The following is a 57151-nucleotide window of genomic DNA, read 5'->3' as shown; positions in this document are numbered from 1 at the left end:
ATCATCGAGCTCGCCAATGGCTGCATCTGCTGCACCGTCGCTGACGATTTCATTCCGGCCATGGAGCAATTGCTGGCACGCCCCGTGAAGCCCGATCACATCCTGATCGAGACCTCGGGCCTGGCGTTGCCAAAACCGCTGCTGAAGGCCTTTGACTGGCCGGAGATCCGCTCGCGCATCACTGTCGATGGCGTGATTGCGCTGGCCGATGCAGAGGCTGTCGCTGCTGGCCGCTTCGCGCCGGACCCGATTGCAGTCGAAGCGCAGCGCGCGGCGGACGACAATCTCGACCACGAGACGCCGCTGTCGGAAGTGTTCGAGGACCAGATCGCCTGCGCCGACATCGTGCTGCTGACCAAGGCCGATCTTGCCGGCAGCTCAGGGATAGAAGCCGCCAAGGCGGCGATCACCGCCGAGATGCCGCGCCGCGTGCCGATGCTTCCCATCACCGACGGCGCGATCGATGCGCGCGTCATCCTCGGTCTCGGCGCCGCCGCCGAGAGCGATCTTGCCGCGCGTCCCTCGCATCACGACGGCGAGGAGGAGCATGAGCATGACGATTTTGCCTCCGTCGTGATCGACCTGCCGGAAGTTGCCGATATCGATGCGCTGGTCGCCTCCGTTCAGCGCCTAGCGCGCGAGCAGAACGTGCTGCGCGTCAAAGGCTATATCGCAATCGCGGGCAAGCCGATGCGCCTCTTGCTGCAGGCGGTCGGCGAGCGTGTGCGCCACCAGTTCGACAAGCCCTGGGGCGCAGGTGTCAGGCAATCGAAACTCGTCGTGATTGGCGAGCACGGCGATATTGACGAGGCCGCGATCAGGTCAGGGCTAGCAACCTGATGCACGTCGTTTTCCGCGAGAGCCGCGGTCTTGAGGAGACCGCGACGCCAAGGGACATCGGCCAGGACCCGGCCGATCTCGTGGTGCTCTCATATTCGGATTCCGATCTTGCCGCGTTTGCGGCCGGCTGGCGGCGCGGCCGTACCAGCCTGCCGTCGCTGCGGCTCGCAAATCTTGCGGAACTGCGTCATCCGCTCTCGGTCGACACCTATATCGAGCGCACGCTCTCCCATGCGCGTGGCATTCTGGTACGTCTGATCGGCGGTGAATCCTATTGGCCGTATGGTCTCGCGACGCTCCAGCAACTTGCTAAGGACCGCAACATCGTGCTGGCCGTGCTGCCGGCCGACGGCCGTGACGATACGCGGCTCGACGCGTATTCGACCTTGCCGGTCTCGACCCTGCGCCGGCTCAAGGTGCTCTGTGACACCGGCGGCCCGGTCGCGGCCCAAGCCGCGATCGCGCAGCTCGCGCTGGCCTCGGGCCTCTATGCCGGGCCAGTCGTCGGCGAAATGAATGTGCCCGAGACGGGATTTTATGATCCCGCGCGCGGCGTCATTGCTGCGCCGACGGGCGGCGAGGGGAAGCCGCACGCGCTGGTGACGTTCTATCGCTCCTATCTCACCGCTGCGGACACCGGGCCGGTCGATGCCTTGATCGCCGCGCTGCGCGAGAAGGGTTTTGGTGCCTATGGTGTCTTCGTCACCTCGCTGAAAGCCGCGGCCGTCGCCGATTGGCTGCGCGCGCATCTCGCGCGAGATCCTCCTACGGCGATCGTCAATGCGACGGCGTTCTCGGCCGTAGGCGACGATGGCACGACGCCGTTTGACGTAGCCCCGTGTCCGGTGTTCCAGGTTGCGCTCTCGACGGCACGGCGCGAGGATTGGGCTACCTCGCTGCGCGGCCTCTCGCCGGGCGACCTCGCGATGCATGTGGTGCTGCCCGAGGTCGATGGCCGCTTGTTCGCGGGCGTGGTGAGCTTCAAATCCGCTGCGGAGCGCGATCCCGATCTGCAGTTCTCCCATCTTGCGCATCGCGCTGACGAGGAGCGGGTGAAGGCCGTCGCCGCACGGGTTGCGGCCTGGCGGCGGCTCGCCGAGACGCCGGCCGCCAAGAAGCGTCTGGCGATCGTGCTTTCGAACTACCCGGGCCGTCCACACCAGATCGCGCATGCGGTTGGCCTCGATGCGCTGGCGTCCGTCGAGGTCTTGCTGTCCGACCTCGCGGAGACGGGCTTCGATGCCGCGCCAGTTCATGCGCTCGGCGAAACGCTGCTGAGGCAGCAGCTGACCTGGAGCGTCGCTGAGTACCGCACGGCGCTCTCGCGTCTGCCGCAAGCATTGCAGGATGATCTCGCACAAGCTTGGGGTGCGCCGGAGGATGATCCGAGCTGTCGCGACGGTGCGCTCCACTTCGCCGCGATTCGGTGCGGCCAGTCGATCATCGCGGTTCAGCCCGAGCGTGGCGATGCAACCACGCGCGATGTCGACTATCACGATCTCGCCCGCACGCCGCGCCATGCCTATGTTGCGTTCTATCTGTGGCTTCGAGAGCAGGGCTGTGACGCCGTCGTGCATATGGGCGCGCACGGCACGCTGGAATGGCTGCCCGGCAAATCCTTGGCGCTGTCATCGAGCTGTTGGCCGGAAGCCCTGATCGGCGATCTGCCGGTCATCTATCCCTTCATCGTCAATGATCCTGGCGAGGCCGCGCAGGCCAAGCGGCGCATCGGCGCCGTCACGATCGGCCATCTGCCGCCGCCCCTTGCCGCATCCGTCGTCCCGGAGGGCTTGCGCCGGCTCGAACGGCTTCTGGACGAATATTCCACTGCCGATGGTCTTGACCCCGCCCGCCGCCAGCGGTTGATCGCGGCGATCCGCGACGAAGCCCGTGCCGCGGGCCTCGAAGACGATCTTGGCCTCGATGCATCGGCCGCACCAGCCGAAGCGATTCCACGGATCGATCGTTTCGTCTGCGACATCAAGGAAAGCCAGTTCGGTGACGGCCTGCACGTGTTCGGCCGCGGCGCCTGCGGCGACGCGGAGCGGGACGCCCTGCGCGCCGCGCTTGCGGGGCAGCGCATTGCGCCGGGGCCATCGGGCTCGCCCTATCGCGGGCGCCAGGACGTGCTGCCGACCGGGCGCAATCTCTTCGCCGTCGATCCACGCGCGGTGCCGACGCCGTCGGCGCATGCGCAAGGCATCAAGCTCGCGGAAGAGCTGCTGCGCCGTCACTTGCAGGATCATGGCGACTGGCCGAAGGGGCTCGTGGTCGATCTCTGGGGCTCGGCGACGATGCGCACCGCAGGCGAGGAGTTCGCGATGGCGCTGCATCTGGCCGGTCTTGCGCCGCACTGGGACCACGCCTCCGGGCGCGTCACCGGCTACGACATCATCGCGCCGGCCGAGCTCGGCCGCCCCCGCATCGACGTGACGCTGCGCGTATCGGGCCTGTTCCGCGACGTCTTTTCGGGTCTGGCGCAATTGTTCGAGGCTGCGTCCGAGGCGCTCGCAAACCGCGACGAAGAGGGTGAGGAGAATCCCTATCGCCACCGTGCGCCACGCGTCTTTGCGCCGCGGCCCGGACAATACGGCGTCGGCTTGTCAGCGATCCCTGATACCTTCACGCCCGAGACGCGTGATGCCGCCGGGGAAGCGTGGCTGTCGGCATCGTCCTGGGCGTTCTCGGCGGATGGCGCGATCAAGCCTGATCGCGCCGGCATCGAGGCGCGGCTTGCGTCCGCCGATGCCTTCGTCCATGTCCAGGATCTGCCAGAGACCGATCTTCTGCTCGCCGCGGACTATGCTGCGCATGAAGCGGGGGTCGCCGCAGCTGCGGCACATCTCGGCGCGGCAGGACCATCGCTCTATCACATTGACACGACGCGTCCCGAGCAACCGCACGCGCGCTCGCTGGCCGAGGAAATCTCCCGGGTCGTCCGTGCGCGCGCGGCCAATCCCGCCTGGATCGACGGCATGATGCGCCACGGTTTTCGCGGCGCGGCCGAGATCGCCGCGACGCTCGAGCACATGGCCGCCTTCGCGCATCTTGCCGGCGCCGTGCCGCCGCATCTGTTCGATCTCTATTATGACGCGACGCTTGGCAACGCCGACGTCCGCGCTTTCATGGCGCGCGAAAATCCGGCGGCGGTCGCAGCAATGGAGACGTGCTTCACGCGATTGCATGACGCCTCGCTCTGGCGGACGCGCCGCAATTCGATCGCCGCTGCGTTGAAGGAGGCCTCATGAGCGCTTCCGCGGTCAAGGGCTGGTGTCCCGGCGCGCTGCGGCCGATGCAATCGGGCGACGGGCTCGTGGTCCGCGTGCGCCCGTTCGGCGGTCGCCTTGAAGCGGCACAGGCTTCCGGCCTTGCTGATCTGGCCGAACGCTTCGGCAATGGTCTCCTCGACGTGACGAGCCGCGCCAACCTCCAGATCAGAGGTGTCAGGGACGAAGGCCACGGTCCGCTGCTCGACGGCCTTGCGCGACTGGCGCTGCTCGATCCCGATGCCGATATCGAATCCCGGCGCAACATCCTGGTGACGCCGTTCTGGAACGAGGGCGACGACACGCAGGCGCTCGCCGCCGAGCTCGAAGAGGCGCTTGCCGACAGCGCGCTCAAATTGCCCACAAAATTCGGCTTCGCCATCGATGACGGGACCTCGCGCGTGCTCGCCGGCGACTCCGCCGACGTGCGCATCGAGCGCGATCGTGCGGGCCGGCTTCTCGTGCGCGCCGATGGTGCGAGCTTCGGTCGTTCCGTCGGACGCGGAGACGTCGTGAGCACGGCGCTCGCGCTCGCAGACTGGTTCATTACCTCCGGCGGGGTCCGCAGCGGGCGAGGGCGCATGGCGGCCCACATCGCTTCCGGTGCGGCATTGCCGGGGACCTTGCGCGGCGAGACCGAACCTGCCTCCGTGATGGCTGCGCTGCAGCCCGGACATTATCCGCAGGGCGCCATGGTCGGGGTCGCATTCGGGCAGATGCTGCATACGACGCTGCATGAATTCGCCGGTTGCGGACATGCTCTGCGCATGACGCCATGGCGGATGGTCTTGAGCGAGGGCAAGCGTGCGATGCCGAACGGGGCGGGTCTCATCACCGAACCCTACGATCCCGCGCTGCGCGTCATCGCCTGCAGCGGCGCCCCACGCTGCCGCGAGGCGCATGCCGACACCCGCGCGCTCGCCGCCGCGCTCGCGCCGCGCATTGCACCCGATACGCGGCTTCATGTCTCTGGCTGCGCCAAGGGCTGTGCGCATTCCGGCGCCACCGCGGTGACGCTGGTTGCGACCGGTGCCGGATTCGATCTCGTGCGCGGTGGATCGGCCCGCGATGAGCCCGCTCTGCGCGGCCTGAACCGCGATGACATCGTCAGCGATCCCTCCATTCTGGTGGGAGGGCACTGATGCCGCACAGTTACGAGACCGACGGCGCGGCGATCTACCGGCAGTCCTTTGCGACCATCCGCGCCGAGGCTGATCTTGCGCGCTTCTCGCCGGACGAGGAGCAGGTCGTGGTGCGGATGATCCACGCCGCCGGCATGGTCGGCCTTGAGGCGCATATCCGCTTCACGCCCGGCATGGTGGCCGCTGCGCGCGCGGCCTTGCAGAATGGCGCGTCGATCCTGTGCGACGCGCGCATGGTCTCGGAAGGAATCACGCGCGCAAGACTTCCTGCGGCCAACCCGATCATCTGCACACTCGGTGATGCCACCGTGCCGGCGCTGGCGCAGTCCATGCGCAACACGCGCTCGGCTGCGGCGCTGGAGCTGTGGAGGCCACATCTGGGCGGCGCGATCATCGCGATCGGCAATGCGCCGACTGCGTTGTTTCATCTCCTCAACATGCTGGAGGACCGCGACTGCCCGCGGCCCGCGGCGATCATCGGCTGTCCGGTCGGCTTCGTCGGTGCCGCCGAATCCAAGGCCGCGCTGATGGCCGATCCGCCGGCACCTGCGCTGACGGTCGAAGGCCGCCTCGGCGGTTCCGCGATCACGGTTGCCGCCGTGAACGCGCTGGCGAGCGGGAGCGAATAGTCATGGGACGCATCATCTGCTGCGGTCTCGGCCCCGGCGATCCCGATTTGATGAGCGTGCGCGCCGACCGCATGGTGCGCGGTGCCAGGCACGTCGCCTATTTCCGCAAGAAGGGAAGGCCGGGTCAGGCGCGCCGCATCGTCGAGGGCATGCTTGCTGCCGACATCACCGAATACCCCATGGAATATCCCGTTACGACCGAGATCGCCTTCGACAGCCCCGGCTATGTCCATCTGCTCGCCGGCTTCTATGACGAATGGGCCGAGCGCCTGGCGCGGCTTTCGCGCGCGGTCGACGTCGTCGTGCTCTGCGAGGGTGATCCCTACTTCTACGGCTCTTTCATGCATCTGCATACGCGCCTGCAAGGCCGCGTCGAGATCGAGGTGATCGCGGGCATTCCCGGCATGGTCGGCTGCTGGAACGGCGTGGGACAGCCGATTGCGCTCGGCGACGATGTGACGACGGTGCTGATGGGGACGCTTGGCGAAGACGAACTCGAGCGGCGCATGCGCAATTCCGATGCACTCATCATCATGAAGACCGGCCGCAATCTTGCAAAGGTGCGCCGCGCGCTTGCATCCGCCGGACGGCTGGACGATGCCTGGCTGGTCGAGCGCGGCACCATGCCCGGCGAGCGCATCGCGCGGCTCGCCGAGGTCGATGCCGCCGATTGTCCCTATTTCGCGATCGTGCTGGTGCACGGCAAGGGCCGGCACCTGGACGCCGCCGAATGACGGGCACGCTGACTATCGCAGGGCTCGGCCCTGGCAGCGACGCGCTGGTGACGCCGGAAGTCTCCGCCGCGCTCGCGGCCGCGACCGACATTCTCGGCTATGCGCCTTATGTCGCCCGCGTCCCGCCGCGACCGGGGCTTGCACTGCACCCGTCGGACAATCGCGAAGAGCTGCAGCGCGCAAGCGAAGCCTTGCGGCTTGCCTCGGAAGGCGGCCAGGTGGTCGTCGTCTCCTCCGGTGATCCCGGTGTGTTCGCGATGGCCTCTGCCGTGTTCGAGGCGCTCGAGCAGGCACCGCAATGGCGGGAGCTGCCTATTCGCGTGCTGCCCGGCATCACCGCCATGCTGGCGGCGGCTGCCCGCGCCGGCGCGCCGCTCGGCCATGATTTCTGTGCGATCAATCTCTCCGACAATCTGAAGCCCTGGGCGGTGATCGAGAAGCGCCTGCGGCTTGCGGCGGAGGCCGATTTTGTCATTGCGATGTACAATCCGCGTTCGGCGAGCCGCGCGGAGGGATTTGGCCGCGCGCTTGCGGTGCTGAAGGAGTCCGGTTGCGGCGAGCGCCTGATGATCTTTGCCCGCTCGATCAGCGCGCCCGATGAAAAGATCGAGACCGTCGCTCTGAACGAAGCGACACCCGAGATGGCCGACATGCGCACGCTGGTGATCGTGGGCAATTCGCAGACCCGCCGCGTCGGCCGCTGGGTCTATGCGCCGAGGCAGGTCCGATGACCGAGCCACTGCATGACCTCGGAAACGCTCTCCACCCGCAACCGCTCGGGCAGGTTTGGTCGCGAGATCATGATCACGGGCAGGCCGAGCATGCGGGCCGCATCGATCTTGGCGCGCGCACCGTCTCCGCCGGAATTACGGGCAACGATCCAAGTGATCCCGCGCTCCCGCATCATCTCCAGCTCGCTATGAAGCGTGAACGGCCCGCGCGACACGATCACGTGGGCCGGAAAGGGCAGGGTTGTTTCGGGGGGATCGACGAAACGCAGCGTGTAGCGATGCTGCGGCGTCATCGCAAATGGCGCGATGTGTTGGCGGCCGATGGCGAGGAACACTTTGGCCGGCCTTTCGGGCAGCGTTGCGACGGCGGCGTTGACGTCGACGACCTCGATCCAGTTGTCGCCAGGCGCTTTGGTCCAGGGCGCTCGCTCCAGCGCAATCAATGGCGTGCCCGTCTCCGCGCAGGCTTCGACCGCATTGCGGCTCATCTCCGCCGCGAATGGGTGGGTCGCGTCGACCACATGCGTGATGCCTTCATGACGAAGGTATTCGGCAAGCCTGCCCACGCCGCCGAAGCCGCCGATGCGGGTCGGCAGCGGCTGATCGGCAGGCGCGCGGGTGCGACCGCCATAGGAATAGACGGCCTTGATGCCCGCGCGCGCGATCGCCGCAGCCAGCAGGCTCGCATCGGCTGTTCCGCCCAGAACGAGGGCGCGCATCATGGCTGATCCCTGGCTGACCATCATCGGTATCGGCGAAGATGGCCTTGCCGGGCTGTCCGAAGCAAGCCGAAAGGCGCTTGCCAAGGCAGAAACCGTCTTCGGCGGCGAGCGCCATCTCGCGCTTGCGCAAGTTGGCAGCCGCGGCCGTCCGTGGCCGGTGCCGTTCGATGCAGATATCGTGCTGAGCTGCCGCGGCCGGCCGACGGTGGTGCTCGCCTCAGGCGATCCGTTCTGGCATGGCGCCGGCGCAAGTCTTGCCGACAAGCTGCAGGCTGGCGAGTGGATTGCGCACTCCGCGCCGTCGACGTTCTCGCTCGTCGCTGCGCGGCTCGGCTGGCGTCTGGAATCCGTGATCTGTCTTGGACTTCACGCTGCGCCATTCGAACGTCTCGTGCAGCATCTGGCGCGCGGGGCGCGGATCATCTGTCTCGTGCGTAATGGCAAAGCGGCCGGCGATCTCGCGAACTGGCTGACCGAGCGCGGCTGGGGCCCTTCCGCATTCTGGACTCTCGCCGCGCTTGGCGGGCCGAATGAAAGCGTCAGAGAGTATCGCGCTGAGAGCTTTACGCGCGCTTCGTCCGGAAATCTCACTGCGGTTGCGCTGGAGACGAAGGGAGGGCAGGGGCTGTCTCGCGGTTCGGGCCTGCCGGACGATCTCTTCGCTCACGACGGCCAGATCACCAAGCGGCCGATGCGCGCCTTTGCGCTCTCGGCGCTGGCGCCGTGTCCCGGCAGGACGCTGTGGGACATCGGCGCCGGTTCGGGCTCGATCTCGATCGAGTGGGCGCTGTGCGGCGGAACGGCGGTGGCCATTGAGGCGCGTGATGATCGGGCTGCCAACATCCGCAGCAACGCGGCCGCGTTCGGACTGGAGCATCGGATCAAGGTCATCGCGGGCGAAGCACCCGATGCTGTGACAGCGCTGGACGCGCCGGACGCTGTCTTCGTCGGCGGCGGCCTCGATGGCGCGATGTTTGACGCCATCTGGTCGCGGCTGGCGCCTGGGGCGCGGCTCGTCGCGCATGCGGTGACGCTGGAGACAGAGGCGCTGCTCGGCGAGCTGCATCAGCGCCACGGCGGCGAGCTGATGCGCGTCGAGATCGCGCATGCAAGTCCACTCGGTCGCTACCGCTCCTGGGAAGCGGCGCGGCCGGTGGTGCAATGGAGTGTGGTCCGATGAAAGTTGCCGGGCTCGGATTCAAGAACGACGTGACGCTGGCTTCACTGCGCGAGGCGCTGCTGGCGGCCGGCGGTCCCGAAGGCCTTGCGGCAGTGGCGACCGTCAGCGACAAGGCCGAGGCCGAAGCGCTGAAGCAGCTCGCGCGTGAATGCGGCGTGCCGATCAAGGCGGTTCCGGTGCACATGCTCGCGGGCATCGACACGCCGACGCAATCGGAGTTCATCGCGGAAAAGTTCGGCACGGGATCGGTTGCCGAAGCCGCGGCGCTCGCAGTGGCCGGCCCTCGCGCGCGGCTGATTGCGACACGCGTTGTCTCGCAGGATCGCACCGCGACCGCCGCGATTGCGGAAGGAGACGGCTTATGACCGTGCATTTCATCGGGGCCGGCCCGGGCGCGCCCGATTTGCTGACGTTGCGCGGCCGCGACCTGATCGCCGCCTCTCCGCTGTGTCTCTATGCCGGCTCGCTTGTGCCGGAGGGTGTGCTGGCGCATTGCCCGCCGGGCGCGCGGATCGTCAACACCGCGCCGCTGTCGCTCGACGAGATCATCGCCGAGATCGCCGCCGCGCATGCGGGCGGCAAAGACGTCGCCCGTCTGCATTCCGGCGATCTCTCGATCTGGTCGGCGATGGGCGAGCAGCTCCGCCGCCTGCGCGCGCTCGGCATCCCCTATTCGGTCACGCCGGGCGTGCCGTCCTTCTCGGCTGCTGCCGCTGCGCTGGAGGCCGAGCTGACGCTACCGGGCCTTGCCCAGACCGTGGTGCTGACGCGCACGCCGGGCCGGGCCAGCGCCATGCCCGAGGGCGAGAAGCTTGCCGCATTCGCCGCGACCGGCGCGGTGCTCGCGATCCACCTGTCGATCCACCTGCTCGACAAGCTCATCGCCGAGCTGACGCCGCATTACGGCGCAGACTGCCCGGTCGCGATCGTCTGGCGCGCGAGCTGGCCGGACCAGCGCATCGTGCGCGCCACACTGGCAACGCTCGATGCGGCTGTAGGCAGCGAGATGGAGCGCACCGGGCTGGTCCTGGTCGGCAGGACGCTGAATGCCACGGATTTTGACGAGAGCCGCCTCTATGCCGCCGACTATGATCGCCGCTATCGGCCGGTTGGCGCCGAGCCCCGCTTCCCGGAGGCGCCCTGATGGCGGCAGGTCTCGTCATCTCCGCACCGGCCTCAGGCGTCGGCAAGACCACGCTGACGCTGGCGCTCGCCCGCGCTTGGCGCAATCGCGGCTTGAACGTGCAGTGCTTCAAGAGCGGGCCCGACTATATCGATCCCGCCTTTCACGCTGCGGCGACGGGACGGGCCTCCGTCAATATCGATAGCTGGGCAATGGATCGCGGGGCGATCGCGCATCTCGTCAGCCGCGGCGCGGATGCCGACGTCGTGCTCGCGGAGGGCTCGATGGGCCTGTTCGACGGCGTCGCCGCGCGCGGCGTCTCCGGCACCGGCGCCACCGCAGACATCGCCGAGATGCTGGGCTGGCCCGTGCTGCTGGTGATCGATCCCTCTGGCCAAGCGCAGACCGCGGCAGCGATTGCCGCGGGCCTTCGCGACTACCGCCCTGGCGTGCGCCTTGCCGGCGTCGTGCTCAATCGTGTCGCCAGCCCACGCCACGAAGATCTCGTGCGTCGCGCGCTGAGAGACGCCGGCATCGCCGTGTTCGGCGTATTGCCACGCCATGCCGAGATTAGCCTGCCAAAGCGGCATCTCGGCCTGGTGCAGGCCGAGGAGCAGACCGGGATCGGCAAGCTGATCGACGAGGCCGCGCGCTTCGTTGCCGAGCATGTCGATCTCGATGCGGTGCTGCGGGCGGCCGCCAATTGGTCGCCGCAGGCAGCGAGCAATGATTTGAACGTCACGCCGCCCGGGCAGCGCATTGCGCTCGCCCGCGATGCGGCGTTCTCCTTCGTCTATCCGCACATGCTGGAGGCCTGGCGCGCGGCCGGCGCCGAGATCGTGCCGTTCTCGCCGCTGGCCGACGAATCGCCCGACGCGAGCGCCGATGTCTGCTGGCTGCCCGGCGGCTATCCCGAGCTTCATGCCGGCAAGATCGCGGCCAACGCACGCTTTCGCAGCGGCGTGCGGTCCTTCGCCGAGACACGGCCGGTCCACGGCGAATGCGGAGGCTATATGGTGCTAGGAACTGCTTTGACCGATGCCGATGGCGTGCGCCATGAGATGGCGGGGCTGCTCGGCCTGGAGACCAGCTTTGCCAAGCGCCGCATGCATCTGGGCTATCGTCTCGCCGAACTGGACACGCCGATGCCGGGGCACCGGGCAGGCGCACGCCTGCGCGGCCACGAGTTCCATTATTCGACGATCATCGCCCAGCCCGACACGCCGCTGGCCGTGGTCCACGATGCAACCGGCGCGGTCATTGCCGAGACCGGCTCGCGGCGGGGCCAAGCCACCGGCACGTTCTTCCATCTGATTGCGGAGGACCGGTGAGCGGTTTTGTCAGTTTCGTCTCCGCCGGCCCCGGCGACCCAGAACTCCTCACGGTGAAGGGGACTGCACGGCTGCGCGAGGCCGACGTCGTGCTCTATGATGATCTTGCCTCCGGCGCGATCCTCGATCTCGCCCGTCCCGGCGCCAATCTCGTCGCGGTGGGCAAACGGGCAGGGCGGCCCTCCACCAAGCAGCACCACGTCAACCGCCTTTTGGTTGACTACGCCGCAACTGGCGCGCGCGTGGTGCGGCTGAAGTCTGGCGACGCCGGCATTTTCGGCCGGCTCGAGGAGGAGCTCGAGACGCTGCGCGAGGCCGGCATCGGCTACGAGATCATTCCCGGCGTCACATCCGCCTGCGTCGCCGCCGCGCAAGCCGGCATCCCCCTGACCCGGCGCCACACCTCGCGGCGGGTGCAGTTCGTGACCGGGGCTGACGTCACCGGCGAACTGCCGCAAAACCTGAATTGGGTGGCGCTGGCAGATCCGGAGGCAACCACCGTGGTTTATATGGGCCGGCGCACCTTTCCGGCCCTTGCCGCAAAATTGATCGAGCATGGCCTGGCCGCAAATACGCCGGCGCTGTTTGCGGAATCTCTTGGCCGTTCCGACGAGCGGCTGGTCCGCACCACCATTGTCGAGCTTGCCGAGCAGCTTGCGCGCGGCGGCGCCGCTTCCACCGCCGCCGTCATCCTGTTCGGGGCGCTGGCAGGAGACGATCTGTCATGATGGCCGCGGCCGCCGTTCGCCCCTTGACGCCCGGCTCGCGAAAGGGGCACACAGGAGAGGCATGGTGCTCGACGCGGCGCAAAGCGCCGGAGCATAATCGGGAATGGGGGCGGGCGGACCCAGTTGCGGCGCCCAAATCCCCAGCCGCCCCCGCGACTGTAAGCGGTGAGGGGCTCCGATCAGCCACTGGGCCGCAAGGCTCGGGAAGGCCGGAGAACCCCAGTGAACCGCGAGCCAGGAGACCGGCCCTGCACGTTTTGAGGCCAAGGCCGTCGGGTGTGACGGCAGGAAGGATCTGAGCCATGCATATCGAACCCGGAATCGTGACGGGCGCCAAGCTCGTGTTGAGTTACGCAACCGGCATCGCCGCAGGCGGCGTTGCCTTGAAGCTCGCGGTCGACACCGTGCGCGAGCAGGGCATCGGCTCGTTCGCGACGCGCACGCTCGCCACCACCGGCCTCGTCTTCAGCTTCTTCCAGGTGCTGCCGCACTTCCCCGTCGGCGTCTCCGAGGTGCACTTCATCCTCGGCTCGACGCTGTTCCTGCTGTTCGGTGCTGCGCCCGCCGCCTTCGGCCTTGCGTTCGGCCTGCTGCTCCAGGGCGTCTTCTTCGTGCCGACCGACCTGCCGCAATACGGCATGAACATCACCACGCTCCTGGTGCCGCTGTTCGCGATTCAGGCGTTGGCCACGCGGATCATTCCGCGCAACACGGCTTACGTCGATCTGCAATACCGTCAGGCGCTGGCGCTCTCGACCGCCTATCAGTCCGGCATCGTCGCCTGGGTGGCGTTCTGGGCGCTCTATGGCTCCGGCTTCGGCGCGACCAACCTCGCCAACATCGCGGCGTTTGCGGCATCCTATGCGCTGGTCATCGTGATCGAACCGCTCGCCGATCTCGCGGTGCTGGCGCTGGCGAAGTCGCTGCGCGGTGTCACTGCGCCCGGCCTCGTCACGCCGCGCCTGCATAACGGCGCTTGAGAGACAAGCGAAGGGCGGCCGGTGCGGCCGCCCTTCGCGCTCGCGATGCTCACGCTTTCCCTGATAGGCATCGGTTGCGGCGATCCCGGGCAGCTCACGCGCGCCGCGGCCCGTGCCATCAACGCTGCCGACATCGTCCTGATCCCGCGCAAGGGGCCGGCGAAATCCGATCTGGCGGATCTCAGGCGGACGATCTGCGCGGACGTGCTCACCAGCGCGAGCACGCGCATCGCCGAGTTCGACTTGCCAGTGCGGGACACGACTGAGGCGGACTACCAAAAGGGCGTGGACGATTGGCACGATGCGGTGGCGGCAACCTGGTCGCAAACCATCGCAAATCATCTCGACGGCGAGGGCAAGGTCGCGCTGCTGATCTGGGGCGATCCTTCGCTGTACGATTCCTCGCTCCGCATTGCGCGGCGGCTCGATCCGTTACCGACGATCGAGGTCGTGCCCGGCATTACTTCGATCCAGGCGCTGTGCGCCGCGCATGCGCTGCCGCTCAACGACATCGGTGAGCCATTCCTGGTCACGACGGGGCGGCGCTTGCGCGAAGGCGGCTGGCCACAAGGAGTCGATACCATCGCGGTGATGCTCGACGGCGGCACGGCGTTCGAGTCGCTCGCTCCGGAAAGTCTGCAGATCTGGTGGGGTGCCTATCTCGGCATGCCCAACCAGATCGTCATGTCCGGCGCGTTGGCCGAAGTCGGCCCGCGCATCGTCGCACTTCGGCAGGAAGCGCGCGAGCGGCATGGCTGGATCATGGACAGCTACATTCTCAAGCGCACGCGTTAAGCGAGGCTGCATGCTCCCCGAATGGGTCTACCAAGAGTGTCCCGAAATCTCCGCGATGCACCGCGAGGCAGCGATCGCGCGGCAGACGCAGTTGACAAAACCGACCGGCGCGCTCGGCCGGCTTGAGCAACTGGCGATCGAGCTTGCGGGCCTGCAAGCGACGGAATCTCCTCGCGCCGCGCGCGTGCCGATCATCGTCTTCGCCGGCGATCACGGCATCGTTGCGCAGGGTGTGTCGGCCTATCCTCAAGCTGTGACCATCGCAATGATGGCGAATTTTGCGTCCGGTGGCGCCGCGATCTCAGTGCTGGCGCGTGAGCTTGGCTCCAGCCTGGAGGTGGTCGACGCCGGCACGCTGGCGCAGGAACAGATGGCGGGCGTCGTCACCGACAAGCCGCGGAGCGGCACGCGCGATTTCAGCGAGGAAGCTGCACTTGAGCCGGCGGAACTGGCATTCGCCTTCGCGGCCGGCCAGCGCGCGGTTGCGCGCGCGGAAGTCGGCCGGCCTGATCTGGTGATCTTCGGCGAGATGGGCATTGGCAACACCACGGTCTCGGCGGCCATTGCGGCGAGTCTGCTCGGCATCAGCGCCGAGGAAATCGCGGGCAGCGGCACCGGAATCGACGCGGCCGGCCGCGCGCACAAGGCGCGGGTGATCGATGCCGCGATTGCGCGCCACGGTATTGCGGGGGCTTCGCCCGAACACATCTTGTGTGCCGTCGGCGGTCTCGAGATCGCGGCGATCTGCGGCGCTATCATCGCGGCGGCGCAACGCCGCCTTCCCGTATTGATCGACGGATTCATCGTGTCGGTCGCGGCGCTGGTGGCGGTGCAGATCAACCCATCGTGCCGGCCGTTCCTGCTGCCGTCGCATCAATCGGCGGAGCAGGGGCATCGGCTGGTGCTGCGTGCGCTGAACGTGCAGCCGCTGATCAGCCTCGATCTCCGGCTCGGTGAGGGCTCCGGCGCTGCGATCGCGTTGCCGCTGGTGCGGTCGGCTTGCGCGCTCCACAACGGGATGGCGACTTTTGCGCAAGCCAATGTGCCGGATCGCCCGGCCTGATCGGGCTCAGGCCATCCGCTGATTGACGGAGACGACGCGCCACCCAGTGGCGAGCCGGTCGATCCGGGTGAGCGACAGCGGATCGATCACGAAGCGCAAGGCGGCGTGCGGCGTCAGATCCAGCGCGATGCACAGCGCGGCGCGGATCGTGCCGGAATGCACGACGAGCGTTGCGGAGCCCGCGCCGATCCGCGAGAGCCCAAGCCGGACGCGCGCGACCTGATCCGCAAAGCTCTCGCCGCCCGGCGGACGTCCGCGCGCCGGATCGCTCCAGAATTGCGCATAGGCCTCGTCCCCGGCCGCGCCGATCTCGTCATGCCGACGGCCGGTCCATGCGCCGAAATCCTGTTCCCCGAATTCGGGGATCAGCTCGGGCGCGAGTCCCAGCGCATGCGCGGTCTCGATCGTGCGCCGCGCTGGGCTCGCATGGCTCGCCGCGCCTCTCGGCAGAGACTGCCGCAGTGCCTCTAGCTGCGCGCGATCGCGAAGATCGGCCGGGGCATCGGCGGCATGGATCGTCCCTGTGACGCCATCGACCGGCGCATGCCGTATCAGCCAGAGGAAGGTCTCGCCTTCCATGCTCGTCTCCAAGGAAGTTGGTTGCTGTGGCAATAACGCCGCAGCTTGCACATTGACTCCGTCTTGATCGTAATCCTAGATGCTGGCGACGGTTTCCCCGAGAGGGGATGAAAAGGGAATGCGGTGCGGGGAATTCGTCCCCAATGCCGCGGCTGCCCCCGCAACTGTAAGCGGTGAATCCTTCGTCAGAAGCCACTGGGTCCTCGGTCCCGGGAAGGCGACGAAGCGGTCACGACCCGCGAGCCAGGAGACCTGCCGTCAGCCGTGGTCACACGCGAAGATGTCGGTCGGGGAGTACAGACATTCGGCTTCATCGAAGGGCTGACAGGCCAAAGGTGAGACCTCGTTCGCTGTGACGTGCCACTGACGTCATACCGAGGTTTCGAAAACCGTGTCTTGTCTCCTTTTTGTACGACCGCACCGCTTCCTGCTTGCCTCCGCGGCGCTTACGTCACTGGCCGCCGTCGATGTATCTGCCGCCCGGGCGCAGCAGGTCCGCGAGTCGCTGCCGCCGGTCGAGGTGTCGCCCGCCCAATCCCGCAAGCAGGCCAAGCCGGCGGGCCGGGAGGCGCAGGGCACACGCCGTGCAACGGCGCGCAGGCCAGCGACTGCATCCGCAGCGCCCAAGCCTGTCGTGCCGGCCGCCGCGGCACCAACGCCGCTCAACAGCAATGCTGTGGCTGAAAGCGCCTCGCGGCTCGGCCTCACCGTGCGTGAAACGCCGGCGACCGCCGAAGTCATCTCGGCCGAGACGATGCGCGAGCAGAGCTATCGCACTGTCTCCGAAGTGGCGCAGGGCGCGGTCGGCGTCACCTCCGGCGACAATCCGGCTGAACCTTCAGCCTTCTCCATGCGCGGCTTCACCAACAGCCAGATCAACACGCTCTACAACGGCATCAAGATCGGTCCGCAGAACATGACCTCGCGGATCGTAGACACCGCCAATCTGGAGGCCGTTGAATTCCTGAAAGGTCCGGCCTCGCTGATTTCAGGCGAGGGCGCTGCCGGCGGCGCCATCAACTTCGTCACCAAGCAGCCGCATACAGGACCGGTCCGGAACGAGGCTGATTTCTCTTGGGATTCCCTGAACTCGTTCCGCGTCCACTATGGCTCGGGTGGCAGCACCAACGTGCAGGGCCTGGACTATCGCGTCGACATCAGCCGTTCCACCCTCAACGGCTTTGCCGACGACACCAACGTCAAGACGTTCGGCACGTCCGGCCAGCTCAATTACCGCATCTCGGACAGTCTCAAGATCTGGGGCGCAATCGAATACAGGGAGGACCGCTCCAAAGCCTATTGGGGCGCGCCGCTGGTGCCGATCGCCTTCAGCGGCTCGCACGCGACGACGGGGATCGTCTCCGGCAATTACGTCTCCAACTACAACGGAAGCAATCTCGGCGCCGTCACCATTGACGACCGCACCTTCAACACCAATTACAACGTCCTCGACAATCGCAACGCCGCCCAGGAGGTGTGGCTGCGCGGTGGCTTCGAGCTGAAGCTCGCGCCGGACCTGACGCTGAAGAGCCAGGCATATGGCTACGGTGCAGAACGGACCTGGTTCAACAACGAGATCGAGGCGTTCAATTCCACGACGAACATGGTCGATCGTGAACGCTTCTATGTCGCGCACAGCCAGCGGCTGGTGGGCAACATCACCGACCTGATCTGGGACACGAACATTGCAGGCTTCGACAACCGGCTGGTCACGACGTTGTCGTCAAGCTATCTCGACTTCGTCAGGCCGGGTGCGGCAAACTTCCCAGGCGATTCCGTTTCGCTGGTCAATCCCGACCGCGGCTTTTACGGCCCGCTCACGATCCAGCAGCAAACCGCGCGCATCGACAATGAGGCGCTGTCGTTCGAGGACCGGCTGAAGCTGACACGTACCTTCGCACTGGTCGGCGGCCTGCGCGTCGAGCATATCGGGCTCGACCGCAACTCGACCGATAAGAACGGCCTGGAGAAGGCTGGCTTTCCGTTCACGAAAGACTGGGCGCCGGTCACCGGTCGCATCGGCTACACCTGGGAGGCCGTGCCCGGCCTGACCTTCTTCAGCCAGTACGCCACCGGCGCTGATATCTCCGCCAACAACATCTTTCTGCTCGGGCCGACCCAGCCGCTCGAACTGACGACCGCGCGCACTTATGAGACCGGCGTCAAGCATCTGTTCTGGGACAACAGGGCGGAGTGGTCTTTTTCCGCCTACGACATTGTGCGCAAGAACGTCTACGCCGCGGCCGGCGGCATGCAGTTGAATATCGCCGGACGGCAGGAGTCGAAGGGCGTGGAACTCGCGGCGTCCGTGCGCCCGATCGAGCCCCTGCGTCTCTGGGGCAACATCGCCTTTGTCGATGCGCGCTATGCCGACTACAATTTTGCCGGCGGCTCATTCTCCGGCAACACGCCGCCGAACGTGCCGCGCATCGTGGCCAACGCCGGCGCTTCGTATCGCTTCTTCACGCCCTGGCCGGTGGAGCTCGGCATCACCGGCCGTCACGTCGGCGACCGTTACAACACCGATGCCAACGTGGTGACGATGAAGGCCTACACTGTGGCCGACGTCTATGCCTTCGTCGACATTCCCAAGACGGTGTTCAATGCGGTCGACCAGGCTCGCCTGACCTTCCGTGTGCGCAATATAACCGACAAGCGGTATGCGATCTGGGGCGATCCGTTCTACCCCGACCAAATCCTGCTCGGCGCGCCGCGGACCTACGAAATCTCCGCGGCGTTCAAATGGTGAGGTGTTAGACGGATGATGAGTGCGATCGTCCTGCTGCACCGCTGGCTCGGGATCGCCTTCTGCCTGCTGTTCGCGATGTGGTTCGCGACCGGGATCGTGATGCACTTCGTTCCGTTCCCGTCGTTGACGGAGGCGGAGCGATTTGCCGGACTCGTGCCGCTGGATCGCGAAGAGACGAGAATACCGGTTGCCGGCGCCGCTGCCGCGAGCGGGATCGCGGATGCCACGCGCGTTCGGCTGATCCAGCGAAGCGACGGCGCGGTTTACATCGTCTCGGGTCCATCGCGTCAGCGCGCAATCCGCGCGGCCGACGGGAACGACGCGTCGGTGAAATCCGCCGATCTCGCACTGGCTATTGCGCAGGCTCATGCGCGCCCGCGCGAGATCGATGCCTCGCATGCGAGGATTGTCGGCCGTGCGGATGTCGATCAGTGGAGCGTACCGAACGGATTCGATCGCCATCGACCCTTGTTGCGCGTGGCCCTCGGCGATGCCGCCGGGACGGAAGTCTACGTCTCGTCGCTCACCGGTGAGATCGTCCTGGATACGACGCGGCGCGAGCGAGGCTGGAATCTTGTCGGCAGTGTGCTGCACTGGATCTATCCGACCGTTCTGAGAAGCGACTGGGCGCTATGGGATCGGCTGGTGTGGTCGCTATCGCTGCTGGCTCTGATCGCGGCTGTACTTGGTACGGTGCTCGGGATTGTGCGGATCAGGATTGGCAAGAGGCAGATCTCGTCGCCTTACCGTGGCTGGCACGCCTTGCATCACTTGATCGGCTTGGCAGCGACAGTCTTCGTGCTGACCTGGATCTTCAGCGGCTGGCTCTCGATGGATCACGGCCGACTGTTCTCGCGCGGGCAGTTGACCACCACTGAGGCCGGCCTGGTGAACGCAGCGCCGGATTGGCGGGATGCTTCATCGCTCGATCGGTGGCCAATATCTGCCTTGGCTCGCGAGGTCGAATGGTTCGCCTTCAACGGCAATGTCTATCGGCGCGATCGGGTGGCGCTCGGCCGTCAGACGTTGATCAGGACAGGGGATGCGCCGCGCGATGGACCGCGGGGATTCCTTGACGTGCACGAGATTCAGGGGCTGACCGGGCGCTTTGCAGACGGCTGCGCTCCACCATCCGTCCTTCCTGACAACGACGGCTACCCCGCCCGATCCATGATGCCGGGTGCACCGGTCTACCGCTCGTTGTGCGGCGAGAACTGGTTCGACGTCGATGGCGCCGACGGCGCCGTGCTGCAAAGATTGGATCCGTCGCGGCGCGCCTACCGCTGGCTTTACGGCGCACTGCACACGCTCGACTTCCCGGTCCTGCTCTCGCATCCGCGGCTGCGCGACGTCGTGACCGTCGGGCTCTGTGCCCTCGGGCTGGTGTTCTCCATCACCGGCATTGTCATCGGCTGGCGGCGCTTGCGGTCCTCGCTGGCAGCCTGAATTAAGGCGCAAGGGCGGCTCGATACGGCAGGGATCAGCAGATCAGCGATACGCGGGCGGCGCACGATACGCCGTGCTGATCGCGGCGGCGCCTGCCAGGACGCGCGAAGTCCGATCCAAATCCCGCTGGCGAAGGTGGGGTTAGTGGCATACCATTTGCACGCCAATGGGCTCTGGTTTCACCTGCCCGTGGCCAATGATGGCCGGCATCACGGCAATACTGGGAGGACTTCATGGATCGCAGGACCGTATTGAAGGGACTGGCTGGTGCGGGCGGTCTGGCATTGACGGGCGGCCTTTCGGCCCCCGCCCTGTCGCAAGGTGCGGCGCGCACCCTGCGCTTCGTGCCGCAGGCAAACCTCGCCAATTTCGATCCGATCTGGGGCACTCAATATGTCGTGCGCAACGCTGCAGCGATGGTCTGGGACACGCTCTACGGCATCGATTCCTCGCTTCAGCCGCAGCGGCAAATGGTCGAGTCCGAGGAAGTGACGGACGACGGTACGACCTGGACGTTTCGCTTAAGGCCTGGCCTCAAGTTCCACGACGGCGAGCCGGTGCTGAGCAAGGACGTCGTCGCGAGCCTTTCCCGCTGGGCGGCCCGCGATCCGATGGGCCTCATGATCAAGGCGCTCCAGCAGGAACTCACCGCCGTTGACGACCGCACCTTCAAATGGGTGCTGAAGCAGCCCTATCCGAAGATGCTTTACGCGCTGGCAAAGAACAATTCGCCTTGCTCCTTCATCATGCCGGAGCGCATCGCGCAGACCGATCCGTTCAAGCAGATCACGGATTACGTCGGCTCCGGTCCGATGAAGTTCGCCAAGGGCGAGTGGGTGCCCGGCGCGAAAGCGGTGTTCGAGAAGTTCGCCGACTACGTGCCGCGGCAGGAGAAGGCATCCTGGCTTGCCGGCGGCAAGCAGATCCTGGTCGATCGCGTGGAGTGGGTGGTGATGCCGGATCCGGCCACCGCGGCCGCCGCGTTGCAGAACGGCGAGGTCGACTGGTGGGAGAGCCCGATCGCCGACCTCGTTCCGGTCCTGAAGAAAAACAAGAATATCAGCGTCGACATCGGCGATCCCCTTGGCAATATCGGCTCGTTCCGCATGAATCACCTCTTTGCGCCCTTCAACGATGTGCGGGCGCGCCGTGCCGTGCTGATGGCGCTGAGCCAGGAAGATTATATGCGCGCGATCGTCGGCGACGACACTGCGCTCTGGAAGCCGCTCCCCGGCTTCTTCACGCCGAATACGCCGCTCTACAGCGAAGCAGGTGGCGAGATCCTGAAAGGCAAGCGTGATTTCGATGCGGCCAAGAAGCTGCTCGCCGAGAGCGGCTATTCCGGCCAGCCGGTGACCTGCCTGGTCGCGCAGGATCAGCCGATCACGAAGGCGCAAGGAGACGTCACGGCGGACCTCCTGAAGAAGCTCGGCATGAATGTCGACTTCGTTGCCACCGATTGGGGCACGGTCGGCTCGCGCCGTGCGCAGAAGACGCCGCCCGGCCAGGGCGGCTGGAACATGTTCCACACCTGGCATGCGGGTGCGGATTGCATCAATCCGGCCCCCTACACCGCCATTCGCGCCAATGGCGACAAGGCCTGGTTCGGCTGGCCGAGCAGCCCCGGCACCGAAAAGGAGGTCACGGCCTGGTTCGACGCCAAGAACATCGATGAGGAGAAGGCTGCGGTCGCCCGCCTCAACAAGGCGGCGCTCGAGGACGTCGTCTATGCGCCGACAGGATTCTTCCTGAGCTACACGGCGTGGCGCAAGAACGTCTCCGGCATCACCAAGGGGCCGCTGCCGTTCTTCTGGGGCGTGTCGAAGTCCGCATGATCCTGCGTTGAGGCCAGATGCTCTCGTACATCCTCCGTCGCATCGTCGCAACACTTCCGGTGATGGCGATCGTCGCGCTGTTCGTGTTCAGCCTGCTCTACATCGCGCCCGGTGATCCCGCCGTGGTGATCGCGGGCGATCAGGCGAGCCCGGAGGATGTCGAGCGCATCCGCCAGAGCCTCGGCCTCGATCGGCCCTTCCTGGTCCAGTTCGGAAGCTGGGTCTGGCGTATCCTGCACGGCGATCTCGGCACCTCGATCTTCACCAATCTGCCCGTGTCGGCGCTGATCGGCCAGCGCCTCGGACCGACGCTGTCACTGATGATGGTCACCCTGCTGCTCACAATCGTGGTCGCGGTGCCGCTCGGCGTGGTGGCGGCGTGGAAGGCTGGCAGCCTGATCGACCGCGTGATCATGGGCTTTGCCGTGTTCGGCTTCTCGCTGCCCGTCTTCGTGGTCGGCTACATGCTCGCCTACGTCTTCGCGCTCGAGTTGGAATGGCTGCCGGTGCAGGGGTATACGCCGCTCGCGCAAGGCTTCTGGCCGTGGCTCGAGAACCTGATCCTGCCGGCGATCGCGCTCGGCTGCGTCTACATTGCGCTGATCGCGCGCATCACCCGCGCCACCATGCTCGAAGTCTTGCAGCAGGATTATATTCGCACCGCCCGCGCCAAGGGCCTCGGGCAGGGGGGCATCCTGTTCGTTCACGCGCTGAAGAACGCGGCGGTTCCGATCGTGACCGTGATCGGAATCGGCATCGCACTCCTGATCGGCGGCGCGGTGGTCACGGAGAGTGTGTTCGCGATCCCCGGTCTCGGCCGCCTCACGATCGACGCGATCTTGCGCCGCGACTATCCCGTCATCCAGGGTATCGTGCTGCTGTTCAGCTTCGTCTACGTCCTCGTCAATCTGATGATCGACGTCATCTACACGCTCGTTGACCCGAGGATCCGCTATTGACCGATACCACCGTCAATCCGCAATCGCTTCCCGCTGGCTTCGTCGTCGCGCCACAACTACCCGAGATCCTGCGACCGGTCAGGATCCGGCTCGGTTTCATCGGGTTCTTGCGCGGCCATCCGACAGTCGCGATCGGCGGCGCGCTGCTGCTGACCCTGGTCCTGATCGCGATCTTTGCGCCATATCTCGGAACAGTCGACCCGACCGCGCTCGCGCCGGCCAAGCGCACGCGGGCGCCGTCGGCCGATTTCTGGTTCGGCACCGACGTGCTCGGCCGCGACATCTATTCGCGCGTGCTGTTTGGCGCGCGGGTCTCGCTCACGGTCGGGCTTTCAGTTGCGATCTTCGCATCCGCGGCCGGCCTTGCCATCGGCATGGTTTCCGGCTTCATCCGCTGGGCCGACGGCATCCTAATGCGCTTCATGGACGGCCTGATGTCGATCCCGCCGATCCTGCTCGCGATCGCGCTGATGGCGCTGACCCGCGGCAGCGTCGGCAACGTCATCCTGGCTATCACCATCGCCGAAATCCCGCGTGTTTCGCGCCTCGTCCGCAGCGTGGTGCTGTCGTTGCGCGAGCAGCCTTATGTGGACGCAGCCGTCGCCTGCGGCACGCGCACGCCGATGATCATCTTGCGCCATATCCTGCCCAACACGGTGGCGCCGATGCTGGTGCAGGCGACCTATATCTGCGCCAGCGCCATGATCACGGAGGCGATCCTGTCCTTCATCGGCGCAGGGACGCCGCCGACTATTCCGTCCTGGGGCAACATCATGGCCGAGGGCCGCGCGCTGTGGCAGGTCAAGCCCTACATCGTGTTCTTTCCGGCTGCATTCCTGTCCGTGACCGTGCTCGCCGTGAACCTGCTTGGCGACGGTCTTCGCGACGCGCTCGATCCGCGCATGGCCAAGAGCCTTTGAAGAGGGGCTGATCGCGATGCCACTGCTCGAAGTCGAGAACCTCCAGACCCATTTCCGTACCCCCAGCGGCATCAACCGCGCGGTGGACGGCGTGTCCTTCCACGTCAACGAGGGCGAGACGCTTGCCATCGTCGGCGAGTCCGGCTGCGGCAAGTCGGTGACGTCGATGTCGGTGATGCGGCTGATCCCGGAACCGCCGGGCCGGATCGCAGGCGCCATCCGCTTTGCGGGGAGGGACCTGCTGCAACTGTCCGATCGCGAGATGCGCGCCATCCGCGGCAACGACATCTCGATGATCTTCCAGGAGCCGATGACAAGCCTGAACCCGGTCCTCACGGTCGGCCGCCAGATCCGGGAGACCTTGATGATCCATCAGGGCCTGGACAAGCAGGCCGCCGAGACGCACGCCATCGAGATGCTGACGCTGGTCGGCATTCCCGAGCCGAAGCGCCGCGTGCGCGAATATCCGCACCAGCTCTCCGGCGGCATGCGCCAGCGCGTCATGATCGCCATCGCGCTCGCCTGCAATCCGAAGCTTCTCATCGCGGATGAGCCCACGACCGCCCTAGACGTGACCATCCAGGCACAGATCCTGAAACTGATGCTGGATCTGAAGCGCCGGGTCGGCGCAGCCATCATCCTGATCACGCACGATCTCGGCGTCGTCGCCGAAATCGCCGAACGCGTCATGGTTATGTATGCCGGCTGCAAGGTCGAGGAGGCACCGGTAGCCGAACTGTTCCGTTCGCCGCGCCATCCCTATACGCAAGGCCTGCTCGGCGCGGTGCCGCGCCTCGGCTCCTCGCTGACCGGCACTGCGAGACGACTGGCCGAGATTCCCGGCCAGGTGCCTGATCTGCGCAAGCGGATCACCGGCTGCGTCTTTGCCGGACGCTGTGCGCTTGCGACCGACCTCTGCCGGCAATATGCGCCGGGGCTCGAAGAGAAGGATCCCCGTCATATCGCCGCCTGCCACTATGCGGCCAAGGGAGCCGTCGCGGCATGAGTGCTCCGCTGCTCCAGGTCAACGACCTCAAGAAGCATTTTCCGGTCAAGACCGGCTTGTTCGGCCGCAAGTCCGAACGGGTCTATGCGGTGGACGGCGTGTCGTTCGAGATCGCGCGCGGCGAGACGCTGTCGCTGGTCGGCGAGTCCGGCTGCGGCAAGTCGACGGTCGGTCGCGCCATCCTGCGGCTGTTCGACATCACCGCGGGGCAGGTGATCCTCGACGGCCAGAGGATCGACGATGCCGCGCCGAGCACGATGCGTCAGATGCGCCGCCGCGTGCAGGTGGTATTCCAGGATCCGTTCTCGAGTCTCAATCCGCGCATGCGCGTGCGCGACATCCTGGCCGAACCGATCCGCAATTTCGGCCTCGCCAAATCCGCGGAAGACCTCGAACTGCGCGTCACCGCGCTGATGGACACGGTCCGCCTGCCGCGCGAGGCGCTGAATCGCAGGCCCCACGAGTTCTCCGGCGGCCAGCGCCAGCGCATCGGTATCGCGCGGGCGCTCGCGGCCGAGCCCGAGTTGATCGTCTGCGACGAGGCAGTCTCGGCGCTCGACGTCTCGGTCAAGGCGCAGATCGTCAATCTGCTTCAGGATCTCCAGCACGAGTTCGGCCTTGCGCTCTTGTTCATCAGCCACGATCTCGCGATCGTCGAGCACATGACCCACCGCGTTGCAGTGATGTATCTCGGCAAGATCATCGAGGTGGCGCCGCGCCGCGAGATATTTGCCGCGCCAAAGCACCCCTATACCAAGGCGCTGCTTTCGGCGGTGCCGTTGCCCGAGCCGGGCGCCCGGCGCAATCCCATCATCCTCAAGGGCGACGTGCCGAGCCCGATCAATCCGCCGCGTGGATGCCGTTTCCACACCCGCTGTCCCTTCGTCTTCGACCGCTGCCGGACCGAGGAGCCGACGCTGCGCGCGACGGGCGCCGAGCAGTGGGTGGCCTGTCACCTCGAAGACGCGCCTTAACGCCTCAACCCTGGCGGCGCAGGAAGCCCGTAATCGTCACCTTCTCCCAGATGCCGGCGGCGGCAAAAGGATCGGCGCGGTTGAAGGCCTCGACCTCGGTGCGACCTGCCGCCTCGATCAGGAACAGGCTGCCGATCATGGTCGCGCCGTCGTCGGAGACGAGCGGTCCCGACATCACGATCTTGACGCCGAAGCGCGAGGTGTCGCTGAGGAAAGCCTTGTGGGCGTCGTAATTGGCGAGCCGGGTCGGCAGCGCGCCGGCGCGGTCGAGGGCGTGAATGGCGAACAGCATGGGGAGATCCGTTTCTTGGGACGGCCGCGAGGACGCGGCCGTCCGGGCCTGTCGTGAGCGGTTGGTCTACTTCGCGCTGAGCTTGCCCGCCTCCTCGAAGGTCGGGCAGGTCCGCTGCTCCAGCGGCACGTCGAACGGCTGGTAATTGTCCTTGGTGATCACCGTAGGCTTTAGCACGATCTCGCTGATGACCGGCTGATTGCGCAACGACCGGATCGCCATCATGGTGCCGAGGCAGCCTTGGGCAAATCCGTTGTAATCCCCACTTGCCAGGAGCTTGCCGGATTTGATCGCATCGATCGCCTCCTTGGTGCCGTTGATGCCGATCACCTGAGCCTTGCGGTTGGCGCCGTCCAGCGCCTCGATCGCGCCGACCGCCATGGCATCGTTGGCGGCGAGCACGCCGTCGATCTGTGAATTCGACTGCATCAGATTCTCCATCACCTGGAGCGCCTGGAGCCGCTGGTAATTGCCCGGCTGCGAGGCCAGCAGCTTGGCCCCCGGGCTTTCCTTCAGCGCGTCGTTGAAGCCGCGGACCCGGTCGACATTGGTCAGTGAGCCCTTGACGCCTTCGATGATGACGATATTGCCCTTGCCGCCGAGCGTCTTGAGCAGGAAGCGCGCAGTCTCGAGCCCGAGGCTGTAATCGTCGGCGCCGACGAAGGAGAGGAACTTGCCGCCCGCGGAACGATCGGTGATGTTGACGACGGGGATCTTTGCCTCGTTGATCTTCTCGACACCGGGCACCATCGCCTTGTAATCGACCGGCGTGAAGACGATCGCGCTCGGCTTCTTCACCACGACGTCCTCGATCTGGCTGAGCTGCTCGGGGATCGAATCCGGCTTGGTCGGGATGTACTGAAGCGTCTTCGCGTTCAGCGTCTTCGCCATATTGTCGGCACCGACCCGAACCGTCTGGAAGAACGGATTGGTCTGGTTCTTGGTGAAGATGGCGATGGTCTCGCCGTCGGCGCGTGCTTGCGTGCTGAACGCGGCCGCCATCAGCAGCGGTAGCGCCAGATAGCCCAGTTTCTGTTTCATATTGCCTCCATCCCTCATTTTGCTTGTTTGAACCTCAAAAGCTCATTGCGTGCGGCGGCGGGTCTTCATGTCGAGCCAGACCGCGAGAATGACGATGATGCCGGTCACGAGCGGCTGCCAGTTGGCGCTGACCGAGAGCAGGTTCATGCCGTTCAGCACCAGCGTCAGGATCAGTGCGCCGATGAACGTGCCGAACACCGTGCCGACGCCGCCGAACAGCGAGGTGCCGCCGATCAGCACGGCCGCGATCGCGGGCAAGGTCAGGCTCTCGCCAATGTCGGCCTCGGCCGAGTTCAGCCGCGACAGGAAGATAATCGAGGCAAGTCCCGCCATGGTGCCGGAGACGGTGTAGACCAGCAGCAGGCGGCGCGCGACCGGGATGCCGGAGAGGCGGGCGGCGACCGGATTGGCGCCGATCGCATAGATCTCCTGGCCCCAGATCGTGCGCTGCGCGAACAGCGTTCCGATCCCGAGGAACACCAGCAGCAGATAGACCGGGATCGGCAGGCCGAACAGGTAGCCGCTGCCGATCTGGCGGAAGCCTGCGGGGAAGCCGTGAAGGGTCTCGCCCGCCATGTACCAATAGGTGAGGCCGTTCAGCACCCAGAGCATGCCGTAGGTGGCGATGAAGGAGGGGATGCGCAGCGCGGTGACCATGATGCCGTTGAGGAGGCCAACGATGCCGCCGCAGGCAAGCCCGGTGAGGATGCCAAGCGCCGGCGAGCCGGTCTTGTGGATCACGGTCCCGGCGATGCAGGCAGACAGTGCGACATTGGCGCCGACGGAGAGATCAAGGCCGGCGGTCAGCACCACCAGAGTCAGGCCGGAGGCGATAAAGAAGGTCAGGCTCGCCTGCCTCAGCACGTTGAGGATGTTGCCGAGGCTCAGGAAGGAATCGCTCAGCACGGCGAGCACGGCGCAGATCAGCAGCGCCGCGAGCAGGCGATAGAACAGCTGGATCGCATCCTGCGACAGGAACGAGCGGGGCGGCGCGATGGCGTCCTTGGTGATGTCGGTCATGCGCGGCTCCTGAGGCCATCGAGGAACAGGGCGACGATGACGAGCACGCCGACGCTTGCCACCTGCACCGAGGACGGCAACGAGATCAGGTTCAGCCCGTTGCGCAACACGCCGACGGAAAGAACGCCGAGCAAGGTGCCGAGCAGCCAGCCATTGCCGCGCTCAAACGAGGTGCCCCCGACGGCAACGGCCGCGATGGCATCGAATTCAAGCCCGAGGCCGGCGGTGGGGTGGCCGGAATTCATCCGCGCGGTCATCAAGAGGCCGGCGATGCCAGCCATGGCGCCGCCGATCGCATAGACCGCGATCAAGAGCCGGTTCGGCGAGAGACCCGCATAGCGCAGCGCCTCGCGGTTGCCACCGAGGGCGAAGCTGTAGGTGCCGAAGCGGGTATGATAGAGCAGGCCGTGAAACGCCGCGTAGGTCACGAGCGCCATCACGATTGGCACGGGGATGCCCAAAAGCGTCGCCGAGTAGATGTCGCGCACGCTGTGGGGAATGCCGACCACGCTCTGGCCGTCACTGACGATCAGCGACAGGCCCTGCGCCATGCCGAGCGTGCCGAGCGTCGCGACGAAGGGCGGAATGCCGAGGATGGCGACCAGCCAGCCGTTGGCGATACCGAAGGCGGTGCCGACCAGCAGGCCGGCACCTAAGCCCAGCAACATCGATTTCGTGGCGAGCGATACGATCGCGACGCAGAGCGAGGTCAGCGTCAGCACCGCGCCCATCGACAGGTCCAGCCCCTCGGTCATGATGATCAGCGTCATCGGCAGCGCGAGCATGGTGAGAATGGTCGATTGCACCAGCACGTTGGAGAGGTTGGCGACCGACAGGAAGCCGGGCGCGATCACGCTGAACAGCGCGATCAGCAGCACCAGCACCATGGCGACGCCGGGAATGCGTTGCAGCGGATTGGGCTCTGAGACGATCGCGGCTTCACGCATGATGCATCCCCAGTCGCACGATGTTCTCCTCGGTCAGTTCGTTGCCTGTCAGATGACCGGCGATACGCCCCTCGCGCATCACATAGGCGCGGTCGCAGACATGGCAGATCTCGACCTGTTCGGACGAGATCATCAGGGCGGCCGCGCCCTCCGCCACGAGGCGGTCGATCAGGGCAAATATCTCCGACTTGGCGCCGATATCGATGCCGCGCGTCGGCTCGTCAAAGATGAATAGCTTCGAGCCGGCCGCTAGCCATTTGCCGATCACGACCTTCTGCTGGTTGCCGCCCGAGAGCAGGCCAACGGTCTGCCGCGCACTCGGTGTCGCGATCCTCAATTGCCGGATCAGGCCGTCGGAGGTGCGCTGCGCACGCCGCTGGTCGAACAGGCCGCTGGGAAACAATTTTCGCAGCGCCGACACCACCAGATTGTCGCTCACTGATCGCAGCAAGGCCAAGCCTTCGCTCTTGCGGCTCTCCGGGATCAGCGCGATGCCGCGACGGGTCGCGAGGTCGGGCTCGCCGGAAATGGTCTTGCCGTCGAAGACGATCTCGCCCGACGTTACGGGATCGGCGCCGAAGATGGCGCGCGCAACCTCGCTGCGGCCCGAGCCGACCAGGCCGCAAAGGCCGACGATCTCGCCCCGGCGCACCTCGATGTTGATGTCGGAGATGCCGGTCGGCGCGGTCAGGCCCTTGACCTCCAGCAGCACCTCGCCGGGCTTGGCGGCAAAATGGCGCGGATAGGTCATGTCGACATTGCGGCCGACCATCATCCGGACGAGCTGGTCCGGCGTGACGTCGGCGGGACGGACACCGTCGATGCGGCGGCCGTCGCGCAGCACGGTGATGCGATCGCCGAGTGCGAACACTTCGGCCATGCGGTGGGAGATGTAGACGATCGAGACCCCGTCGGCCTTCAGCCGCGCAATCAGCGCGAACAGCAGCTCGGTCTCGCGGTCCGACAGCGCCGCGGTCGGCTCGTCCATCACAAGGATGCGGGCGTTCTGGCTGATTGCTTTCGCGATCTCGACCATCTGCTGCTGCGCTACGCCGAGCTTGTCGACGGTGGTGGAGGGATCGATGTCGAAACCGATGGTGCCGAGCACGCGCCTGGCGTCAACCAGGATCTGGCGGCGGTCGATGGTACCGGGAATGCGGCCCTTCGGCTCGCGGCCGAGGAAGATGTTCTGAGCGATGTCGAGATAGGGGACCAGGGAGAATTCCTGGAAGATCACGGCAATGCCGAGCTTTTGCGCATCGGCAGTCGAGTTGACTGCAACCTTCTCGCCTTTGTGGTAAAACTCGCCGGAGTCTGCGCGGTAGGCGCCGCACAGCACCTTCATCAGGCTCGACTTGCCGGCGCCGTTCTCGCCCAGCAGCATATGCACCTCGCCGGGGTAGATGGCGAAGGAAACGTCATCGAGCGCCTTGACGCCGGGAAATTCCTTGCTGATGCCGCGCAGCTCGAGCAGCGGCGTGGGCGAGGTGACCTCGATCGGAAGCGCGTCGCTCATACCATGGCTCCGCTCGCAAAGATCTTGCCGGGGTTCATCAGTCCATCAGGGTCGAGCGCGGACTTGATCGACCGCATCACGTCGACGGCCTCGCCGAGCTCGTCGGTGAGATAGTCGATCTTGCCGAGCCCGATGCCGTGCTCGCCAGTGCAGGTGCCGTCCATGGCGATGGCCCGGGCGACCATGCGCGCCTGAAGCGCCTTGGCGCCTTCGGCTTCGTCGGGCTTTGCCGGGTCGATCAGGATCAGCATGTGGAAATTGCCGTCTCCGACATGGCCGACAATCGGTGCCGTGAAGCCGTGCGCGTCCGCATCCCGCCGCGTCTCGGTCAAGCATTCCGCCAGCCGCGAGATCGGCACGCAGACATCGGTGATCACCGCCCGCGCACCGGGCCGCAAGCCGAGGCCGGCATAGAGCGTGTTGTCCCGAGCGTGCCAGAGCCGGCTGCGGTCTTCCGGCGCCTTGGCCCAGGCAAAGCCATGGCCGCCATGGTCGGCGGCGATCGCCTGCGCGGCCTCGGCCTGCTCGGCGACGGAAGCCGCGGAGCCATGGAATTCGAAGAACAAGGTCGGGGCCTCGCGATAGCCGAGCTTTGCATAGGCATTGATGCCGTGCATCATGACGTCGTCGAGCAACTCGATGCGCGCAACGGGGATCGCCGACTGGATCACGGAGATCGCGGTATCGACGGCATTGTGCAGGCTATCGAAGCTGCACACTGCGGCCGAGATCGCCTGCGGCACGGGATGGACCTTCAGCGTGATCTCCGTGATGACACCAAGCGTGCCCTCCGCGCCGACGAACATGCGCGTCAAATCATAACCGGCCGCCGATTTGCGCGCGCGCCTAGCCGTCCGAATCACCCGCCCGTCCGCGAGCACCACCTCCAGCGCCATGACGTTGTCTTTCATGGTGCCGTAGCGCACCGCCATGGTGCCTGAGGCGCGCGTCGACGTCATGCCGCCGATCGAGGCGTCCGCGCCGGGATCGATCGGGAAGAACAGGCCGGTCGTCCGTAGCTCCGCATTGAGCTGCTTTCGCGTGATGCCGGGCTGCACCACGACATCCATGTCGCTGTCGTGGACGGCAAGCACCTTGTTCATGCGCGCGAAGTCGAAGCAGACGCCGCCGGCGACCGCGGCCGCATTGCCTTCGAGCGAAGTGCCGGCGCCGAACGGGACGATCGGCATGCCCGCGCTCGCGCAGAGTTTCACGATCTCGGCGACCTCCTGCGTGCTTTCAGGGAAGACGACGATGTCGGGCGGCAAGTTGCGGTAATGCGACTCGCTCTGCCCGTGCTGGTCGAGCACGCCGCGCGCAACGCTCGCGCGCGGGCCGATCATGCCGGTAAGGCGATCGGCCAATATGCTCGTGCTGACCCGCGGTCCCATCCTCAGCTCTCCGTCCGCCCCCTGTTGCCGGACTCTTGTTGGTCCGCTGCCGCTTCAGCTTAAGCGGCCTTTGCGTTGCTCGCGACCTGCTTCAGGCCGAAATCGTAATTGAGGTGAAAATACTCGCGCTGCACCATGCGACCATCCGGCGCACGGCCGGCGGGATGCCGGACGAATTCGCGGATCAGCCTGTCCTTGACGCCGAACACCACATCACTGTCGAGATACTGGTCGCCCGCGACGAATACGTGCGTCACGAGCTGCTCGAAACCCGGCGCTGAGATCATGAAATGCACATGGGCGGGGCGCCAGGGGTGGCGGCCCTGGGCTTCCAGCATCTCGCCGACCGGGCCGTCATGCGGGATCGGATAGGCCGCCGGCTTGATCGACCAAAAATGGAAGCGGCCATTGGCATCGGTGTGAAAGCGCGCGCGCATCGCGAGATCGCCGATGGCGTCGAGCTGCTGCACGTCGTAATAACCGTCGTCGTCGGAATGCCAGACGTCGACCACGGCGCCCGCAAGCGGCTTTCCGTCGACGCTCGAGACCGAGCCGGTGACCAGCATCGGATCGCCTTCCATCGGACCCGAGATATCGGCGCCACTATCCTTCTCCGGCGCAGCCTGGACGAAAAACGGGCCGAGCACCGTGGTCTCGGTCGCGCCTTCGGGCACCGGGTGATTGATGGCATCGACCAGCATGGAGACGCCGAGCGTGTCCGATAGCAGAATGAATTCCTGGCGCTTGTCGTCGCACATGTGCCCGGTGCGGGTCAGGAAGTCGATGCCGTATTCCCATTCCTTCTGGGTCGGCCGCACCTCGCGGACGAAGGCATGAAGATGACGGACCAGCGCTTCGCTGATTTGCTTGATGCGCGGATCAGTCGCGCGCGCGATCCGCTCCAGCACCGCGTCTGTGATCGTGTTCTCGTTGAAGTTACGCATGTGTGCCTCCGTTGATCACAGCTTCGGCTCGCCGAGGCCGGCCAGCCGTTCGAGATGCTTGACGGTCGCAATGAAGTCGGCCTCGCCCTCGCCCTGCGCGACCAGCGAACCATAGGTCTCGCGCACTTGCGCCGCTAGCTGTAGCGGAACGCCGACGGCGTGGCCGGCGCCGAGGATGAGGTCGAGGTCCTTGGCCATCTGCTTGCAGGAGAAAGTGGACTCGAAATCGCGGTTGCGCAGCGGCGCTGTCTTGTACTTCACCATCGGCGAAGCCACGGCACTGTCGTCGAGCACCTTCAAGATGTCCTGCCAGGCAATGCCGCCCTTGCGTGCCAGCGCCAGGCTCTCCGCCATCATCGCGGCCGAAACCGCGATCATCAGATTGACCGAGAGTTTTGCATAGCGCGCTTCCTCGGCGGGCCCGAGATAGGTCTGGGCACGGGTGAAGGCGGCGAACAGCGGCTTTGCGCTTTCGAAGGCGTCCTTTGGACCCGAGACGAAGCAGGTCAGTGCGCCGGTGTGGACGATGCTGGCATTGCCGGAGACCGGCGAGCGAAGATAGGCAATGCCGTGCGCCTGCGCGGCGGCTGCAATCTCAGTAGAGGCCTCCACACTCACAGTGCTGGTCTCGATGAGAACAGCTCCGGGCGTCATCGCGGCCATGAGGCCGGCAGGATCGAGCAGCGCGCCGCGCAAGGCGGCGTCGTCGGGCAGGGACGTGACCACTGCCGTCTTGCCGCTCACGGCCTCGGCCGACGTAGCGGCAATCGCAATGCCTTGCGCGCGTGCCTCGGTGATTCGCGCCGCGCTCTGATCGAACGCGCTGACCGCGTAACCGGCCTTGGTGACGAGCACCGACATCGGCAGGCCCATCTTGCCGATCCCGATGAAAGCGACATTCCTTGAAGCGTCAGTCATTGTTCTTGTCCACTGGCGCCTTCAGGCGGCGCGTCCCTGTTGTTCGATGTCCTGCACCAGCCGCCGGCCGGATTGCGCCAGCAGCTCTTTTTTGCTCTCTAGCCCTTCGATCAGTAGCCGGCCATTTCGCTTCTTCCAGGCGCCGCCGATCATGACCGCCTCGATGTTGACGAGGCTCGTCTGCATCACGACGGTTGCGACCGCATCGTGCACCGGGAAGAGGTTGAGATCGGAGGCGTTGATGATGACGAGGTCGGCGAGCTTTCCCGGCGCCAGCGAACCGATCTGGTTCTCGCGGCCGAGCATGCGGGCGCCTTCCGTGGTGATCCAGCGCAGCGCCTCGCGCACGGGGATCGTGGTCGTCGCCGGGATGGTGCCGCTGGCCTTGCGCGTCTCCGCATTGTCAAGCGCCCGCTGCATCGAGAGCGCGACGCGAGCGGCGGAGAAGAGATCGCCGGCCAGCACGGATTCGAGATCAATGCCGATCGTCGGCCGCACGCCGCGCTTCAGCAACCGTCCGGTAACCGGAAAGCCGTGACCCTGGATCATCTCGTTCTCCGGCGTTACCGAGAACGACACGCCAAGATCGACCATCCGGTCCAGGAGATCGTCGGGCAAATCGTTGCCATGGACGACGTTGATGCCGGCGCCGACGAGGCCGGCCTCGATCAGCTTCTCCCAGCCACCGGGCGTTTTGGCGGGACCGCCGCCCTGATGCATGGAGGCGATCAGCTTGAGCTCCCGCGCCAAGCGGAAGTCGTGCATGGCAACGTCGAGCGTTGAGTAATGCGGGCCGAGAATGGCGAGCCCGAGCGTGACGAGCCCGTCGCGGTCGGCGAGGGGACCTGCCAACAGCCGCTCGACTTCGCGGCGCGGATGCGCGATCTCAGAGAAATGCGGCTCGCCGGGCTTCGGCTCAGGCTTTGGCGAGCCATGGAAGAAGGCCGCGCGAATGCCACTCTCGATCAGGCCGCTGACCGCGGCGTCGGTATGGTCAGGCGTCGGATTGTTGTGGCACCAGTCGACGAGTGTCGTCGTGCCGCAATTGATCTGGTTCAGCGCGCCAACCAAGGTGGCGATGTAGATGTCGTCCGGCCGGAATACGGTGGCGAGCCCGGCATGCATGCGGCGGAAATATTCGAGCAGCGTCCAGTTCGCTGCATAACCGCGGAGCGCCGTCTGCCAAGTGTGCATATGCGCGTTGATCAGACCGGGAATGATGATCCGCCCGGTGCCGTCAATGATCTCTGCCTCGCCGCTGCCGATATCGATCGACGGACGCACGCTGGCGATGCGGCTGCCCTCGACCAGCACGTCGCCGGTATTGAGATCGCCGATCGCGTCATCCATGCTGATGACGATGGCGGATTGGATCAGCGTGCGCCGCATCGCGTCACGTCACCGCTTTGATGGCGGCCGGCCGCTCGCCGGCCCAGGCGCGCGCGATCAGGTCGCGGATGGCGGCCCGTTCGAGGGGCCGCGGATTCCAGTAGGGATTGGTGACAGCGAGATCGGCCGCCTTGCCGATGCCGCTCTCGGGCATGCCGATGTCGCGCAGCGCGAGCTTTGCACCCAGTCGCTTCGCAAGGTCGTACAGCCCCTGCGACGCATCGGCCGCGCCGATCGCGCGCGAGATGCGCGCCATCGCATCCGGCACCGCCGGTGCGTTGTAGGCCAGCGCATGCGGCAGCACGATCGTGTGCGTTTCGGCATGCGGCAGATCGAAGGTGCCGCCGAGCGTGTGGCAAAGTTTGTGATGCAGCGCCATGCCGACGGTGCCGAGGCAGACGCCGCACAGCCAGGCGCCATAGAGCGCTTCGGTCCGGGCCTCGCGGTCGTCGCTCCTCGCGGCGATGGCGGGGAGGGCGCGGGCCAGCGCGCGGATGCCTTCTTCCGCCATCAGCGATGTCACGGGATTGGCGTCGCGCGCATAGAGCGCTTCCGCCGCATGTGCGATCGCATTGATGCCTGAGGTCGCAGCCAGGCTCGCCGGCAGCGTCAGGGTCAGCTCGACGTCGTAGATCACCGTCTCCGGCAGCACGGCGGCGTCACGGACCGTGGTCTTCAGGCCGTTCTCGGTCTGGCCGACGATCGGCGTCATCTCCGAGCCGGCATAGGTGGTGGGAATGCAGAGCTGGTTGACGCCGGTGCGCAAGGCCAGCGCCTTGCCAAGGCCGGTGGTTGATCCGCCGCCGAGCGAGACGACGCAGTCGGCCTCGCACGCCTTCATCGCCGCCAGTGCCCGCTCGGTGACCTCGACTGGCGTGTGCATAGTGGCGCCGGAAAACAGGCCGGCATAGACTGATCCGAGCGCTGCACCGAGACTCTTGCTTTGCGCCTCCTGCTGCGGCGTCGTCAGCACCAGTGCGCGCTTGCCGCCGAGCCGTTCGACCTCGGCTTTGGCTGAAGCAAGCGTTCCGCTGCCAAACACGACGCGGCAGGGCAGGTTTTCAAAGGTGAACGACCCGATCATGCGCCGGTCTCTTTAATGGGATAATCGACCTGGAAGCGCCCGATCCGCAAGTCGCCCAGCGCCTCGCGGACGCGCAAATGTTCGGGGTGGCTGGCATAGGCGGCAAGCGCAGCCTGGTCGGTGAATTCGGAGAACAGAACGACGTCGCAGGCGTAGTCGACATCGCTGACGTCGAGACCGACCTCGATGTGAGTGAGGCCGTCGATCCGGCCGCGCAGGCCCTCGAACAGGGACTTGACCTTGATCCGGGCGGCGGAGCGCTCCGCAGGCGTCTCCCCGCGCAGCCGCCACATCACGATGTGCCTGATCGGGCCCGACATTTCCTGATTTCCTCGCCTGCGATTGTGCTTTGTTGGCGCCATTTTGCCTTGCAGGAATCGGAAATAAAGGTCAAAATTTGTAAGTCTCTTTTCCTCTTTCTGCAAAAATGGACCGGCTGCTCCAACTCGAGGTCTTCTCCAAAACCGCTGAACTCGGCAGTCTTTCCAAAGCTGCCGAAAACCTGCGGATGTCGAACGCGGCCGCGAGCCGTCATCTCAGTGCGCTGGAGGAGCGGCTTGCGGTCCGGCTGATCGAGCGCAACACGCGCCGGCAATGGCTGACCGAAGCGGGGCAGGAACTCTTGCAGCGTTGCAGCACGCTGTTGAACGAGCTCGCCGAGGCCGAGGACGCGGTCTCGGACCGCGCGCTGTCGCCGAAGGGCATGCTGCGCGTGACGAGCTCGCTGTCCTTCGCGATGATCTACCTCGCTCCGATGCTGCCTGCCTTCCGCGCGCTCTATCCCAATCTCAGCGTGCAGATCATCAGCGCAAACCGCTACCCCGACTTCATCGAAGCCGGCATTGACGTCGCGATACGCACGCGGGAGCATGAGCCGGATTCCAACATCATCGTCCGCCGCATCGGCCAGATGCATCGTGTGCTCGCGGCCGCTCCATCCTACCTGGAGAAGCAGGGCCGGCCCGAGCATCCAACCGATCTCACCCGTCACAACATGCTGATCTACAATCTCGCCAATGATCCCTATTCGCTCCGGTTGAGCCAGGGCAGCACGACGCAGACGGTCCGAATCGCGCCGACGCTCGACAGCAATGACGGCCAGATCATCTGTGGCGCAGCGCGTGCGGGACTCGGAATCCTGATCCAGCCGCTTTACATCGTGCAGGGCGATATCGCGGCCGGCCGGCTGGTGCCCGTCTTGACGGGCTGGGAGCTGCCACTGCTCACCATGAACATCGCCTATCAAAACCGCGTCAGGCTGCCGGCCAAGATCCGGGTGTTTTCCGACTTCCTCGTCAGCTACATCCGCGAGCATTCGGAGCCGGGAATCTGGATCGACGCGGCGAAGTGAGCGGGACGCATTCATGTATCTCGACATCGATCTCGGCACCTCGGCGGTCAAGACGGTTCTCGTCGACGCTGCGCAGCACGTGATTGCAAGCGAGAGCCGGCCGCTCGCGACCGTCTCGCCGCAATCCGGCTATTACGAGCAAGATCCCGCGCAGTGGATCGATGCGACCTTTGCCACGCTGGATGCTCTGAAGGCATCGCATGCCGACGCGCTGGCGGCGGTCGAAGGCATTGGGCTGTCCGGCCAGATGCATGGTGCCACGCTGCTCGATGCGAGCTTGAGGCCCTTGCGGCCCTGCATCCTCTGGAACGACGGGCGCTCGGGCGCTCAGTGCCGTATCCTGGAGCAGCGCTGGCCCGCCTTGCGTGCGACGACGGGCAACAAGGCGATGCCGGGATTCACCGCGCCGAAGCTGCTCTGGGTCGCGGCGCACGAGCCTGACATCTTTGCGGCGACCAGGCTCGTTCTGCTTCCGAAGGCCTATTTGCGCCTGGTGCTGAGCGGCGAGGCCATCGAAGACGTTTCGGATGCGTCGGGATCGCTGTGGCTCGACGCCGCGCGCCGGGACTGGTCGGACGCAGCACTGTCAGCGACCGGCCTGACGCGCGATCACATGCCACGCCTGGTCGAGGGATGCGCGCCCGCAACGCGCCTGCGCGGCGAGCTCGCGCGGCGCTGGGGCATGAGCCGGCAGCCGGTGATCGCGGGCGGAGCCGGCGACAATCCGGCCGGCGCCGTCGGCATCGGCGCGATCCGGCCGGGAAGCGCGTTCATATCGCTGGGAACCTCCGGTGCTCTCATGGCTCCGACCAGCAGCATCGCCGCCAATCCGGACCGCGCGGTGCATACATTCTGCCACGCCATTCCCGGCATGTGGATTCAGGCCGGCGCGATCCTCTCGGCCGCCTCTTGCCTCGCCTGGACCGCGCGCCTGTTCGGCGTCAGCGAGGCAGAGTTGCTGGCGCCGCTCGGAGTGCGCCCCCAGGCGCCATCGCCGGTGAGCTTCCTGCCTTATCTCGCAGGCGAGCGGACGCCGCACGACGATCCCGCCGTGCGCGGCATGCTGGATGGTCTGAGCCACGGCACCGAGCGCGGGACGATCGTGCAGGCGGTGCTCGAAGGCGTTGCCTTCGCGCTTGCCGATTGTCGCGACGCGCTCGCGGATGCCGGCATTGCGATTGCGGAAGCCGATGCCATTGGCGGTGGTTCACGGTCCCGGTTCTGGCTCTCGGTGCTGGCAAACGTGCTGAATGTTCCGCTCCATCGCTTTGCCGGAGGTGAGACCGGCGCCGCGTTCGGTGCGGCGAGATTGGGGCGACTTGCTGTCACCGGTGAGGCAATCGCCGCCGTCTGCACGCGGCCAGAGCGCATCGAGACGTTCGAGCCCGACGCTGAACTGGTCGCTGCTTATGCAGAGCGGCCTCCCGCATGGCGCGAACTGTATCGGCCGCGCCACTAGCATCGCTTCGATGTTGCATTCACGTCTGTTCGGTATTGCCCTGTGCTGCGACGTTTTGTTTAATGCGCGAACCGCGCTGACAAACCGATAGACACGCGGGTGGGAAACGCATTGTGCGCCGGGAGGCACGATGAACGATCCGATCCTCGAGATGCGCGGGGTCTCGAAATCCTTCTTTGGCATCAAGGCGCTGCGGGCCGTCGATCTCACCGTCTATGCCGGCGAAATTCACGCCCTGATGGGAGAGAACGGCGCCGGAAAGTCGACGCTGATGAAGATCCTGTCCGGCGCCTACAGGCCCGATCCCGGCGGCGAGATCCGCATCGAGGGCAGCCCGGTGCGGATCGAAGGCCCGCTCGGCGGCCGCGCGGCGGGCATCTCGATCATCTATCAGGAGCTGTCGCTCGCTCCCAATCTCAGTGTTGCCGAGAATATCTATTTGGGACGGGAGCTATCGCGATCAGGATTGCTGGCGCGCGGCGCCATGCGCGAGGGCGTCGGCCCGATCCTGAAACGACTGGGCGCGGACTTCCTGCCCTCGACGCTGGTGGCGCATCTCTCCATGGGCCAGCGGCAACTGGTCGAGGTCGCGCGTGCGCTGCATGCCAGATCGAAGATCCTGATCATGGACGAGCCGACCACCGCGTTGTCAGCCGGCGAGAGCGCGCGGCTGTTCGCGCTGATCCGCCAGCTTCGCGCCGAGGGGCTTGCCATCATCTACATCTCGCATCGCATGGACGAGGTTTACGCACTCGGCGATCGCGTCACCGTGCTCCGCGACGGCCGGCTGGTCGGCTCGCTCGACAAGCCTGAGATCCGCGCCGACACCATCGTCCGGTTGATGGTCGGGCGTGACGTCTCCTCGTTCTACAAGAAGGATCACGATCCGGAGGCGGGGCGGGGACATCCGGTACTCCGAGCGATCGACATGGCGGACGGCCAGCGCGTCAAGGGATGCTCGCTGACCGTGCACGCAGGTGAGGTCGTCGGGCTCGCGGGCCTGATCGGCGCCGGTCGCACCGAGCTCGCGCATCTCATCGTCGGCGCGGCACGCAAGTCCTCCGGCCGTATCGAGCTGGAGGGACATCCGATCGAGATCCGCACGCCGGGCGAGGCCCTTGAGGCTGGCATCGCCTATCTTACGGAAGACAGGAAGGCGCTCGGCCTGTTTCTCGACATGTCATGCCTGGACAACATCAATCTCGCCGTGCTCGCGCGCGATGCGAAGCTCGGCTGGTTTCTGGATCGCGACAAGGCGCGCGAGCGCGCCGAGCGGGCCTTCGCGGGGCTCAGCATCCGTGCCGCCAATGTCGCCGTCCCCGCCGGCGGCCTGTCCGGCGGTAACCAACAGAAGGTGCTGCTGTCGCGGCTTCTCGCTATTGCGCCGAAGGTTCTGATCCTCGACGAGCCGACGCGTGGCGTCGACGTCGGTGCCAAGTCCGAGATCTATTCGATCGTCGACAATCTGGCCAAGGCCGGCACCGCGATCCTCGTCATCTCATCCGATTTGCCCGAGATCATCGGCATCTGCGACCGCGTCATCGTGATGCGCGCCGGACACATCGCCGGTGAGATCAGGCGCGAAGCTGCGGCTCCCCTCAATCAGGAAGACATCATGGCGCTCGCGACAGGGACGGAGCAACTCGATGCATGACAGCTCGCCGAAAGCGGAAGCGGCTGCCGCTGCCGGCCTTGCGGCTGCGCAGGAGACGAAGCGTCAGCGCATAAGGATGCTGATCAGCGCGCTCGGCATGCTGCCAGTCCTGCTGATTCTCTGCATCGGCTTCCACCTGTTGTCCGAGGGCCGCTTCTTCACCGGACAGAATCTCGGCATCGTATTGCAGCAGGCCGCAGTGAATACCGTGCTCGCTGCGGGAATGACTTTTGTCATCCTCACGGGCGGCATCGACCTGTCGGTCGGCTCGATCCTGGCGGCCTCCGCGATGGCCGGATTGACGCTCTCCAAGCTGCCGCTTGGCATGCTGTGGCTGCCAGCCGCGCTGCTCACGGGCCTTGGCTTTGGCGTCGTCAATGGCGTGTTGATTGCGCTGCTTCGCCTGCCGCCTTTCATCGTCACGCTCGGCTCTCTCACCGCCGTACGCGGCCTGGCCCGATTACTCGGGGCCGACACCACCGTCTTCAATCCGTCCATTCCTTATGCCTTCATCGGCAACGGCTCGCTGACGCTCGTCCCCGGCGTCGCCTCGATCCCCTGGCTCTCGGTGATCGCCTTGCTCGTCATCCTCGCCTCGTGGCTGGTGCTGCGACGGACCGTGCTCGGCGTGCACATCTATGCGGTAGGCGGCAATGAAAGCGCGGCGCGGCTTGCCGGCATCAAGGTCTGGGCCGTGCTGATCTTCGTCTACGGCGTCTCCGGCCTTTTCGCCGGGCTCGGGGGCGCCATGCAGGCGGCGCGGCTCTATGCGGCCAATGGCCTCCAACTCGGCCAGTCTTACGAGCTCGACGCAATTACCGCCGTGATCCTTGGCGGCACCTCATTCGTCGGCGGCATCGGCTCGATCTGGGGTACGTTGGTCGGCGCGCTGATCATCGCCGTGCTGTCGAACGGCCTCATCCTCATCGGTGTCTCCGACATCTGGCAATATGTGATCAAGGGCCTGGTGATCATCGGCGCCGTGGCGCTGGACCGCTACCGGCTGCAGGGCTCTGCCAGAACGTGAAGGCTCCGCGAGAACTTGATGGGTTTGGCGCGCACCTGGAGTGCGCATGGCTTGATGAGAGATTCCGTTGCGGCAACTGGTCTGCCGTGCCGGAGATGAAGACAGACCAGGGAGGAAGCCAATGTTGAAGACGATCACGCTCGCCGGCGCCGCGGTGACGCTTGCCCTAAGCACCGCGCCATCCTTTGCCAAGGAGCTCAAGTCGATCGGCGTCTCGCTGGGATCGATGGGCAACCCGTTCTTCGTCGCGCTGTCGAAGGGCGCCGAGTTCGAGGCGAAGAAGACCAATCCCAACGTGAAGATCACGACCGTCGGCTTCGAATACGACCTCGGCAAGCAGGTCACTCAGATCGACAATTTCATCGCCGCCGGCGTCGACCTGATTCTGTTGAACCCCGGTGATCCCAAGGCGATCGGGCCGGCGATCAAGAAGGCGCAGGCCGCTGGCATCGTCGTCGTCGCGGTCGACACTGCGGCCGAAGGCGCCGACGCCACCGTGACCACGAACAACGTGCAGGCCGGCGAGATCTCCTGCCAGTACATCGTCGACAAACTGAAGGGCAAGGGCGACGTCATCATCGAGAACGGGCCGCAGGTCTCCGCGGTGATCGACCGTGTCGTCGGCTGCAAGAACGTGTTCGCGAAGAACCCGGGTATCAAGGTGTTGTCCAGCGACCAGGACGGCAAAGGCTCGCGAGAGGGCGGGCTCACCGTCGCGCAGGGTTATCTGACCCGCTTCCCCAAGATCGACGCCATCTTCGCCATCAATGATCCGCAGGCGATCGGCACCGACCTTGCAGCGCGCCAGCAAAACCGCAGCGGGATTGTCATCACGGCGGTCGACGGCGCACCTGATATCGAGGCCGCGCTGAAAGATCCGCAGTCGCCGCAGATCCAGGCGTCGGCTTCGCAGGATCCGTTCTTCATGGCGCGTCGGGCCGTGCAGGTTGGTGTCGGCATTCTCAATGGCCAGAAGCCGGCCTCGACCGTCGAGCTGTTGCCTTCGAAGCTCGTGACCAGGGACAATGTTGCCGAGTACAAGGGCTGGACGTCGGATCGTTCTCAGTAGAACGCCGCCCCTAGCCGGTGCGCTCGACACACGAGATGACGGGCGGCGTCTTGAGCGATGCCGTCTGCTAAGCGATTCAGTAAGCGGTGTGTGGATTGGCTCGCGGAGACAAGACGGCCGATGGAGATCTGCTCGTGAAGGCGCGGGTCTTCGGTTGAACGCGCGATCCGTCGATCACCTCGAGCCGGCCGCAGCGGTTCAGGGTGTGCAACTTCCGTCCGGGCCATGCCGGTCCGGGCTTGAGGGAATGGCGGACGATCTGCCCGAATGTCGTCGGCGACAATTCGACGATTTCCGCTAGTGCGAGCGCTGCACCGTAACCGTCCGTACAATTCTGGACGGGCCGCCACAATTTATCATCGATAGTGACGAAATTCCCCGCCGGTCGTGTGCTCGCACGATCGATCAGGACCGGATTGCTAGCATGGGGCAACCACGGACCCGAGAGGCGATCGGCGTAATAGATCGCCAGCGCATCCGAATAGCCGCCCGCGCCGTCGCGCCAGGCTCCAAACAGATAGTGCAGGCCGTTGTGCTGCGTGATCGTGACATCGGCGAGTTCGAGGCCGGAAAGCAGCGTCGCGTGACGCTCCCATTTGTCCGGAAAACGAACGCATTTGTACAGCGCGACGTCGCCGTGAACCGAGCTCTCCGGGATCATCCACAGCGCACCATCGTTCTCGATCAGGAACGGATAGGAGAGGTGCCAGGGCTCCTCCAGCACCGGTACGACTTCGCCGACCGGACCTGCGTCGTTGAACTCGATCGCGGAAATGATCCCCTTTCCAATCCGGTGATCGAGATCTTCGAAGAAGACGAATGTCCGTCCCTGCCATATGATGGGAAACGGATCGGCGTAGAAGCGATGGCCGGGATCGCAGAGGACATTCCAGCCTGGTCCGGACAGATTTCCGGTCTGCCAGACGCCTGCACCGTCATTGAAGCGCCATCCGATTTGCCAATGCGGGGCATAGCAGCAGAGCCGATAGATCTCCTTGGCGATCGACACGGCGAGGCCGCGCGCAACGTATGCCGCCGGCTGCCGGCCGGTGCCGTCTCCGGCGGGGCGCGCCAGCTGCGGCACGATGCGCGGCCGTCCCGACAGGATTGCCGCCACCATGGTCAGGGTTCGCGCCATGACGGTTTCGAGTGCGCCACTCAAGCCGGCCGCAATCTCTCCGGAGGGGTGACCGCGATCGAGCACTGCACCGTCGAGCTCGTTGACGATCTCGATCACCGGCAGGTCGCCGGCCAGAATGGCGGCGAGGGCGGCGTTTTCGCCGGCGACACCGTTGAAGAGAGGGCGCAGATACAGCCGGGCGGAACAATCGGGATCGCGCGCGGCGCCCGTAAAATCGACGATCACGTCGGCCGTCCCGGTGCGAGCCTGCATCCGTTCCGGGATGATCTTCAGCTTGCCGGCGCCGCTGTGCCGGCCTCTGTGCAACACCATGCGTTCGAGTTCGAACAGCGCGTCGAGGCCTGTGGGCCGTGCCTCCGTCGTTGCGGTCCAGGCGATTTGAAGCGGGACATCTCGGCCGTCGATCGACAGCGCGTCGCGGTCCATCCACCGCCGCGCATGCTCTCGTTCACAGCGAAACTCGATGATCATGTCGAGCCAATCTGTTCCCACACATTCCGGTCAGATGACCTGGCCGAGAATCCGAACGTATTCCTCCACCATGGCATCTACCGAATAGCGCAGCCGCAGGCCTTTGGCGTTTTGTCGCAGTTCCTCGCTCAGTTGCTGGTCCGTCAGCAGCCTGGAGACGGCCGTCGACAGCTTCGCATGATCGGAGGCATCGACGAACAGCGCGGTAGGTTTTCCCTCGAAGGACAACACCTCACGTAACACGGGAAGATCGGTGACGACGGAGGGGACACCGGCGTTTGCGGCTTCGACCGCAGCCAGGCCGAAGGTTTCGGCCTGTGTCGGGAACACGAACACGTCCAGACAGGCGAGAAAATCCGCCATCTGACGCGGGGCGATTTCGCCGAGCAGATGCAGCCGGTCCGATACGTTCAATTCATCCGCCAACTGTCTCAGCCGGGCCTCGTCGGCTCCCTGTCCGGCCAGTGCAAGGTGCCAGGATGGTCGATCCGGCAACAGGCGTATCGCCGCATCAAGCCGCTTGTGCGGGTGCAGCCTCGCCGCGCAGCCAAGTAAGATGCGATCCGGCGGCAGACTGAATTTTTGTCGCGCAGCTTCCTTCGGCAGGGTAAGGGCCTTGTCGTCAAAGCCGTGCGGGACATGCACCATGCGTGACCGATAGGCCGCGGGGTAGCGCGAATATTCGCGCTGCATGTCCTTCGAATTGAGCGTGATGCGGTCGAAGAAGCCGAGACTGCCCATCACGACGTCGGCAGCGCGGACGGGCCAGCTCATCGAGAGCGCGGAAGAAACCTGATTGGCGATGACAGGCGCGCGGCAGACGAGGCGCGACACGCCGGCGCCGATCACGTTGCCAAAATGCTGAAAGGTCAGAACGGCGTCGGGTCGGCTGGTCCGGATATGGCGGCCGAGCGTCCACAGCATCCGCAGCAGGGCCAGGGGATTGCCCGGCCGGCTCGAGGCGCAATAGAACGTATTGGGCGGCTCGTCGAACGAATCCGACTGGCGGAAGAAGAACAGATTGGTGACTCGGTAGCCACGGGCGGTAAGGCCCGCACCGAGCAGCCTGGAGATCTCCTGCGCGCCGGCGTTTTCGGCCTGAGTCTGTACGAGAAGGACATGAAGCTTCGGCCCGCTGCCGTCGGACGGCATGAGTGCTGTCGCAGTCGTCTCGCCCAACTCCTTGTTTGGCTGGTAATGGAGCACGGATCCCGACCCGCTGAAGAAACGAAATTTTCACCCTTCTTGATCCCGTACCTACCATGCGAGCATCGCGCGGACACCGGCTAGCAACAAACGGAGTTAATGCGCTGCCTGCCGGAACGGCATCGTTTGCCAGAGAATTCTGGTGGTTTGCAAACGAAGTGAGCGACCGCGTTAACCAATTGGTGATGGTCGCGCGAGGGGCAGGTAACCGCGGATTAACCATAGATATTTACGGTGGAGCAGGCCACTGAACAGTGTTCGCCAGTTGAATCCGAGTAGAGTCCATGACGTTCGGTCGCCGCGCAGACCCGACAAGTTCCGGATCGACCGGCGTTGCCGCGTCTTGGAGCCAAAATTCGTCGGGCGTCGATGAGGCCGCCGGAGCCGCTGCACGCTTTGGCGGTATGTTCACTGCCGCCGGTGTGCTCGCCTTCCTTCGCGAAAACGCTCGGCGGATATTGACGCTCGCTCTTGCGATCTTCGCGCTTGGCGCCGTCGTTCTCCTGATGATTCCGGTGCGGTTCGCAGCGACCGCACTGGTCGTCGTCGATCCCCGCGAGCAACGCGTGACCACGGAGCAGGACGTTCTGCCGGGCATAGGGCAAGATAGCGCCGCGCTGCAAAGCCTGGTCGAAGTGGCGAAGTCCGACGGCTTTCTCGAGCCGCTGATCGAGCAGCTCAAGATTCGCGATGACGAAGACATTTCCGGCGGCTACACGGCCCCCGCGCGCCTGCTCGAGCGTTTCCGCAACCGTCTCGACATTTCCCGTCGCGGGCTGACCTATGTCATCGCCATCCGCTTCACCTCGAATCGGGCGGAGCGGGCTGCCTATTATGCCAACGCCATTGCCGAGGCGTTCGTCGCCAGACAGAGCCGCATCCGCACCGAGGCGACCGACGAGGCTGCCGACTGGCTCGGTGGCCGGCTCAAGACGTTGAGCGACCGGCTGAAGGCGTCGGAGGACGCCGTCGCCACATTCAAGCTCGAGCACCGTATCGTCAACGCCGGCAAGGACGCAACGACCCAGCAATTGCGGGTGACCGAGCTGTCGCAGCAGGTCGCCGCTGCCCGCGCGCGGACCGAGGAGGCCAAAGCCCGTTACGAGCAGGCGCAGCGTGACGCGAAGGCGAATGTCGAGGGTCCCGTCAAGCAGGACCTCCTGAGCGCGTTGCGCGCCCAGCGGTCGGCCCTCAATGATCAGATTGCGCAGAAGCGGGCGGTGCTCGGCGATCGCCATCCCGATCTCGTGATGTCGTACAGCCAGCTAAACGATTTGAACAGACAGATCGAGGTCGAGCGGACGAAAGGCATCGATACCGCGAAGTCGGAATATGAGGCTCAGCGCGATCAGCAGAAGGCTCTGGAAAGCCAGATGAAGGCGGCTGAATCGCAGCTCCTGGTCGACGGTCAGGCTCTGGTCCGGCTCCAGGAGCTACAGCGCGACGCCGAGGCCAACAGAAACATCTACGAGCAATTCCTCTCGCGGTCCAAGACGACGAATGAACAGCGCCTGTTGCAGAGTTCTCAGACCAAGGTCGCCTCGCCCGCCATTCCGCCGCTTCGCTCGACCCTTCCGCCGCTGTCTTTGCTGCTCGCCGCGCTGGCGATCGGATCGCTGCTGACATCGACGGCGGTCGTCGCGGCAACGGGACGCAGATCGAACAAACCCGTTCCGGACGTTCGCGCCCCCGATCCGGCTCCGCGCCAGCCCGGCGCGTGGTCGCGTCCGCCGGTGTGGGCCCGCGTTCCCGAACTCTTGCCCAGCGATGTCCCAAGAAACATCTGGCAAGGTCCGGTGTCCGCGACGAGTGAGCTCGATCTCGGTCCTCATCTGCGTCCGCTCATTGACAGGCTGGAGCAATTGCCTGGAAGCCGGGGTAGGGTTGCTCTCGTGATGTCGGTAGGGAAGCGGGCCGGCGGCAACACCGTCGCGCGCTCGCTCAATCGGTGGGCGCTGAACAGGGGAAAGCTGAGCGTCCTGATCCGGGTCGAGCCGGATCTCGGTGGTGCCGGGGCCAGCCTCGCCAAGGCGCCGGTGGATGGCGCAACCACCGCTGACGTTCGCAGCATCGATGCGCTTTTGAACGTCGGCAACGGACCTGAATCGTCGCCCGCGGACGATATTCGTTCGGAGTTCGATCTGATCGTGATCCATGCCACCTCTCTGGCCTTGCAGCCGGAGGCGGCGGCGCTGGCCGCTCACGCTGATCTCGTCATTCTGGTCGTCCGCGAAGACGCAATCGATTCAGCCGCAATGCGCAGGGTCACGGCCGCGCTCTCTCGCTTTGGCGGCGTGCCGACCGGGATCGTCGTCAATCGTGTGCCAGCAGACCCGTCGTCGGCTCAACGTCGGGGTGCAGCGCTCGGCCTGGCTGGTTGATCGTCGTCCGGCGTGTGCGCTGCCTGTCGCGATCGAACCGAAGCCTAATCGCCCGCGTCAGCGCCGCGGACTGCGTACGTGCCGCGTTTCGATCCGCCGAGGCGCAAGAGCACGAGAATTGAAGGATCGACCCCCGTTCGCCGGTGACAGAGGACGTTGAGCGCGATGGTCGCTAGCGCCAACGACACCGTGGCCGAGATCGCCGCGCCAAGCACGCCAAGCCAGGGAATCAGCACGAGAAATCCGACCACCCGCAACGCCACGTTCGCCGCAACGACGGGGACATAGATGCGCTCATGGCCGGTGAGCTGCAAGATCGCCGCGGATGGACCGCCCGCTGCCTGAAACGCCGTTCCGATCGCGAGCACGATAAGGACCCAGTGCTGCGCGGCGAAGTGAGGTCCGAACAGGTTGAGAAGATGGGGGCCGCCGATCCAGATCAGGAACAGCCCGCTGACCACACAAAGCGCGGTCACCTCCGCCATCAGCTGCAACGTCCGCTCGAATTCCTGATGGTTCTTGCTGAAGTACAGCGAGGGAAGCCGGCGCGCGCCGAAACTGTATAGCGCCGCCGACAGCATGGCGAAGATGTTGGCAAGGCGCGAGGCGGCGAAATAGATGCCGGCTGTCGCCGGATCCAGCATCCAGTACACCAGAATGACGTCGAAATACTGATTGGCGGCTTCCAGGACGGATGCGATCCAGAAATGAAGCGCGCTCGATCTCCAGCGAGACGGCTCGGACCGTGCCGCCGTACCGCGAAGATCCGGCAGAGCTCGCACAATCGAAACGACCTGCGCGACCAGGCCAACCGACATCGCGATCGTCATCACGGCGAACAATTCGGCGGGGTCGAGCCGCCGATGGTCGAACATGATTGCGAGCAGAAACAAGACGACACCGACCCGCCAGAAGAACTCTCTGTTTCCCTCGCCCATGAGGATGCTGACCAACGAGCGCGCAACCTGGCTGCCGAGCATCACCCCCGCATTAACGGCGGTGTAGGCGGACACGGCGAGGATCAGCAGCCACCAGTCGCCCTTCAAGCTCGCCGCAATCGACATTGCGGCGACCACAATCAGCATCGCGAGGGAGGAAATCTTCAGGCTGGACAGCAGCACTCCCTTGGTGAGATCGGGTCGATTTCCGACCTGATATTCGTTCAGAAAGCGCACCAGGAGCGATTCCTGGCCGACCAGGCCCACGACCGATGCGACCTGGGCAACCGAAAGCCAGGTCGCAAAGATACCGAAACCGTCGGGCGACATCGTTCGTGCCGCGAGCGAGAATACCGCAAACGCAAGCGCGCCGCTTCCAACCTTGAGGAGGATGGTCCCGACGACACCGCGCGTCACGTCGCGCCGCATGAGTTGGATGATGGATTCGATCATGGACGTTAAGGGGCAACTCTCCCCTGAAGAGATACGTGCCGATACCGGCGCCAGCCTAGCATGCCGAAAAACCGCGAGTGTTAATGAGCGGCTTCCAGGAGTTCGCCATACACGACGTCGCGGCCAAGTCGGTTGCTTCACTGTGGTACATCGCCGTCTCCATTGTCTCCAGATAGTGCAAGGCCCGGCTCGACCGGGGGGGCGGCAAAGGGCCAGATCGACCGCCGAGGACAGCACGGTCAGCCGTTCGAATGCGGAATGGCTCGCCGGAATGGCCGCGGATCTATCAAGGCGTGAACTCTGCAGAGCCTCCTGAGCAAGGTCCGTGCCGGGACATCGCAGGTCCAGATCTTCCTCCCGTCATTAACCTCGATCGCCGGAAATCATCGCGTTTGGCCCAGCGATGCGACATCAGGCGAGAAAGTTGCAAATGAAGCCACGTTAACCGTGAGAGCCCGGACCATGACGACCGATACAACCGTGACTGAGCCGATCGCCGCTGCGGCAAGCGCGTCGATCGCGACGGACATCGCGATCGTCGGCGGTGGCCTTGCGGGGTCGCTGGCGGCAGCCGTTCTTGCGCGGGCAGGGCATCGCGTTGCCCTGGTCGACAAGCGTGCGGTCTATCCGAACGAATTCCGGGTCGAAAAGATCGGCGGGCGACAGCTGGAGGCGTTCCGCAGGCTGGGCTTCATCCGTGGTCTCGAGAGCGCCGCCTGTCCATACGACCGCGTGCTCAATATCCGGGAAGGCAAGGTGGTCGATGTCAGCGTCGGCCAGGCTTACGGGCTTGCCTATGCCGATCTCGTCGCGATGGCGCGCAGCCAGTTACCTGATCCATCCAGCCTGATCGTCGACGAGGTCACTGCGATCAGCTGTAGCGACGAGCTCCAGCATCTCGAGCTCGCTTCCGGGCGGCGCGTCACTGCGCGCCTCATCGTTCTGGCCACGGGCATGGCAGGAGTTCTCGGCCACAAGCTCGGCATCAGGCGGCGCGTGCTGGCTGCGGGCCATTCGGTCTCGTTCGGCTTTACGATCGCCCGACGCGATGGCGCGCCGTTCGATTTCAACGCGCTGACCTGTTACGGCGAGCGCACAGGGGACGGCGTCGACTACCTCAGCCTGTTTCCCGTGCGCGCGGGTATGAGGGCGAATCTCTTCATGTTCCGCGACCCGGCCGATCCGATCATGCGCGATCTACGTCGCGAAACGGAAGCGACCGTTCTGCGCCTGCTGCCGGGATTGCAGACCTATCTCGGCGACTTCCGCGTGATTGACCGGATACAGAACTGGGTGATGGACCTCTCGGTCGTCGAGGGCCACCTTCAGCCCGGTGTCGTGCTCATTGGTGATGCGTTCCAGACCAACTGTCCCGCCGCCGGAACCGGCGTCGCGCGCCTGCTGGTGGACGTCGAGCGTCTTTGTACCGAATATGTGCCGCGGTGGCTGATGACTCCCGGCATGAACAGGGACAAGATCTCGGAATTCTATTCCGATCGCGACAAGGTCGCGGCAGACCAGCAGTCACTGAAGATGGCACGATTCCGCCAAGCCTTGACCTCGCGCGACGATATCGGCTGGGATGTGCGGCGGCGGCTGCACTTCCTGCGCCGCAGTATCACCCATCGGGTCGATCAAATGCGGCCAGGCTGGCTCGCGCATGTCCGCAGCGCGCTTCGCGCCTGAGCGCCCCGGCCGTTGGCGTCCCGCGCTCGTCAGCGTGTCGGGGTCGAGGTGCGAGTCGGCAGAAGCCTGAACTCCGACATCCGCTTGGCGGCCAGTTTGAGCCAAGGAGCCTGCTTCAGCGCGAACAACGCGACGGCGCCTGCGGTGCTGCCGGCCTTTGTGACCGCCCACATCGGCGATGGCTGCCCGCCGAACAGTTTTTTGTACGGCTCGTCACCTATGGTGAAGTCGAGCATCTGGTCCCCGCGCTCGATGCAATCCCTGGCCACCTGCTCGAACATCAGCGCGCCCAGCGACTGGCTCTTGTAGCCCGCAATGTCGAAGGCGCTCATGATGACGTGGAAGGTGTCGCGGTGGCACAATCCGAGCACGGCGGCGATCACCTCGCCGTCCATCTTCATGGCATAGAGCCGCACAAAGGAGCCGAGGCCGCGGAGGGCCACCTCGGAATAGAAGTCGAAATACTCAGGGCGCTGGAGCAGATCTCCGTCGCCTTGTGACTGAAACCGCGGCCCGCGAAATTTCTTCATGACCTTCAGCGCGTCGAGCATGGAGGCGCTATCGTTGCAGCACGAGAAGCTCAAGGCGCCCTTCTTCTGGAGCTGTCGATATTTCTTCGCGAGTTCCTTCTGATAGGAGCGATCCATCGCGCTGGCCCGCCATTGCTCGAACGGCGCGATGAGAACGGTCGCGTAGGCATTGGTGTCCATCGAGACGCGGCGGGGTGCAGCCAGGAGGTTCTCGATCGGAAGCCGTCCGTCGGGAAGCTTGGTCATGCGGAGCAGGTCGAAAGGGCGGAGGAGGCTCCGAAGCTCCGCGCATGCGCTCTCGTCCGCGAGCAGTTGAGAAAATGCTCCCGGGCTGCAAACCGGCGCCAGATAGTCGGAGACGCGGAGGTCGGCGAATTCGACGGTCCGTATCGGACCACGCCGGATCCGCAGCAGAGGCAGCACCATCGCAAGGGCGCGCGTCGTGCGATGGCGGACCACGACGATGAGACGCGTTGCCCCTGCATGAGATGCCAGCCTAGCATAGAGGCTGTGTAGCCACTGTGGATGCTGGAACGCGGTGGCGGCGGAGTTGTCAAACAACTCTGCGTATTCCGGACACAGAAAATCGAACGCCTGCTCGATGGCGATATCGAACGTGCTGCTGGATCTGTTCATGCGCAACCAAGAAAACCAGACAATTCGTGAAAATTCGATCGAGCTCGATCCGCGCTTTATAGCAGGGTCGTTACGGGCGAGACACCAGCGGGGTACGATTTGCATTAATGCGCCGCGCCGGGTCTCTTATCGTTATTAAATCCTTAAAGTTCGGCCTCCTGTGCGCTGGGAGTGGCGGAGCTCGACCGTGCTAGCAAATTATTAACCGTGCCTAGGGAAGGTCGGTTCATGGCCAGCCTGCAGACCGAGGTGGATTCCGGGACACTCGAGAGCGCGTTCTGGGAGACGCGCAGCGTTGGCGTTGAGAAGATTGCCAGAGCCGCGATCAGTTGTTCGATTACTATCAACGTGATTGCATCGATGGGCATCTTCAACGCCGCGCTCCTGCCGCCGGAGCTCACCTTTGTGCAGCAGACCGCGGCGCTTCTGATGTGGGGCGTCCTCATCTACGCAAGTGCATTCGTGCGCCCGCGCCTGCGTCTGCAGTTCAATCTCGATCTGATCGCGCTGCTCGCATTCTACACGTTCGCGGTGGCCTCCGTGTTCTGGTCGAGCCTGAGCGCGGCGGCGTTCATGAAAAGCGCGGCGCTTGCCATGACGACCTTCGGCGCGTTCTGTCTCATCACGCGCATCGAGATCGACGAGATTGTGAGGGCCACGGCCCTTGGGCTGGTGATATTGGTCGCCGCATCGGCTTTCTGTGCGCTTGCTGTCCCCGATATCGGGATAGACCAGACCTGGATGCATAGCGGTCAATGGCAGGGCGTCTATGAATCGAAGCAGACGCTCGGATTCGTCGGCGCGTATCTGATGTTTTTTGGCTGTTATCGTAAGATGAAGGGGCAGGGTTGGCCGACGTTCCTCTTCGTGTTCCTGCTGGCCTCGACCTGCGTCCTCGCGTCGGAATCGCGCGGTGCCGGCGCTGTTGCCCTGGCAGCCTGTGCGTTGCTCGTGACCTCGATGTGGTCGGTCGGCTGCATGAGGGTCTATGCGGTGCTGCCGTTCGTCATGTGTCTCCTGGCCGGAATTCTGTTTCTTTATTTTTACCTGACAGGCTATGACGCCATCCATGTCGGCGATGCGACGATCGATTTCACTGAACGAACCTTCATCTGGCACTACGCCATCAGCCATTTCGACGATGCGCCGCTGCTCGGTTTCGGGATCAACGGTTTTTGGACGGTGCCGTCGATCTACGATTATTTCGAACAAAACCACGGCTGGGTACTCGACAATTATCACAGCGGCTACATCGCGATCCTGATGGAAACCGGATTTCTGGGATACGTGCTTTTCGCAGCGAGTGTCCTTCTGTTCTCGAGCAAGATTCTCCATCTGATCTCGACCAGATCCATCGATCGTTCGCACTGTGCTCTCATCATCGGATTTGTCGTCCTGAGCTTCCAGACCAATTTCACGGAGACGACATTCCTCCGCTCGACCATGTTCACGTCGGTGTTGCTGGTGGCGTTCTTGTTCGCGACCTGCAGGCCTGTGCCACAGGCCGATTTGCAGTCCTTGCAAATGGACGCAAGATGACCGTCATGCGCGCTCGGTGGGCGGGGAGCGCCATGCTGGCAGCGACGGTGATATTCGTCGCATCGCTCTTCTCCGACGTTCGCGGAGCCGAGCGGGCCAATTCCCGCGACGTGCCGAAACTCGGGCGCGGCATCAATATTCTCGGCTACGATGGAATCTGGGAGGGCGGTCAGAACGCGCCCTTCCGCCTGGAGAATTTGACGGCAATCAAGAAGGCCGGATTTTCGCACGTCAGGATCAACTTCTTCGGCTTCAAGTTCATGGGTCCGGAGAATGTCCTGGATGAGATCGTCCTGAGGCGGCTCGACACCGTCATCGAGGAAGTCCTTGCGAGGGGCCTCATTCCTGTGCTCGACGAACACGATACCCACGTTTGTCAAAGCGACGTTGCCGGATGCACTGAGAAGCTGAAGTCGTTCTGGAGGCAGATATCCGAGCGCTATGCGGGGCAGTATCCCTCGCTCGTCTTCGAGGTCCTGAATGAACCTGGCGGGCTCATGACGTCCGCCAGCTGGAATTCACTGCTCAACGAGTGTCTCGCGATCATCCGCCGCACCAACCCCGAGCGGCCGGTCATTGCCGCCGTTCTCAACACGGATGATATTCCTGTCGACGAGCTGGCTCTGCCGGCCGAGGACAGGAAGCTCATTGTCACTTTTCACTACTACGCCCCCATACGGTTCACGCACCAGGGTGCACCATGGTCTGCAACTTTCTCGAAGATCGGTCCGCTGGCTTGGGGTACTCGGGATGACGAAGCAAAAGCCGCCGCCGATTTCAGGAAAATGAGTCTCTGGGCGGAGAGTGAGAGGCGCCCCCTTTATCTCGGGGAGTTCGGGGTGTACGAGCGTGCGCCGTCCGACAGTCGCTTGCGATACCTCTCCTTCGTGGCGAGAAACGCCGACAGGCTTGGCTGGTCATGGGCCTACTGGCAGTTCGACCATGATTTCGCGGCCTTCGACAGCGCGCGTCAGGCCTGGAAGCCGGGCATCCTGCGCGCCTTGATCCCGCCGCCGCATTGAAGCGGCGACGTGTTCGCAACGGCATCAGAAATGCGCAGCCAGGGCGCCGAGGCGCTTGAACGCCCGTTCACGGGCGGCCTCAATCGGTTGTGGGGGTCCCGTGGTCGGCCCGATCGGCACGAAACGGACATCGTTGATGCCAATGAAGCGCAGGATTTCCCGCACGTAGGGCGTTGCCATGTCGATGCGGCCGCGGTTCATGCCGGTGGAGAAATCGCTGCCGCTGGCGAGGATCACGAGCGTTGGCCGGTCCCTCAGCAGCGGAACGTATCCCTGGGACGGATCGAACCGAAAGGTAAGCCCGGGCTGGACGATGATGTCGATGAACTGCTTCAGCTTGTAGGGGATGCCGAAGTTCCACATCGGCGTCGAGATCAGCACGCGATCGGCGAGTGAAAAGCGCAGCGCGATGCGCTCGGCCTCGGTAAAACCGTCGCGTTGAGGATCGCTGAAGCGCTGGCCGTTCATGCGGGCGTATTTGGCCTCGAGGATGGGACCAGCGAACTCAGGCATCCGCTCGCGCCAGAGATCCATGAAGTCGATGTCCCAATCGGGATGGGTCTGACGAAAGCCGTCAATGAAGACCAGCGCGGCGGCACTCGATTCCGAGTCGGGGCGGGGCGAGCAGGACAGATGCAGGAGCTTCGGCACTGCGCGTCATCCCAGCGCCCTAATGACCGCCTCCGCCCTGGTCACCACCGCGACATTTTGCATGGCGAAGTTGATCGAGGCGTTGTGCCAATCCGCATTCATGGTCGAGCAGCAATCCTCGGGCACGATCATGAAGTAGCCCTTGTCGGCGCCGGTGCGCGCGGTGTGCTCGACCGACATATTGGTCCAGGCACCGGTATTGATTATCATGTCGCGGCCGGTGGCTTTCAGGATCGTCTCCAGCCGCGTGCCTTCCCACGCGCTCATGCGCATTTTCTCGACGACGAAGTCGCCCGGTCGCGGCTCGAGGCCGGACACGGGCGCCGCACCCCAGCTTCCGCGTACCATCGCCTTGCTGTCGACGAGGCCTTCGAACAGCGGCGCATTCAGCGTGACGCCGGGCGCGCCGGGTTCGACGATGAACCAGACATGGATGATGGCGACGCCGCGGGCGCGCGCGGTCTCGGCAAGACGGCGGACGTTGTCAACCACGTGCTGCTGCCGCGCATGACCGGGGGCGCCCGACTCGGCGAAGGCGCCGCCCTCCATGATGACGTCGTTCTGAAGGTCCTGGATGATCATCGCGCATCGCTGCGGATCGAGCCGCATCTCGCCCTCGGCGAGGATGGGCGAGGTTGGCGCGGAGCTTGGCGCCGTGCCGCCGCCGCTTCGCCGGCCGCTCATATAGGGCTCATGCCGCGGGCCGACCTTGGTCGGGATCGCGTACACCGAATGCGTCGCAGTCAGATACAGCATGCGGAAGTCCGGACCGCCCCAGGCGAGGTTAGCGACGAGCTCTGGCACCCGAACCTTGCCGAGCAGCTCACCGCGCGGCGAATAGACCCAGACGCCGCCGGGCGCGGTGACCCAGACATTGCCCTGCTGATCGCACTTCATGCCGTCGGGCAGACCTGGCTCGAGCTCGGAGCGGATGCCGCTCGCAAACACGCGCGCGTTCGACAGTGAACCGTCACTATCGACGTCAAAGACGCGGATCAGCGCCTGCACGGTGTCGTTGACATAGAGCAGCTTTTCGTCGGGCGAGAAGCACAGCCCGTTCGGCTGGTCGAACAGGTTGCGGTCGACGACGAGCTTCGGTTCGCCGCCGGGTACGAGGCGATAGACGCCCTGAAAGCCGAGCTGGCGTGGCCGCTCGACGCCATAGACCGGCATCCGACCATACCAGGGATCAGAGAAATAAATCGCGCCGGAAGAGTGTACGCAGACATCGTTCGGGCTGTTGAGTTCCTGGCCCTGGAAGTGTGAAGCCAGCACCTCTCGCCGCCCATCCGGCCGCTCGCGGACCAGCGACGACGTCGCGTGCTCGCAGACGATGAGGTTGAGCTCGGCATCATAGGTCATGCCGTTGCATTTGTTCGAGGGACGCTTGACCTCCACGACGCCGCGCCGCGCGTCCCAGCGCCGCCGCACGTCGCCCGGCATATCCGAGAACAGGAGGTAGTGATCGACCGGATGCCAGATCGGTCCTTCCGTGAACTCGAAGCCGGTGCCGACTTGCGCGACCGGCGCGTACGGGTCGATCAGGGTCTCGAAGTCGGAACGCAAGGTAACGTGGGTCATCGGTCGATCCTCCAGGACCATGGTCCGGAAAGTACGGCGCGGACTTCCGGCAAGATCATGCGCAGAAAGGGTCTCAGGCCGG

General features: G+C 65.1%; 50 protein-coding genes and 2 riboswitches (2 of these 52 cut by a window edge). Of the genes, 30 read left to right on the top strand and 20 right to left on the bottom strand.

What is annotated here, in order from left to right; genetic code table 11:
* The 6 genes in view from cobW to cobJ are tightly spaced (at most 2 nt apart) and all read left to right on the top strand, a layout consistent with a single transcriptional unit that may run on beyond the window.
* On the top strand, positions 1–840 hold the 3' portion of the coding sequence (gene cobW, locus IVA78_RS12815) for a cobalamin biosynthesis protein CobW (RefSeq protein ID WP_247278192.1). 195 nt of this gene lie to the left of the window's left edge; only the last 840 of its 1035 coding nucleotides appear in the window; the start codon falls outside the window, past its left edge; it ends in the stop codon at positions 838–840.
* Positions 840–4088: a cobaltochelatase subunit CobN gene (cobN, locus tag IVA78_RS12810; RefSeq protein ID WP_247278191.1), complete on the top strand. Its 3249-nt coding sequence runs from the start codon at positions 840–842 to the stop codon at positions 4086–4088. The genes cobW and cobN overlap by 1 nt, the downstream gene beginning before the upstream one ends.
* Positions 4085–5248, top strand: coding sequence for a precorrin-3B synthase (cobG, locus tag IVA78_RS12805; RefSeq protein WP_247278190.1), 1164 nt, complete (start codon positions 4085–4087; stop codon positions 5246–5248). The genes cobN and cobG overlap by 4 nt, the downstream gene beginning before the upstream one ends.
* Positions 5248–5877 carry a precorrin-8X methylmutase gene (locus tag IVA78_RS12800; protein ID WP_247278189.1) on the top strand — a complete coding sequence of 210 codons (630 nt, stop codon included), beginning with the start codon at positions 5248–5250 and terminating at the stop codon, positions 5875–5877. Before cobG ends, IVA78_RS12800 begins: the two co-directional genes overlap by 1 nt.
* Positions 5878–5879: 2 nt before the next feature.
* On the top strand, positions 5880–6611 hold the full coding sequence (locus IVA78_RS12795; RefSeq protein ID WP_247278188.1) for a precorrin-2 C(20)-methyltransferase: 732 nt from the start codon (positions 5880–5882) through the stop codon (positions 6609–6611).
* The gene (gene cobJ / locus IVA78_RS12790; RefSeq protein ID WP_247278187.1) at positions 6608–7342 is read left to right on the top strand and encodes a precorrin-3B C(17)-methyltransferase; all 735 of its coding nucleotides are present in this window, start codon (positions 6608–6610) and stop codon (positions 7340–7342) included. Before IVA78_RS12795 ends, cobJ begins: the two co-directional genes overlap by 4 nt.
* On the opposite strand, the gene IVA78_RS12785 is transcribed toward cobJ, so the two are convergent.
* Positions 7318–8064 carry a cobalt-precorrin-6A reductase gene (locus IVA78_RS12785; RefSeq protein ID WP_247415359.1) on the bottom strand — a complete coding sequence of 249 codons (747 nt, stop codon included), beginning with the start codon at positions 8062–8064 and terminating at the stop codon, positions 7318–7320. The two genes, cobJ and IVA78_RS12785, sit on opposite strands and share 25 nt — an antisense overlap.
* Here IVA78_RS12785 and cbiE point away from each other — a divergent pair.
* From cbiE to cobT, 8 genes are all read left to right on the top strand, one after another.
* Complete coding sequence (gene cbiE, locus IVA78_RS12780; RefSeq protein WP_247278185.1) at positions 8063–9244, top strand: precorrin-6y C5,15-methyltransferase (decarboxylating) subunit CbiE; 1182 nt, start codon at positions 8063–8065, stop codon at positions 9242–9244. The two genes, IVA78_RS12785 and cbiE, sit on opposite strands and share 2 nt — an antisense overlap.
* The gene (locus IVA78_RS12775) at positions 9241–9609 is read left to right on the top strand and encodes a cobalamin biosynthesis protein (RefSeq protein WP_247278184.1); all 369 of its coding nucleotides are present in this window, start codon (positions 9241–9243) and stop codon (positions 9607–9609) included. Before cbiE ends, IVA78_RS12775 begins: the two co-directional genes overlap by 4 nt.
* A complete protein-coding gene (gene cobM / locus IVA78_RS12770) occupies positions 9606–10388 on the top strand; it encodes a precorrin-4 C(11)-methyltransferase (protein WP_247278183.1) in 783 nt (260 codons plus the stop codon). The genes IVA78_RS12775 and cobM overlap by 4 nt, the downstream gene beginning before the upstream one ends.
* Positions 10388–11698, top strand: a complete 1311-nt coding sequence (locus IVA78_RS12765) for a cobyrinate a,c-diamide synthase (RefSeq protein WP_247278182.1) — start codon at positions 10388–10390, stop codon at positions 11696–11698. The genes cobM and IVA78_RS12765 overlap by 1 nt, the downstream gene beginning before the upstream one ends.
* Positions 11695–12426, top strand: coding sequence for a uroporphyrinogen-III C-methyltransferase (gene cobA, locus IVA78_RS12760; protein WP_247278181.1), 732 nt, complete (start codon positions 11695–11697; stop codon positions 12424–12426). Before IVA78_RS12765 ends, cobA begins: the two co-directional genes overlap by 4 nt.
* 45 nt (positions 12427–12471) lie before the next feature.
* Positions 12472–12692: riboswitch (cobalamin riboswitch) on the top strand.
* Between the two features lie 36 nt (positions 12693–12728).
* Positions 12729–13406: an energy-coupling factor ABC transporter permease gene (locus IVA78_RS12755; RefSeq protein WP_247278180.1), complete on the top strand. Its 678-nt coding sequence runs from the start codon at positions 12729–12731 to the stop codon at positions 13404–13406.
* Between the two features lie 45 nt (positions 13407–13451).
* Positions 13452–14201, top strand: coding sequence for a precorrin-6A synthase (deacetylating) (gene cobF / locus IVA78_RS12750; protein ID WP_247278179.1), 750 nt, complete (start codon positions 13452–13454; stop codon positions 14199–14201).
* Positions 14202–14211: 10 nt separating this feature from the next.
* Positions 14212–15264, top strand: a complete 1053-nt coding sequence (cobT, locus tag IVA78_RS12745; protein ID WP_247278178.1) for a nicotinate-nucleotide--dimethylbenzimidazole phosphoribosyltransferase — start codon at positions 14212–14214, stop codon at positions 15262–15264.
* Positions 15265–15270: 6 nt separating this feature from the next.
* Here cobT and IVA78_RS12740 read toward each other — a convergent pair whose 3' ends face one another.
* Entirely contained in the window at positions 15271–15843 is a 573-nt protein-coding gene (locus IVA78_RS12740; RefSeq protein ID WP_247278177.1) for a histidine phosphatase family protein, read from the bottom strand.
* A 72-nt stretch (positions 15844–15915) separates the two neighbouring features.
* Positions 15916–16118: riboswitch (cobalamin riboswitch) on the top strand.
* 116 nt (positions 16119–16234) lie between these two features.
* On the opposite strand from IVA78_RS12740, the gene IVA78_RS12735 reads away from it, so the two are divergent.
* The 7 genes from IVA78_RS12735 to IVA78_RS12705 all read left to right on the top strand — a co-directional run bounded on the left by IVA78_RS12735 (position 16235) and on the right by IVA78_RS12705 (position 25732).
* The gene (locus IVA78_RS12735; RefSeq protein ID WP_247278176.1) at positions 16235–18592 is read left to right on the top strand and encodes a TonB-dependent receptor; all 2358 of its coding nucleotides are present in this window, start codon (positions 16235–16237) and stop codon (positions 18590–18592) included.
* Between the two features lie 12 nt (positions 18593–18604).
* Positions 18605–20038: a PepSY domain-containing protein gene (locus IVA78_RS12730; RefSeq protein ID WP_247278175.1), complete on the top strand. Its 1434-nt coding sequence runs from the start codon at positions 18605–18607 to the stop codon at positions 20036–20038.
* A gap of 233 nt (positions 20039–20271) precedes the next feature.
* Entirely contained in the window at positions 20272–21873 is a 1602-nt protein-coding gene (locus IVA78_RS12725; RefSeq protein WP_247278174.1) for an ABC transporter substrate-binding protein, read from the top strand.
* A 17-nt stretch (positions 21874–21890) separates the two neighbouring features.
* Positions 21891–22832 (top strand): ABC transporter permease, encoded by a 942-nt coding sequence (locus IVA78_RS12720; RefSeq protein WP_247278173.1) that lies wholly within the window; start codon positions 21891–21893, stop codon positions 22830–22832.
* Complete coding sequence (locus IVA78_RS12715) at positions 22829–23752, top strand: ABC transporter permease (protein WP_247415351.1); 924 nt, start codon at positions 22829–22831, stop codon at positions 23750–23752. Before IVA78_RS12720 ends, IVA78_RS12715 begins: the two co-directional genes overlap by 4 nt.
* Positions 23753–23768: 16 nt before the next feature.
* Positions 23769–24758 carry an ABC transporter ATP-binding protein gene (locus tag IVA78_RS12710; protein ID WP_247278171.1) on the top strand — a complete coding sequence of 330 codons (990 nt, stop codon included), beginning with the start codon at positions 23769–23771 and terminating at the stop codon, positions 24756–24758.
* Positions 24755–25732: an oligopeptide/dipeptide ABC transporter ATP-binding protein gene (locus tag IVA78_RS12705; RefSeq protein ID WP_247278170.1), complete on the top strand. Its 978-nt coding sequence runs from the start codon at positions 24755–24757 to the stop codon at positions 25730–25732. The genes IVA78_RS12710 and IVA78_RS12705 overlap by 4 nt, the downstream gene beginning before the upstream one ends.
* Before the next feature lie 4 nt (positions 25733–25736).
* On the opposite strand, the gene IVA78_RS12700 is transcribed toward IVA78_RS12705, so the two are convergent.
* The 11 genes from IVA78_RS12700 to IVA78_RS12650 form a co-directional block, all read right to left on the bottom strand.
* Positions 25737–26024 (bottom strand): YciI family protein, encoded by a 288-nt coding sequence (locus IVA78_RS12700; RefSeq protein ID WP_247278169.1) that lies wholly within the window; start codon positions 26022–26024, stop codon positions 25737–25739.
* Between the two features lie 66 nt (positions 26025–26090).
* Positions 26091–27065 (bottom strand): sugar ABC transporter substrate-binding protein, encoded by a 975-nt coding sequence (locus IVA78_RS12695; RefSeq protein WP_247278168.1) that lies wholly within the window; start codon positions 27063–27065, stop codon positions 26091–26093.
* Between the two features lie 42 nt (positions 27066–27107).
* On the bottom strand, positions 27108–28085 hold the full coding sequence (locus IVA78_RS12690; RefSeq protein ID WP_247278167.1) for an ABC transporter permease: 978 nt from the start codon (positions 28083–28085) through the stop codon (positions 27108–27110).
* The gene (locus IVA78_RS12685) at positions 28082–29032 is read right to left on the bottom strand and encodes an ABC transporter permease (RefSeq protein WP_247465506.1); all 951 of its coding nucleotides are present in this window, start codon (positions 29030–29032) and stop codon (positions 28082–28084) included. Before IVA78_RS12685 ends, IVA78_RS12690 begins: the two co-directional genes overlap by 4 nt.
* Positions 29025–30548 (bottom strand): sugar ABC transporter ATP-binding protein, encoded by a 1524-nt coding sequence (locus IVA78_RS12680; protein WP_247465503.1) that lies wholly within the window; start codon positions 30546–30548, stop codon positions 29025–29027. The genes IVA78_RS12685 and IVA78_RS12680 overlap by 8 nt, the downstream gene beginning before the upstream one ends.
* Positions 30545–31939: an FAD-linked oxidase C-terminal domain-containing protein gene (locus IVA78_RS12675; RefSeq protein WP_247278164.1), complete on the bottom strand. Its 1395-nt coding sequence runs from the start codon at positions 31937–31939 to the stop codon at positions 30545–30547. Before IVA78_RS12675 ends, IVA78_RS12680 begins: the two co-directional genes overlap by 4 nt.
* A gap of 59 nt (positions 31940–31998) precedes the next feature.
* Positions 31999–32883, bottom strand: coding sequence for an intradiol ring-cleavage dioxygenase (locus tag IVA78_RS12670; RefSeq protein ID WP_247465500.1), 885 nt, complete (start codon positions 32881–32883; stop codon positions 31999–32001).
* Positions 32884–32898: 15 nt separating this feature from the next.
* Positions 32899–33801, bottom strand: a complete 903-nt coding sequence (locus IVA78_RS12665) for an NAD(P)-dependent oxidoreductase (RefSeq protein WP_247278162.1) — start codon at positions 33799–33801, stop codon at positions 32899–32901.
* A 21-nt stretch (positions 33802–33822) separates the two neighbouring features.
* Entirely contained in the window at positions 33823–35190 is a 1368-nt protein-coding gene (locus IVA78_RS12660; RefSeq protein WP_247415345.1) for an amidohydrolase family protein, read from the bottom strand.
* Positions 35191–35194: 4 nt separating this feature from the next.
* Positions 35195–36274, bottom strand: coding sequence for a maleylacetate reductase (locus IVA78_RS12655; protein ID WP_247278160.1), 1080 nt, complete (start codon positions 36272–36274; stop codon positions 35195–35197).
* Positions 36271–36594 (bottom strand): Dabb family protein, encoded by a 324-nt coding sequence (locus tag IVA78_RS12650; RefSeq protein ID WP_247278159.1) that lies wholly within the window; start codon positions 36592–36594, stop codon positions 36271–36273. Before IVA78_RS12650 ends, IVA78_RS12655 begins: the two co-directional genes overlap by 4 nt.
* Before the next feature lie 107 nt (positions 36595–36701).
* Here IVA78_RS12650 and IVA78_RS12645 point away from each other — a divergent pair, with 107 nt between their 5' ends.
* The 5 genes from IVA78_RS12645 (at position 36702) to IVA78_RS12625 (ending at position 42834) form a co-directional block, all read left to right on the top strand.
* The gene (locus IVA78_RS12645; protein ID WP_247278158.1) at positions 36702–37625 is read left to right on the top strand and encodes a LysR family transcriptional regulator; all 924 of its coding nucleotides are present in this window, start codon (positions 36702–36704) and stop codon (positions 37623–37625) included.
* Between the two features lie 13 nt (positions 37626–37638).
* Positions 37639–39084 (top strand): xylulokinase, encoded by a 1446-nt coding sequence (xylB, locus tag IVA78_RS12640; RefSeq protein ID WP_247465498.1) that lies wholly within the window; start codon positions 37639–37641, stop codon positions 39082–39084.
* 130 nt (positions 39085–39214) lie between these two features.
* A complete protein-coding gene (locus IVA78_RS12635) occupies positions 39215–40738 on the top strand; it encodes a sugar ABC transporter ATP-binding protein (protein ID WP_247278156.1) in 1524 nt (507 codons plus the stop codon).
* Positions 40731–41765, top strand: a complete 1035-nt coding sequence (locus tag IVA78_RS12630) for a ribose ABC transporter permease (protein WP_247278155.1) — start codon at positions 40731–40733, stop codon at positions 41763–41765. The genes IVA78_RS12635 and IVA78_RS12630 overlap by 8 nt, the downstream gene beginning before the upstream one ends.
* A gap of 121 nt (positions 41766–41886) precedes the next feature.
* On the top strand, positions 41887–42834 hold the full coding sequence (locus IVA78_RS12625) for an ABC transporter substrate-binding protein (RefSeq protein ID WP_247278154.1): 948 nt from the start codon (positions 41887–41889) through the stop codon (positions 42832–42834).
* Positions 42835–42910: 76 nt separating this feature from the next.
* Here the strand turns inward: IVA78_RS12625 and IVA78_RS12620 are convergent, their stop codons facing one another.
* Both IVA78_RS12620 and IVA78_RS12615 read right to left on the bottom strand, forming a co-directional pair.
* The gene (locus IVA78_RS12620; RefSeq protein WP_247278153.1) at positions 42911–44446 is read right to left on the bottom strand and encodes a hypothetical protein; all 1536 of its coding nucleotides are present in this window, start codon (positions 44444–44446) and stop codon (positions 42911–42913) included.
* 30 nt (positions 44447–44476) lie between these two features.
* On the bottom strand, positions 44477–45652 hold the full coding sequence (locus tag IVA78_RS12615; protein ID WP_247278152.1) for a glycosyltransferase family 4 protein: 1176 nt from the start codon (positions 45650–45652) through the stop codon (positions 44477–44479).
* Between the two features lie 284 nt (positions 45653–45936).
* On the opposite strand from IVA78_RS12615, the gene IVA78_RS12610 reads away from it, so the two are divergent.
* Positions 45937–48033, top strand: coding sequence for a GumC family protein (locus IVA78_RS12610; RefSeq protein WP_247278151.1), 2097 nt, complete (start codon positions 45937–45939; stop codon positions 48031–48033).
* A gap of 44 nt (positions 48034–48077) precedes the next feature.
* Here IVA78_RS12610 and IVA78_RS12605 read toward each other — a convergent pair whose 3' ends face one another.
* Positions 48078–49424, bottom strand: a complete 1347-nt coding sequence (locus tag IVA78_RS12605) for a polysaccharide biosynthesis C-terminal domain-containing protein (RefSeq protein WP_247465530.1) — start codon at positions 49422–49424, stop codon at positions 48078–48080.
* Positions 49425–49886: 462 nt separating this feature from the next.
* Between IVA78_RS12605 and IVA78_RS12600 the strand changes: the two genes are divergently transcribed.
* Positions 49887–51110, top strand: coding sequence for an NAD(P)/FAD-dependent oxidoreductase (locus tag IVA78_RS12600; protein WP_247415339.1), 1224 nt, complete (start codon positions 49887–49889; stop codon positions 51108–51110).
* Between the two features lie 29 nt (positions 51111–51139).
* On the opposite strand, the gene IVA78_RS12595 is transcribed toward IVA78_RS12600, so the two are convergent.
* Positions 51140–52276, bottom strand: coding sequence for a GNAT family N-acetyltransferase (locus IVA78_RS12595; RefSeq protein WP_346275296.1), 1137 nt, complete (start codon positions 52274–52276; stop codon positions 51140–51142).
* A 228-nt stretch (positions 52277–52504) separates the two neighbouring features.
* Here IVA78_RS12595 and IVA78_RS12590 point away from each other — a divergent pair, with 228 nt between their 5' ends.
* Positions 52505–53815: an O-antigen ligase family protein gene (locus IVA78_RS12590; RefSeq protein WP_247415467.1), complete on the top strand. Its 1311-nt coding sequence runs from the start codon at positions 52505–52507 to the stop codon at positions 53813–53815.
* Positions 53812–54837, top strand: a complete 1026-nt coding sequence (locus IVA78_RS12585) for a cellulase family glycosylhydrolase (protein ID WP_247278147.1) — start codon at positions 53812–53814, stop codon at positions 54835–54837. The genes IVA78_RS12590 and IVA78_RS12585 overlap by 4 nt, the downstream gene beginning before the upstream one ends.
* Before the next feature lie 24 nt (positions 54838–54861).
* On the opposite strand, the gene IVA78_RS12580 is transcribed toward IVA78_RS12585, so the two are convergent.
* The 3 genes from IVA78_RS12580 to IVA78_RS12570 all read right to left on the bottom strand — a co-directional run.
* Positions 54862–55488, bottom strand: coding sequence for an NAD(P)H-dependent oxidoreductase (locus tag IVA78_RS12580; RefSeq protein ID WP_247278146.1), 627 nt, complete (start codon positions 55486–55488; stop codon positions 54862–54864).
* Positions 55489–55494: 6 nt separating this feature from the next.
* On the bottom strand, positions 55495–57069 hold the full coding sequence (locus tag IVA78_RS12575) for an isochorismatase family protein (RefSeq protein WP_247278145.1): 1575 nt from the start codon (positions 57067–57069) through the stop codon (positions 55495–55497).
* 73 nt (positions 57070–57142) lie between these two features.
* Positions 57143–57151, bottom strand: partial view of an MBL fold metallo-hydrolase gene (locus IVA78_RS12570; protein ID WP_247278144.1) — the 3' end only. The gene runs 840 nt beyond the window's last position; 9 of the gene's 849 nt are visible here — the last part of the coding sequence; its start codon lies off the right edge, out of view — the gene reads right to left on this strand; its stop codon occupies positions 57143–57145.

Source organism: Bradyrhizobium sp. 137 (assembly GCF_023074095.1).
Taxonomy (GTDB): Bacteria; Pseudomonadota; Alphaproteobacteria; order Rhizobiales; family Xanthobacteraceae; genus Bradyrhizobium.
This window is presented reverse-complemented; position numbering and strand designations above follow the sequence as displayed.

Coding starts and splice junctions, on each gene's coding strand:
- cobN (WP_247278191.1), top strand. CDS start 840: ATGCACGTCGTTTTCCGCGAGAGCCGCGGTCTTGAGGAGACCGCGACG.
- cobG (WP_247278190.1), top strand. CDS start 4,085: ATGAGCGCTTCCGCGGTCAAGGGCTGGTGTCCCGGCGCGCTGCGGCCG.
- IVA78_RS12800 (WP_247278189.1), top strand. CDS start 5,248: ATGCCGCACAGTTACGAGACCGACGGCGCGGCGATCTACCGGCAGTCC.
- IVA78_RS12795 (WP_247278188.1), top strand. CDS start 5,880: ATGGGACGCATCATCTGCTGCGGTCTCGGCCCCGGCGATCCCGATTTG.
- cobJ (WP_247278187.1), top strand. CDS start 6,608: ATGACGGGCACGCTGACTATCGCAGGGCTCGGCCCTGGCAGCGACGCG.
- cbiE (WP_247278185.1), top strand. CDS start 8,063: ATGGCTGATCCCTGGCTGACCATCATCGGTATCGGCGAAGATGGCCTT.
- IVA78_RS12785 (WP_247415359.1), bottom strand. CDS start 8,064: ATGATGCGCGCCCTCGTTCTGGGCGGAACAGCCGATGCGAGCCTGCTG.
- IVA78_RS12775 (WP_247278184.1), top strand. CDS start 9,241: ATGAAAGTTGCCGGGCTCGGATTCAAGAACGACGTGACGCTGGCTTCA.
- cobM (WP_247278183.1), top strand. CDS start 9,606: ATGACCGTGCATTTCATCGGGGCCGGCCCGGGCGCGCCCGATTTGCTG.
- IVA78_RS12765 (WP_247278182.1), top strand. CDS start 10,388: ATGGCGGCAGGTCTCGTCATCTCCGCACCGGCCTCAGGCGTCGGCAAG.
- IVA78_RS12755 (WP_247278180.1), top strand. CDS start 12,729: ATGCATATCGAACCCGGAATCGTGACGGGCGCCAAGCTCGTGTTGAGT.
- cobF (WP_247278179.1), top strand. CDS start 13,452: ATGCTCACGCTTTCCCTGATAGGCATCGGTTGCGGCGATCCCGGGCAG.
- cobT (WP_247278178.1), top strand. CDS start 14,212: ATGCTCCCCGAATGGGTCTACCAAGAGTGTCCCGAAATCTCCGCGATG.
- IVA78_RS12740 (WP_247278177.1), bottom strand. CDS start 15,843: ATGGAAGGCGAGACCTTCCTCTGGCTGATACGGCATGCGCCGGTCGAT.
- IVA78_RS12730 (WP_247278175.1), top strand. CDS start 18,605: ATGATGAGTGCGATCGTCCTGCTGCACCGCTGGCTCGGGATCGCCTTC.
- IVA78_RS12725 (WP_247278174.1), top strand. CDS start 20,272: ATGGATCGCAGGACCGTATTGAAGGGACTGGCTGGTGCGGGCGGTCTG.
- IVA78_RS12720 (WP_247278173.1), top strand. CDS start 21,891: ATGCTCTCGTACATCCTCCGTCGCATCGTCGCAACACTTCCGGTGATG.
- IVA78_RS12710 (WP_247278171.1), top strand. CDS start 23,769: ATGCCACTGCTCGAAGTCGAGAACCTCCAGACCCATTTCCGTACCCCC.
- IVA78_RS12705 (WP_247278170.1), top strand. CDS start 24,755: ATGAGTGCTCCGCTGCTCCAGGTCAACGACCTCAAGAAGCATTTTCCG.
- IVA78_RS12700 (WP_247278169.1), bottom strand. CDS start 26,024: ATGCTGTTCGCCATTCACGCCCTCGACCGCGCCGGCGCGCTGCCGACC.
- IVA78_RS12695 (WP_247278168.1), bottom strand. CDS start 27,065: ATGAAACAGAAACTGGGCTATCTGGCGCTACCGCTGCTGATGGCGGCC.
- IVA78_RS12690 (WP_247278167.1), bottom strand. CDS start 28,085: ATGACCGACATCACCAAGGACGCCATCGCGCCGCCCCGCTCGTTCCTG.
- IVA78_RS12685 (WP_247465506.1), bottom strand. CDS start 29,032: ATGCGTGAAGCCGCGATCGTCTCAGAGCCCAATCCGCTGCAACGCATT.
- IVA78_RS12680 (WP_247465503.1), bottom strand. CDS start 30,548: ATGAGCGACGCGCTTCCGATCGAGGTCACCTCGCCCACGCCGCTGCTC.
- IVA78_RS12675 (WP_247278164.1), bottom strand. CDS start 31,939: ATGGGACCGCGGGTCAGCACGAGCATATTGGCCGATCGCCTTACCGGC.
- IVA78_RS12670 (WP_247465500.1), bottom strand. CDS start 32,883: ATGCGTAACTTCAACGAGAACACGATCACAGACGCGGTGCTGGAGCGG.
- IVA78_RS12665 (WP_247278162.1), bottom strand. CDS start 33,801: ATGACTGACGCTTCAAGGAATGTCGCTTTCATCGGGATCGGCAAGATG.
- IVA78_RS12660 (WP_247415345.1), bottom strand. CDS start 35,190: ATGCGGCGCACGCTGATCCAATCCGCCATCGTCATCAGCATGGATGAC.
- IVA78_RS12655 (WP_247278160.1), bottom strand. CDS start 36,274: ATGATCGGGTCGTTCACCTTTGAAAACCTGCCCTGCCGCGTCGTGTTT.
- IVA78_RS12650 (WP_247278159.1), bottom strand. CDS start 36,594: ATGTCGGGCCCGATCAGGCACATCGTGATGTGGCGGCTGCGCGGGGAG.
- IVA78_RS12645 (WP_247278158.1), top strand. CDS start 36,702: ATGGACCGGCTGCTCCAACTCGAGGTCTTCTCCAAAACCGCTGAACTC.
- xylB (WP_247465498.1), top strand. CDS start 37,639: ATGTATCTCGACATCGATCTCGGCACCTCGGCGGTCAAGACGGTTCTC.
- IVA78_RS12635 (WP_247278156.1), top strand. CDS start 39,215: ATGAACGATCCGATCCTCGAGATGCGCGGGGTCTCGAAATCCTTCTTT.
- IVA78_RS12630 (WP_247278155.1), top strand. CDS start 40,731: ATGCATGACAGCTCGCCGAAAGCGGAAGCGGCTGCCGCTGCCGGCCTT.
- IVA78_RS12625 (WP_247278154.1), top strand. CDS start 41,887: ATGTTGAAGACGATCACGCTCGCCGGCGCCGCGGTGACGCTTGCCCTA.
- IVA78_RS12620 (WP_247278153.1), bottom strand. CDS start 44,446: ATGATCATCGAGTTTCGCTGTGAACGAGAGCATGCGCGGCGGTGGATG.
- IVA78_RS12610 (WP_247278151.1), top strand. CDS start 45,937: ATGACGTTCGGTCGCCGCGCAGACCCGACAAGTTCCGGATCGACCGGC.
- IVA78_RS12605 (WP_247465530.1), bottom strand. CDS start 49,424: ATGATCGAATCCATCATCCAACTCATGCGGCGCGACGTGACGCGCGGT.
- IVA78_RS12600 (WP_247415339.1), top strand. CDS start 49,887: ATGACGACCGATACAACCGTGACTGAGCCGATCGCCGCTGCGGCAAGC.
- IVA78_RS12595 (WP_346275296.1), bottom strand. CDS start 52,276: ATGAACAGATCCAGCAGCACGTTCGATATCGCCATCGAGCAGGCGTTC.
- IVA78_RS12590 (WP_247415467.1), top strand. CDS start 52,505: ATGGCCAGCCTGCAGACCGAGGTGGATTCCGGGACACTCGAGAGCGCG.
- IVA78_RS12585 (WP_247278147.1), top strand. CDS start 53,812: ATGACCGTCATGCGCGCTCGGTGGGCGGGGAGCGCCATGCTGGCAGCG.
- IVA78_RS12575 (WP_247278145.1), bottom strand. CDS start 57,069: ATGACCCACGTTACCTTGCGTTCCGACTTCGAGACCCTGATCGACCCG.